This is a genomic window from Streptomyces boncukensis, from assembly GCF_011045075.1.
Classification (GTDB): Bacteria; Actinomycetota; Actinomycetes; order Streptomycetales; family Streptomycetaceae; genus Streptomyces; species Streptomyces boncukensis.
In genome coordinates, this window is the sequence record NZ_JAAKZZ010000005.1 from 1 (window position 1) to 46251 (window position 46251).

The 46251-nt window shown below is 66.6% G+C and carries 48 protein-coding genes; 30 read left to right on the top strand and 18 right to left on the bottom strand.

From position 1 onward, the window contains the following. Window positions 1–204 precede the first annotated feature (204 nt). Window positions 205–957: a DUF4232 domain-containing protein gene (locus G5C65_RS01140; protein ID WP_165296655.1), complete on the top strand. Its 753-nt coding sequence runs from the start codon at window positions 205–207 to the stop codon at window positions 955–957. Window positions 958–1276: 319 nt separating this feature from the next. On the opposite strand, the gene G5C65_RS01145 is transcribed toward G5C65_RS01140, so the two are convergent. The 4 genes from G5C65_RS01145 to G5C65_RS01160 form a co-directional block, all read right to left on the bottom strand. Further along, entirely contained in the window at window positions 1277–1423 is a 147-nt protein-coding gene (locus G5C65_RS01145) for a hypothetical protein (protein ID WP_165296656.1), read from the bottom strand. 1023 nt (window positions 1424–2446) lie between these two features. Further along, the gene (locus G5C65_RS01150) at window positions 2447–3022 is read right to left on the bottom strand and encodes a hypothetical protein (RefSeq protein ID WP_165296657.1); all 576 of its coding nucleotides are present in this window, start codon (window positions 3020–3022) and stop codon (window positions 2447–2449) included. 84 nt (window positions 3023–3106) lie between these two features. Next, window positions 3107–3640: a hypothetical protein gene (locus tag G5C65_RS01155; protein WP_165296658.1), complete on the bottom strand. Its 534-nt coding sequence runs from the start codon at window positions 3638–3640 to the stop codon at window positions 3107–3109. A gap of 221 nt (window positions 3641–3861) precedes the next feature. Then, window positions 3862–4335: an ATP-binding protein gene (locus tag G5C65_RS01160; protein ID WP_165296659.1), complete on the bottom strand. Its 474-nt coding sequence runs from the start codon at window positions 4333–4335 to the stop codon at window positions 3862–3864. Between the two features lie 243 nt (window positions 4336–4578). Between G5C65_RS01160 and G5C65_RS01165 the strand changes: the two genes are divergently transcribed. From G5C65_RS01165 to G5C65_RS01190, 6 genes are all read left to right on the top strand, one after another. Beyond that, complete coding sequence (locus G5C65_RS01165) at window positions 4579–5112, top strand: hypothetical protein (RefSeq protein ID WP_165296660.1); 534 nt, start codon at window positions 4579–4581, stop codon at window positions 5110–5112. A 49-nt stretch (window positions 5113–5161) separates the two neighbouring features. Then, on the top strand, window positions 5162–5695 hold the full coding sequence (locus G5C65_RS01170) for a hypothetical protein (protein WP_165296661.1): 534 nt from the start codon (window positions 5162–5164) through the stop codon (window positions 5693–5695). A gap of 35 nt (window positions 5696–5730) precedes the next feature. Next, window positions 5731–6990: an MAB_1171c family putative transporter gene (locus G5C65_RS01175; protein WP_165296662.1), complete on the top strand. Its 1260-nt coding sequence runs from the start codon at window positions 5731–5733 to the stop codon at window positions 6988–6990. Next, a complete protein-coding gene (locus G5C65_RS01180) occupies window positions 6987–7619 on the top strand; it encodes a hypothetical protein (RefSeq protein WP_338146190.1) in 633 nt (210 codons plus the stop codon). Before G5C65_RS01175 ends, G5C65_RS01180 begins: the two co-directional genes overlap by 4 nt. Before the next feature lie 163 nt (window positions 7620–7782). Continuing rightward, entirely contained in the window at window positions 7783–8262 is a 480-nt protein-coding gene (locus tag G5C65_RS01185) for a deaminase (protein ID WP_165296663.1), read from the top strand. After that, the gene (locus G5C65_RS01190) at window positions 8259–8489 is read left to right on the top strand and encodes a hypothetical protein (protein ID WP_165296664.1); all 231 of its coding nucleotides are present in this window, start codon (window positions 8259–8261) and stop codon (window positions 8487–8489) included. The genes G5C65_RS01185 and G5C65_RS01190 overlap by 4 nt, the downstream gene beginning before the upstream one ends. Window positions 8490–8573: 84 nt before the next feature. Here the strand turns inward: G5C65_RS01190 and G5C65_RS01195 are convergent, their stop codons facing one another. The 3 genes from G5C65_RS01195 to G5C65_RS01205 form a co-directional block, all read right to left on the bottom strand. Next, on the bottom strand, window positions 8574–9605 hold the full coding sequence (locus G5C65_RS01195) for a phosphoadenosine phosphosulfate reductase domain-containing protein (RefSeq protein ID WP_165296665.1): 1032 nt from the start codon (window positions 9603–9605) through the stop codon (window positions 8574–8576). Between the two features lie 81 nt (window positions 9606–9686). Next, window positions 9687–9995 (bottom strand): hypothetical protein, encoded by a 309-nt coding sequence (locus G5C65_RS01200; protein WP_165296666.1) that lies wholly within the window; start codon window positions 9993–9995, stop codon window positions 9687–9689. Between the two features lie 410 nt (window positions 9996–10405). Then, a complete protein-coding gene (locus G5C65_RS01205; protein ID WP_165296667.1) occupies window positions 10406–11104 on the bottom strand; it encodes a hypothetical protein in 699 nt (232 codons plus the stop codon). Window positions 11105–11358: 254 nt separating this feature from the next. Here G5C65_RS01205 and G5C65_RS01210 point away from each other — a divergent pair, with 254 nt between their 5' ends. From G5C65_RS01210 to G5C65_RS01240, 7 genes are all read left to right on the top strand, one after another. Beyond that, window positions 11359–11592, top strand: a complete 234-nt coding sequence (locus G5C65_RS01210) for a hypothetical protein (RefSeq protein WP_165296668.1) — start codon at window positions 11359–11361, stop codon at window positions 11590–11592. 419 nt (window positions 11593–12011) lie between these two features. After that, complete coding sequence (locus tag G5C65_RS01215) at window positions 12012–12422, top strand: hypothetical protein (RefSeq protein ID WP_165296669.1); 411 nt, start codon at window positions 12012–12014, stop codon at window positions 12420–12422. Between the two features lie 101 nt (window positions 12423–12523). After that, window positions 12524–13366 carry a hypothetical protein gene (locus G5C65_RS01220; RefSeq protein WP_165296670.1) on the top strand — a complete coding sequence of 281 codons (843 nt, stop codon included), beginning with the start codon at window positions 12524–12526 and terminating at the stop codon, window positions 13364–13366. A 140-nt stretch (window positions 13367–13506) separates the two neighbouring features. Further along, window positions 13507–14142 carry a hypothetical protein gene (locus tag G5C65_RS01225; RefSeq protein ID WP_165296671.1) on the top strand — a complete coding sequence of 212 codons (636 nt, stop codon included), beginning with the start codon at window positions 13507–13509 and terminating at the stop codon, window positions 14140–14142. 99 nt (window positions 14143–14241) lie between these two features. Next, window positions 14242–14751, top strand: a complete 510-nt coding sequence (locus tag G5C65_RS01230; protein ID WP_165296672.1) for a hypothetical protein — start codon at window positions 14242–14244, stop codon at window positions 14749–14751. A gap of 102 nt (window positions 14752–14853) precedes the next feature. Continuing rightward, a complete protein-coding gene (locus tag G5C65_RS01235; protein ID WP_165296673.1) occupies window positions 14854–15606 on the top strand; it encodes a hypothetical protein in 753 nt (250 codons plus the stop codon). A 196-nt stretch (window positions 15607–15802) separates the two neighbouring features. After that, complete coding sequence (locus G5C65_RS01240) at window positions 15803–17131, top strand: DNA cytosine methyltransferase (RefSeq protein ID WP_165296674.1); 1329 nt, start codon at window positions 15803–15805, stop codon at window positions 17129–17131. A gap of 44 nt (window positions 17132–17175) precedes the next feature. On the opposite strand, the gene G5C65_RS01245 is transcribed toward G5C65_RS01240, so the two are convergent. Then, window positions 17176–17553 carry a hypothetical protein gene (locus G5C65_RS01245; RefSeq protein ID WP_165296675.1) on the bottom strand — a complete coding sequence of 126 codons (378 nt, stop codon included), beginning with the start codon at window positions 17551–17553 and terminating at the stop codon, window positions 17176–17178. A 20-nt stretch (window positions 17554–17573) separates the two neighbouring features. Then, complete coding sequence (locus G5C65_RS01250) at window positions 17574–18035, bottom strand: nucleoside 2-deoxyribosyltransferase domain-containing protein (protein WP_241265468.1); 462 nt, start codon at window positions 18033–18035, stop codon at window positions 17574–17576. 122 nt (window positions 18036–18157) lie between these two features. Here G5C65_RS01250 and G5C65_RS01255 point away from each other — a divergent pair, with 122 nt between their 5' ends. Further along, window positions 18158–18658, top strand: a complete 501-nt coding sequence (locus G5C65_RS01255; RefSeq protein WP_165296677.1) for an NUDIX domain-containing protein — start codon at window positions 18158–18160, stop codon at window positions 18656–18658. 68 nt (window positions 18659–18726) lie between these two features. Here the strand turns inward: G5C65_RS01255 and G5C65_RS01260 are convergent, their stop codons facing one another. Next, window positions 18727–19176, bottom strand: coding sequence for a hypothetical protein (locus G5C65_RS01260; RefSeq protein ID WP_165296678.1), 450 nt, complete (start codon window positions 19174–19176; stop codon window positions 18727–18729). 438 nt (window positions 19177–19614) lie between these two features. On the opposite strand from G5C65_RS01260, the gene G5C65_RS01265 reads away from it, so the two are divergent. The 5 genes from G5C65_RS01265 to G5C65_RS01285 all read left to right on the top strand — a co-directional run bounded on the left by G5C65_RS01265 (window position 19615) and on the right by G5C65_RS01285 (window position 24597). Next, window positions 19615–19968: an HNH endonuclease gene (locus G5C65_RS01265; RefSeq protein ID WP_165296679.1), complete on the top strand. Its 354-nt coding sequence runs from the start codon at window positions 19615–19617 to the stop codon at window positions 19966–19968. Then, on the top strand, window positions 19965–20243 hold the full coding sequence (locus tag G5C65_RS01270; protein WP_165296680.1) for a hypothetical protein: 279 nt from the start codon (window positions 19965–19967) through the stop codon (window positions 20241–20243). Before G5C65_RS01265 ends, G5C65_RS01270 begins: the two co-directional genes overlap by 4 nt. A 433-nt stretch (window positions 20244–20676) precedes the next feature. After that, window positions 20677–21279, top strand: coding sequence for a hypothetical protein (locus G5C65_RS01275; protein WP_165296681.1), 603 nt, complete (start codon window positions 20677–20679; stop codon window positions 21277–21279). A gap of 745 nt (window positions 21280–22024) precedes the next feature. After that, window positions 22025–23815 carry a hypothetical protein gene (locus G5C65_RS01280; RefSeq protein ID WP_165296682.1) on the top strand — a complete coding sequence of 597 codons (1791 nt, stop codon included), beginning with the start codon at window positions 22025–22027 and terminating at the stop codon, window positions 23813–23815. Between the two features lie 395 nt (window positions 23816–24210). Then, window positions 24211–24597, top strand: coding sequence for a serine O-acetyltransferase (locus tag G5C65_RS01285; RefSeq protein ID WP_165296683.1), 387 nt, complete (start codon window positions 24211–24213; stop codon window positions 24595–24597). Window positions 24598–24663: 66 nt separating this feature from the next. Here G5C65_RS01285 and G5C65_RS01290 read toward each other — a convergent pair whose 3' ends face one another. The 3 genes from G5C65_RS01290 to G5C65_RS01300 all read right to left on the bottom strand — a co-directional run bounded on the left by G5C65_RS01290 (window position 24664) and on the right by G5C65_RS01300 (window position 28139). Beyond that, window positions 24664–25389 carry a phytanoyl-CoA dioxygenase family protein gene (locus G5C65_RS01290; RefSeq protein WP_165296684.1) on the bottom strand — a complete coding sequence of 242 codons (726 nt, stop codon included), beginning with the start codon at window positions 25387–25389 and terminating at the stop codon, window positions 24664–24666. Window positions 25390–25594: 205 nt separating this feature from the next. After that, window positions 25595–27265 carry a glycosyltransferase gene (locus G5C65_RS40315; RefSeq protein WP_165296685.1) on the bottom strand — a complete coding sequence of 557 codons (1671 nt, stop codon included), beginning with the start codon at window positions 27263–27265 and terminating at the stop codon, window positions 25595–25597. A gap of 31 nt (window positions 27266–27296) precedes the next feature. Further along, window positions 27297–28139, bottom strand: a complete 843-nt coding sequence (locus tag G5C65_RS01300; protein ID WP_165296686.1) for a class I SAM-dependent methyltransferase — start codon at window positions 28137–28139, stop codon at window positions 27297–27299. Between the two features lie 660 nt (window positions 28140–28799). Between G5C65_RS01300 and G5C65_RS01305 the strand changes: the two genes are divergently transcribed. The 7 genes from G5C65_RS01305 to G5C65_RS01335 all read left to right on the top strand — a co-directional run bounded on the left by G5C65_RS01305 (window position 28800) and on the right by G5C65_RS01335 (window position 36331). Then, the gene (locus G5C65_RS01305) at window positions 28800–29582 is read left to right on the top strand and encodes a hypothetical protein (RefSeq protein ID WP_165296687.1); all 783 of its coding nucleotides are present in this window, start codon (window positions 28800–28802) and stop codon (window positions 29580–29582) included. Then, complete coding sequence (locus tag G5C65_RS01310) at window positions 29579–30430, top strand: glycosyltransferase family A protein (protein ID WP_206441101.1); 852 nt, start codon at window positions 29579–29581, stop codon at window positions 30428–30430. The genes G5C65_RS01305 and G5C65_RS01310 overlap by 4 nt, the downstream gene beginning before the upstream one ends. Before the next feature lie 68 nt (window positions 30431–30498). Beyond that, complete coding sequence (locus G5C65_RS01315) at window positions 30499–33513, top strand: pyridoxal-dependent decarboxylase (RefSeq protein WP_165296688.1); 3015 nt, start codon at window positions 30499–30501, stop codon at window positions 33511–33513. Beyond that, window positions 33510–34034, top strand: a complete 525-nt coding sequence (locus tag G5C65_RS01320; protein WP_165296689.1) for a nucleotidyltransferase family protein — start codon at window positions 33510–33512, stop codon at window positions 34032–34034. The genes G5C65_RS01315 and G5C65_RS01320 overlap by 4 nt, the downstream gene beginning before the upstream one ends. 25 nt (window positions 34035–34059) lie before the next feature. Then, window positions 34060–34923, top strand: a complete 864-nt coding sequence (locus G5C65_RS01325) for a histidinol-phosphatase HisJ family protein (RefSeq protein WP_165296690.1) — start codon at window positions 34060–34062, stop codon at window positions 34921–34923. A 32-nt stretch (window positions 34924–34955) separates the two neighbouring features. Continuing rightward, entirely contained in the window at window positions 34956–35708 is a 753-nt protein-coding gene (locus G5C65_RS01330) for a sulfotransferase family protein (RefSeq protein ID WP_165296691.1), read from the top strand. Next, entirely contained in the window at window positions 35705–36331 is a 627-nt protein-coding gene (locus G5C65_RS01335) for a hypothetical protein (RefSeq protein ID WP_165296692.1), read from the top strand. The genes G5C65_RS01330 and G5C65_RS01335 overlap by 4 nt, the downstream gene beginning before the upstream one ends. Window positions 36332–36345: 14 nt before the next feature. Here the strand turns inward: G5C65_RS01335 and argS are convergent, their stop codons facing one another. From argS to G5C65_RS01350, 3 genes are all read right to left on the bottom strand, one after another. Further along, window positions 36346–38073, bottom strand: coding sequence for an arginine--tRNA ligase (gene argS / locus G5C65_RS01340; protein ID WP_165296693.1), 1728 nt, complete (start codon window positions 38071–38073; stop codon window positions 36346–36348). A gap of 175 nt (window positions 38074–38248) precedes the next feature. Further along, window positions 38249–39037 carry a creatininase family protein gene (locus G5C65_RS01345; protein ID WP_165296694.1) on the bottom strand — a complete coding sequence of 263 codons (789 nt, stop codon included), beginning with the start codon at window positions 39035–39037 and terminating at the stop codon, window positions 38249–38251. Beyond that, complete coding sequence (locus tag G5C65_RS01350) at window positions 39034–40251, bottom strand: helix-turn-helix domain-containing protein (RefSeq protein WP_165296695.1); 1218 nt, start codon at window positions 40249–40251, stop codon at window positions 39034–39036. Before G5C65_RS01350 ends, G5C65_RS01345 begins: the two co-directional genes overlap by 4 nt. A gap of 191 nt (window positions 40252–40442) precedes the next feature. Here G5C65_RS01350 and G5C65_RS40035 point away from each other — a divergent pair, with 191 nt between their 5' ends. Continuing rightward, on the top strand, window positions 40443–40868 hold the full coding sequence (locus G5C65_RS40035) for a helix-turn-helix domain-containing protein (RefSeq protein WP_165296696.1): 426 nt from the start codon (window positions 40443–40445) through the stop codon (window positions 40866–40868). Between the two features lie 380 nt (window positions 40869–41248). On the opposite strand, the gene G5C65_RS01360 is transcribed toward G5C65_RS40035, so the two are convergent. Both G5C65_RS01360 and G5C65_RS01365 read right to left on the bottom strand, forming a co-directional pair. After that, the gene (locus G5C65_RS01360) at window positions 41249–41983 is read right to left on the bottom strand and encodes an HAD hydrolase-like protein (RefSeq protein ID WP_165296697.1); all 735 of its coding nucleotides are present in this window, start codon (window positions 41981–41983) and stop codon (window positions 41249–41251) included. After that, window positions 41980–43491 (bottom strand): NsdA family TPR-like regulatory protein, encoded by a 1512-nt coding sequence (locus G5C65_RS01365; RefSeq protein ID WP_165296698.1) that lies wholly within the window; start codon window positions 43489–43491, stop codon window positions 41980–41982. The genes G5C65_RS01360 and G5C65_RS01365 overlap by 4 nt, the downstream gene beginning before the upstream one ends. A gap of 590 nt (window positions 43492–44081) precedes the next feature. Between G5C65_RS01365 and G5C65_RS01370 the strand changes: the two genes are divergently transcribed. Both G5C65_RS01370 and G5C65_RS01375 read left to right on the top strand, forming a co-directional pair. Then, entirely contained in the window at window positions 44082–45122 is a 1041-nt protein-coding gene (locus G5C65_RS01370; RefSeq protein ID WP_165296699.1) for an aminoglycoside phosphotransferase/kinase family protein, read from the top strand. Window positions 45123–45286: 164 nt separating this feature from the next. Then, window positions 45287–46246 (top strand): radical SAM protein, encoded by a 960-nt coding sequence (locus tag G5C65_RS01375; RefSeq protein ID WP_206441102.1) that lies wholly within the window; start codon window positions 45287–45289, stop codon window positions 46244–46246. Window positions 46247–46251 lie beyond the last annotated feature (5 nt).

Consider the following 46251-nt stretch of genomic DNA (forward strand, 5'->3'; position numbering starts at 1 on the left):
CCCTCCCCTCCCTCCGTCCCGGACCACCGTTCCAGAGAACGGGCATCCCCGCAGGTCACAGCGCATCCCACCGTTCCGGCATCCCCCGGTGGCGGCGAACCGTTGCGGTCCGTTCCGTCCACCCCTGAAGGTCGTGTCCTGCCGGGCCGACGCCGCTCACGTCCCGCCCGGCAGGAACATCCGATCACCACGGGGGGACCCGCCATGCACAAGAACCTCATCCGCACGACCACTCTGGCCGCTACGGCACTTGCCGCCGTCCTGTCGCTGACCGCCTGCGGAGGGGGAGCCTCCGCCGACGCCGCGCCCTCGCCGAGCGCGGCACAGCCGGAGGCCACCGGGAGCTCCGGCGGCTCCGGCAGCTCCGGCGGCTCCGGCGGCTCCGGTGACAAGGCACAGCACAACGGGAACGACGCGGGCGGCACCGGCCCGCAGAGCGAGGGCTCCGAGAGCAGCGGCGGAAGCGGGAACGGAAACGGGAGCAACACGGCCAGGGACGTCAACAGCAACGGTGACGGTGACGGTGACGATCGGGGATACGGGCAGTTCTGCGGCGCCAACGACCTCACCTGGAAGACCAGTTCCGAGACCCAGGCCGGCGGGTACATCCTCATTTCGGTACAGGCCAAGTCGGGCATCACCTGCACGCTCCCGGCCGAGCTCCCGGTCGTGGCGTTCGGGTCCGACGGCACCCAGGCGGGCCCGGCCGAGCAGGCCGTCGGCAACCCGGTGAAGCTGAGCGGCGACACCACCGCCTACGCCGGGGTGAACCCCAAGACCACGAACAACAATTACGGCAAGGAGCTGGACGAGATCATCGCCGCCGTCGGCAAGAGCGACAAGACCGACCCGGTCAGCCTGAAGACCGGCAGCATCACCGTCGACAAGCCGATCGTCACCAACTGGCACACGGCCCCCGGGGACGCCGTCCCGTTCGACGGCATCGACAGCCACTGAGCTGCCGCACCGCCGCTCCGGCGCACGGCGCACCGGGCGCGTGAAAAAGCCCTCCTGATCCTGCTCTCTCGCAGGTCAGGAGGGCTTTCCCGGGACTGTGGCGGCGCTAGGAACTGTCGTCAAATGTCACCATGAACGGTCCGATGCCGAGTGGGGCCTCCTTGCGGAGGCATAAACGGCTGGCTGCACACCCGCTTCCGTCGTCGGGCCGGGCAGGCCGGGGCGGACGCGGCCGGCGACATCCACCCGGCCTGCGACGCTGTCGGCCGCCCGCCGGCCTCCACCCCCACCGGCGGGAACACCAACGACTGCACCCAGTTCACCCCCGTGCAGGCGGGGATCCGACCTGGGCGACGGCGACCCCGCGGACTCGGAAGTGGTCCCGGGAGACGTGCAGCCACCGGCACATGTCGGTGACGCGATAGGTGTCCTTCTCCGCATCGATGAACTCATGGCAGGCGCTCACCGGTGCTCCCGGGCGGAGAAGGAAGCGGCATTTCTCAGGAAGGCGTTCTCCTCGCGCAACTTCTGGACCTCACGCTCAAGCTGCCGCATGTACTGAGGGCCGTCTCGTGAATGCCGAGCTCGGCGGCGACATGGGCGATCGTGCGGGGACCGTCGATCACCATGTCAACTGCCTCGTCCTTGAACTGCTGTGTGGATCGAGGTGGCACGTGCTCTCTTACCGGACCAACCACAAACCTACGCGGGGCCCTGTCCGGGAAGTTCGAGGCACCTCAAGCCGAGGCGGACTCGTCCAGGAGAGTGGCTATGGCGAGGTCTGGGCGAAGGCCCGCGAGAAGGCGCTGGCCCCGGAGGAAGCCGCCTCCCCGCTCGCCCGGCAGCCGTACGGCCTCCGCCACGCGGGGATCTCGTTCTGGGTCAGTTCCACCGTCGACCCTGCTGAAGTCGCGCGCGGGGCTGGCCACAGGTCCTGTTCCGGGCGTACGCCAAGGTGCTGGCTCAAGCCCAGGACCGCGCGAACAGCCGGATCGAGGCAGCGATGAAGGAGTGGGGGGAAGCCGGGGAGTAGCGCCGGTGTGGGCCCCTTCTGCGTGTCCGACCCGGGCCACATCTGGGCCGCGCATGGGCCAGACGCACTGATCAGCCCCGGTACACCCGTGAGACAAGGTGCGACAAACCACACCTATCACCCCTCGCACGAACCTGCGCGTTCGAATAAGAAAAGCCCCTCCGACCCTGCTCTCATGCAGGTCAGAGGGGCTTCACACTCCTGTGGCGGCGCTAGGATTCGAACCTAGGAAGGCTGAGCCGGCAGATTTACAGTGGGATCGCGCGCATGGCCCTGACCTGGGGTTTCGGGTCAAATACGGGCCCGTGGCCCGTGAATGGCCCGGATCTGGATCCGTGGCCCGCAGACGGCCCTGAGCTCGGTCGTCCAGCCGACGTTACGCCCCACGAGGGAGGTCCGGTGCAGCCTGCCGACTACCCTGCCCCGGGTGCTGAGGCAGCGTTGCGATCCACAGCGTCAGTTGGCGTCGGCACTTGCCGCTCCGCCCGACTGCGAGAGCCCTGCCGTCAGCGGGCGACCGAGGTCAGCAAGAGCATTCTGCGGAAATCCGTCGCGCAGCAATGGCAAGGTCCGGTCGAAGTCCTGGAGCAGTCCTCCGCCCTCGACGGGCCACAGCCGGGAATCGGCGACCGGGATGCCGACATAGGCCCGTCCCGGTGCGTCGTCCCAGGTCGGGTCCAGCGCTGTGCCGTCGGACCGCACGACCCAGGCGTGCGGCAGGTACACGTCGAGCCCGGCACGAGGGAGGGCGAACCCCTCGGCGTACACCACGCCCTCGTCACAGTGGTCTCGGGCGTAACGGGCCGCGTTGCTGTAGCAGAGCCGGTTAGGCATGTTGGTCGGACCATCGGGACTGGGCACATGGGTGAATCGACGGCCCAGGGCAAGCAGGAGATGGAACTGGCTCCGATAGCTCCAGTTCTCGGGTATGCGGTGGGCGTCCTCGGAGAGCCGGAAGTGCTGGCGAATGTAGTCGATGAGGCCGTCCTCGGCGGCGATGAGGGACGTGGCTTCGGAGGCGCTGTTCGTCATGCCAGCGGGTAGCCCTTCGATAGCTTCGCGGAGTTCATCGTGGACCGGTCGTCGGTGCTCCCGTTGGGTCGCCTGGGCGACACATCAGCCTTCGTCCGCACGGGCCAGAGCCTCGGTGATCATGCGGGTGGCGAAGTCGCGGTCCTCGGTGATGCGGTTGATGTGCTCCGCGAGCAGGAAGACGGTGGCTTCCAGGGGGTTCATCTCGTCCTTGGTCCAGTATCCGTACTGCTTGCGCCACAGGCCGGGGCTCAGGCCGGTGCCCGCGGCGATGACCAGGCCGGCCATGGTGGGGATGACCTCGGGACGGAAGGTCTTGGGCATCCTGTACATCGTGGTCACGAGGCTGGGCACCACGTACTCGATGACGTCCCTGTCGTGGTCTTCGTAGGCCATCCGCAGCCAGCGCATGAACATGTAGATGAGCGTGCACGCGCCGTTCAGCATGTCGTCGAGTCTGCTGGACTGCAGGAGTTGCTCGGTCAGTGCTTCTTGTTCGGCGTCGGGCTCCGTCTTGTTGTCGCAGTCGTAGACGGCTTTGAGCCGGGAGTCCATCACCATGAGCACTGCGTCCACGTCGCCGACGGGAGCGTGCCCGGGGTCGCAGGGCGATGACACGGGATTCTCCTCGTCTGTCTGTGGGTAGCGCGGCGTGCCCGTACAGTAGCTTGTCGACGATACGAGGGTCGGACGAACCCCGTGAAGAGCCTGGGCGACCGAAGGTTCCCTGCACGCACACGCCATACGGCGGCACGCACCTGAGAGCCGGTGACTCAGGATGCCCGGAGCGGCGCTGAGCCGGTGTGGCCCAGCGCAACGATCGCCGGGGGAGGGCGCTATCAAGCCTCCGGCTTAAGTGGTACGGACGCCCAGGTGGCGTGCCCTCCCTGGTCGCCGCGGTACTGGCCGATGTCGTCGACCAAGCGGTGCACGAGATACAGGCCGGGCTCTTCATCCGGAGATGGAAGGGGCCGATCCATCTCGCCCAGCGTCAGCATGACGTGCGCTCCATCGGTGGAGATCCGGCCCTCAAGATCTGGGCAGTGCTGGTGGCGAGCGGTGATGTCGACCAGTTCGGTGAGCACGGCGAGCACCGTCTCCTGCATCTCCGGGCGCCCGGGAAGCAGCGCCGGCAGGAACGTTTCAACGAACGAGCGAACCCGTCTGATGGCCTCGGTGGGTGGATGTTCCGCGCTGAGGCGCACTTCGAGGGAGTTCTCCACCGCAGACGCCCAGGGTGCCCGGTCCGGCTCGGCCACGCGTGTGCGCAGGGCTGATACCCATTTGTGCGGTGTGGTGTCGGAGATCGTCACGGTGTGATCCGTCCCGTCGTCAACTGCATGGGGGCGTGCGGGGCTCGGGACGAGGGGAACCGGTCGGCGGCCAGGCGTGCGCAGCGGGTGCGTCATGTCGGGCAGCACTCCGGTTCCGGTGCGAGCCGGGCATCGGTGTCACGTGCGGTGCAAGCAGACGGTAATGGACACTCACCGGAACGTGTCAAACCGTAGTTGGATAACAGCCCACCCCAGGGGCAAAGGTCGTTGGAAGGTGAGGTTATGGTGATGGCCTCACTACCGGCCAAGGAAGACTCACCCATCGTGACCCCACCACATGCCCACGAGCACTCGTTCGCCAGACGGCTCAACCTCCTGTTCGAGGCATGCGCCCCGGAAGACCCTGACAACCCTGGCCAGTACGTCGAGTACACCAACCAGCAGGTAGCCGACGAGATCAACCGACGTCACGGCAGGGGCACAATCACCGGCGAGTACATCCGACGCATGCGCAAGGACGGCGGCCCCAATCCCACCGAGCGCTACATGGCCGTCCTCGCCGACTTTTTCCAAGTTCCCCTCGATGCTTTCAAGCTCACCGGAACGCCGAGTGAGATCGCTGACAAGGTCATGGCTGAAGCACAACGGTTCGTGGAGATGAAACGTCGTCAGCGGGAGGAAGAGCGCGAGACGCCGGACATCGCCGTCCTGGCGCGCGCAGCTCGCCGCCTGTCCCCCGAGGGCCAGGCGCGCGTCGCCCGGTACGTCTCCAAGCTGCAGCAGATCGAGCAGTTGGAGAACGAAGCGGACGGCTGATCCTCGGCCAGAAGCCGCCCGCCCTACAGCACAAGGTGAACACGCTCCGGTGATCCGACATGCAGACGGCGAAGTCCGCCGTGCCCTCAAGGACGTTCCCGTCCCCGATCCCCTGACCGTCGAATCTCTCTTCGCCATCATCCAGAACCTTTACCCCCGGCCTCTGGAACTGCAGCGGGGCGCTCCGCCCTTGGAGGGTCTACGCGCGAACGGGCTCTGGCTGACCCGGCCCCATGACGGCAGCGACGCCATATGGATCGCCCCAGAGCTCACGGGCGCCGTCGCCGTGCACAGCCTCGCCCACGAGTTCGGGCACTTCCTGCTCGGTCACCCGCCCGTGGAGATTCCCACGAGACCAGCCCCCGAGCCAGAACCGTTCCACTACCTCAGCCCCGACTTCCTCGGCGGCTGCCTGATCGGCCGCGCGCGCTCTCAGGACGGGCCTCGTGATCCTGAGTACGTCCAGATCGAGGACCAGGCCGAGCGCTTCGCCTTCGCCCTGCGTCACAAGGCGACCGCCCTCGCCCGCGAGAACCGACACTGCGGAGACGCCCTCCTCCACCGCCTCTACAAGGCGCTCTGAACATCATCCGGCTCCCGAAGCAAGAAACCCCTGTCTTGACCTCCGAAGACCTCCTGAACCTGCTGATGGTCATCCCCCTGTGGCTGGTCGTCGCCTTCCGCACCTACGTCCGCAACGGGCGCAGCGAGCCCAATCCCGGCCAGGACGCGCTTCTCTTCACCTTCGCCACCCTGGCCCTCGCCGCCACCCTGCGCGTGCCGTCCGTTGTGCACGCGCTTGCCGACGCCACCGGAGTCCGCGACATCGCGATCCTCCCCAGGCACCTGGCCGTGATGGCCTCGTGCCTGCTGCTGGTGGGCTGGGTCGACTCCGCCACCCCGCCGCACAACCCCAAACCGTGGTGGCGACGCCTCGCCGGGCCAAGACCCCGCCTCATCTTCGGCGTCATCACCGCTGGGGCTGCGATCGTCACTTTCGGCGGCGCCGCTCCCGTGCCGCTCGCCGCGAACGGCGACGTCGACTTCACCGCCGGGCAGTACGGCGACACCGACGGAACCGTCTATCTGCTGCTGTACCTCGTGCCGATCGGCGTCGCACTCGCGCTGTCCGCCGCCCTGTGCCATGCCGCCGCCACCCGCGCCGCCCCCGGCGCGTACCGGATCTGCATGCGCCTGATGGCCGCCGGTTGCGTCATCGGCGGCAGCTACCCGCTCTTCCGGATCACCTACCTCACCTACGGGCTCACAGGCTCCGAGTTCCCACTCACCGCCGCCGAATTCGACCTGGTCGGCACCCTCATCCCCCTCGCGACGATCCTGCCGGTCATCGCCGGGTCCAGCATCCGCGGCTTCGACGTCGTCGGCCGCGCCCGACGAAACCGCCGCGCCCTGATCCGGCTGCGCCCTCTGTGGGCCGACCTCGTGTTCGTCCTTTCTCCGGACAAGATCCGTGACTACCTCGCCAACGGCACCTCCCCCGCCCACGACCGATGGCGGCTGCGCGGCGCCTACAACCGGCTCGACGCACGCGTCGTCGACATCAGCGACGCCGCGTTCGAACTGCTGCCGTGGATCGACGAGGACCTGCCCGCGCGCGCACTCGCTGTCGCCCGCGCCCACGGCCTGACCGCTGACGACGCCAACGCCGCGGCAACGGCCCTGTGCCTGCGCGTTGCCCGCCGCCGCGCCGTCGATGGCGAACCGCCAGCCTGCCCGTCCACCGTCGAACCGCTCCTGGAGCTTCGCGACGACCAGGAGGCCAACGCCCAGTGGCTGACCAGCGTCAGCACCTACTACGCCTTCGAATGGCTGGACGGCCTTGAGAAGGAACTGACCGAGGAGAAGGTACCTGCGTGACCGCCCTGCACAACCGATCGGCCGAACAGCCCGAGCCCACGTCCGAGTCCGGCAAGACCACCGCGGCCCGCCGTATCACCGACTGGCTCGACCCCAAGAACGTCATCATCGCCGTCAGCGTCCTGACCGGTCTCGCCCAGGACAACGCGCTTACCGGCCTCGCCTGGTCTCTCGAAGCCGTGCTGTTCGCCGCGGTGATCCCGATCGTCTACATCACGTACGGCATCAGGAAGGGTCAGTGGGCCGACCGTCACGTCGGCCAGCGCCAGCGTCGCCTGCTGCTCATACCCGTGATCATGACCTCGGTCGGTGCCGGCATCGGCGGCATGCTCTGGCTCGACGCGCCCCGGCCGATGCTCGCCCTGGTCGCCGCGATGCTCGCCACGCTCGCCGTGCTGCTGCCCGTCACCGCGTTCTGGAAGATCAGCGTGCACTGCGCTGTCTCGGCCGGAGCGGTGGCCATGCTCGCGATCACTTACGGGGCGCTGGTCTGGCTAGCCGTGCTGGTGGTCGTCGCGATCGCCTGGTCCCGCGTCGAGCTGCGCGCGCACACTCTCGCTCAGACCATGGCAGGAGCCCTCGCCGGGGCCGTGGTCGCCGGACTCGTCTTCGCCACAGTCAGCGCCTGACGTACCCCCAGGGCCTCCACAACGGAAGCTGGTGACTGTGGATGTGGACGTGCCTGTGGCGCTGAGGACGATCCGGCAGACCCCGGACATGGTTCGCGTGCACGCTCTACGGTGTACGGACCCCAGCCACGAAGGGCCAATGCCCGAAGGGATGGAGATGCGCATGACGACCGACAACGACCGTCTCCGCGCTGAGCAATGGATGCGGCATGCCATCGAGCTTTCCGCCCGATGCCAACCGTCGCCCGGCGCTTACTCGGTGGGAGCGGTCATCGTCGGCGCGGACGGCACCGAGCTGGCCGCTGGCTACTCCCGCGAGGAGCACCCCCGAGAGCATGCAGAGGAAGCCGCGCTGAGGAAGGTGCCAACCGACGACCCGAGGCTGAAGACCGCGGTGCTCTACAGCACGCTGGAGCCGTGCACGCAACGCTCCGCGGACCGGACACCGTGCACGTATCGCGTCATGGAGGCTGGCATCCCGCACGTCGTCATCGCATGGCGTGAGCCAGCCGGGTTCGTGGAGGACTGCACGGGCGTCGAAGAGCTGCGCGCGGCCGGTGTCACGGTGACCGAGCTGCCGGAACTCGCCGACCAGGTCCGCGCCGTCAACGAGCATCTGCCGCACCTGGGAGAGACACGATGAACGACAAGGTCGACGTGGTGGCGAACCGGCTCCCGGACGGGACGCTCGTGCTCCCCCTGACCACGGTCACCGCGATCCTCCGGCAGATCGCGGACAACGTCGAAGTCTGGCAGCAGTCAGGACGAACCTCCGACCCTGTCGCGGAGATCCGCGCCGTTGCTGAGCAGATCGACGCCGCTGGACTCATCGACCAGGTCAGCCCCGATCAGCCCTCACCAGGTGAGTAGCGCCCCCTTCCGGGCGACATGCGGGGTACGCGGACCGTCCCTTCGGTCTTCGTCTCGGGGTGACGGTGGTGGGAGCGCAGGAGGTTAGGAAACCGGGGTGAGTCGGGCCAGGTAGTCGTGTGTGGCCTTCTCGCCCACGTATCCGGCGAGGGCCGCGCCGCGCGGCGGACGTCGTAGCTCGGCGTCGAGCGTCTCGGCGCGTTCGATGATCTGGCGCATGGACAGGCGGTTCTTGAAGTCGGCGCCGATCTTCGTCTCGACGGCGGCGTACTCGGCGGCCTTCCCTGGGCGCAGGCGCGCGGCAAGGACGAGGTCCGCCTCGCACCCGAGGACACAGAAACTACAGCTCAGACGACGCATGCCCCAGTCGTACGCGTCGTGGTACGGCAAGCCGCTGCGTGCGATTTCCGTCCAGACCTCAACCTCCGACCACCCGTGGATCGGCCTCCACGTCGTCACGTGCCTCTTGCCGTTGCTCGCCGGGCGGTCGATCTCGACGGCTGCGAGCTTGGCGCGCGGGGCCGACTCGGCGGCCCTCTGGCCCATGCAGTTCAAGATCCGGGCCGGGCGCCCCAGGTCGCCGAGCTCGGCAACGAGCCGGGTCATCAGCTTCCGGATTGGACCTCTTTTCAGGTCACTCGTGCACCACCTAGCTGAACTTGAAGGCCAGGCCGGAGCGATCCTCACCGTGGTCGGGTCGAGGCCCTGTTCGCGGGCTTCTTCCTCGGCCTTCGCCTTGAGTTTGAAGAAGCGGGCGACGGTGCGCGCCAGCAGGTCTCCGCCCTCGGCCTTGACCACCTCGAAGCGCACGCCCAGGAGGCGGGCTTGCTCGGCGGCGAGCTGGCGCGTGCCGCCCCACTCGACGTCCCCGAGGTCGCTATGCACGATCACGACGTGGTGCAACAGGCCGAGCCCGGCCGCTAGGCGGCAGACGTGGGAGGCCATGGACTGGCTGTCCTTGCCGCCGCTGGAGTTCAGGAGTATCCAGTCAGCGGCACGCAGCAGCGCGCTCGGGACGGTCGTGGTCGGCAGTTCGGGAACGGACGGGTGAATGCGGCGGGTGCGCGTCTTGATCGGGGCGGGGGCATCAGTGAACAGGGCCAGTTGGGCGCTCATGGTGTCCTCGGCGTGGAAAGTGCGGGGTGATCGGCGGGAGGGCACCGGGGGCGCACAGTCGGCGCCCCCGGGCAGGGAGCGCTACGAGGGGTTCTCGACGGTCCACTCGGCGAGTTCGTTGCCCTGGACGACCCACACGTCTTCGCGGTCGGTCACCCAGCCCTCGCCGGGCTTCCACACGTGGGTGCGCAGGAAGGACATGGGGACGTGGCCCTTCTCCCGGACCTGTTCCAGGTTCAGGACGGTCCCTCTCCAGGCGTAGACGGTGTAGTCGGACTCCTTGCGGGAGGTGCAGATGTCGAGCCGGATACGCATCCCGTGGTCGAGCACGATGTCGCCTTGGGTGAGCTGGCTGCTGTCCTTGATCGTGACGTTCGATGCGTTGGTCATGGGTTCCTCGTGATCGTGTCGAGAGTGGGAGAGGTTGCCGGGGCGCGGCCGTGTGCGTCTCGCCCCGGAGGTTTCACGCCGTCGTCGAGACCCGCGCTGGGTCCGTATGGGAGGCCCGCGCGGCGTTCGCTGGCCGGCACGGCTTCGGGCGTGTGCTCGGGTGACGCGTGCTGGGTGAGCAGGCGGTGAGCAACGCAAGCCTTCGGCAAGGTCTTCAGCGGTTGGTCTCCGCCCGTCGGAGCCGGGCCTCACTGCCTGTGTGTCGGCGCGGCCACGTCGCGGATCGGGAGCGTGACGCACTCGGGAACTGAGACTTTTGAGACCCCCTTACGCGCGCACGCGTAAGGGGGTGTTGCTTCGTGTTGCCCTGCGCCCTTGAGACTCGTGTGACTGGCGCGGCGCAGGACGGCCTAGTCGAAGGTGAGTTCGTGGATGGTCTCCCAACCCTCGGCGAGGTACGGGGTGGGGTTGGGCACGAGGGTGCGGACTCGGAGCAGTACGGGGCCTTCGGCGTTCCAGAACCACTCGAAGTAGAAGGGGCGGCCGTTGATGTAGCGCATGTGGTCGGCCTGGCCGCCGCCCTGGTGGTCGGGGAAGTAGTGCGGATGGGTGCGCTCGCTGATGTGGAACGGCCGCGTGGGTAGGGCGGTGCTCTTGCGAGGGTGGTGCGTCGAGGCGCTGTGCTCGTTCAGGGGCCGGTGGGGTTCGTCGAGGTCGCGCATGGCCTCGACGAGTGCGAAGTGCAGGAGGGGGGTGTGCCGCTTGATGTGGTGGGTGAGCATGCGGGCGCGGTCTTGGCGGGTCAGGGTGCGGGCCCATGTGCGGGAGCGTCGGTAGGCGGCTCGGGCTTCGCGGTAGCTGACGCCGACGCGGTCCATGTAGTCCTCGACGGCGATCGCTCGGTCGAGAGCGGCAATGGCGAGGATGCTGGCGGCGTAACCGTCGACGGCCGTCACCTCGACAACGTCGAGGCAATCACCCCAGTACGCGTCGAAGTGCAGGAGATCGCGGTCTTCCTGGGTGTCAGGGGTGGGGAGGACGCCGTGCACGGTGCCGTCCTGAATGAGGACGGTGAAGGAGCGGGGGGCCTTGTCCAGGCTGACGGGCATGGGTGTGCCTTTCGCTTTGGGTCTGCGCCCGGTTGCTCTCCGGGCTGTTCGGCAGGGCGCCGAACCGACGCTCAAATAGTACAGCGCAAGTTGTCGCTCACGAAATCCACACCTCGGGGAACCATTCATGCGGCCACACACCTGACTGTGTGATGCGTGCTGTACTTTTCTATCGGTAGTCGGTAGCGTTTCGACCGCACGACCAACCCGGAGAGCAACCGGGGCAACAGACCCGCCTTGAAAGGGGCTCCGCCATGGGTACTCCACCCCTCGCCGAAGACTCCGCACCGCCCGTTCGCATGTACGGCGTGATGTGGTCCGCCGACTTCGAAGCGTCCAGCCCGTTGGAAGCTGCGCACCTGGCGTACGAACAGCTCAAGCGCTGCGCCGAGGACGGATGGTCGCCGGAGCTGGAGGTGACCGACGAGGACGGGCAGATGATCGTCATCAGCCTGCGCGCGCGGGAAGCGAGGGGGGAGGGTCGGTGATGGGCCGTGACTGGACGGAGATGGGGCGCGCGGACTTCGACGCGTCCGCGCCACTCACCGTCGTTGACGAGAGCGCTGTACGCACTGGGTCCGCGTGCCGGCCACCCCGGACGCGTACGGCACGGTCGCACTGTTCGGCGATGAGACACCGGCCCGCCGCGCCGCACCACGCCGCCGAGCGCGGCCCGAGCAGCCGCAGCCCGAAGGCCTGTTCTAGCTCACCCGGTACAGCCCGCGTCCTGCATGGGCGATGTGCACCGCCTGCCGGACTGCAAGTTTCCCGTGACAACGCTGTTCACATGCCGTCTTGGTGACCGTTCGGCAGCCCCGAGCTGGAACCCAAATGACGCATGCTGTACTATTTTTGATGTTGGCGGAGAGCAACCGCCGACAAGACCCGAACCGAAAGGTGACCTCCCATGGCTTCTGCCTCCTCGCACCGCGCCGCCGCTATCGTCCGCGACTCCGCACGTGCCCACCGTGCCCGGCGCCGGGCCGTCAAGGCCGTCACCAGCGGCCCCGCTTCCGCATTCGCCCACCTGACCGCCATGGGCATCGACACCGACACCGCCCACCGTTACGCGGCCACCCTCACCAAGCGCGCCAAGGCCCTCGGCGAGACCCCCGTAACCGGCCTCACCGTCAAGAAGCGCCCCGGCAAGAAGGGCATCACCCGCACCCGCTCCGCCGACCTCGGCCGCAAGAAGCGCCACCGCATCACCCCGGTCGCGCTGTGGACCCGCGCACAGATCACCGCCGCCCTCCACGGCTACCAGCCCCGCGACACCGCTGCGCGCGAACGGTTCGCCCGCCTGGCCCTCACCGCCTGACGCGCCCCAGCCGCGCCTCCACTGCGAGGTGCGGCCCCACGCAACCACGAACTACGCCGCCGGGGCGCTCTCCCGCGCCCCGGCTCACCCCGGAGCCATCCGTGACCACCACTCCGCACTCCTACGCGCTCGCCGCCGTCCGTGCCCGCTCGTTCGCGGCCATCACCCGCCGCTGGTCCTCGCGCAGCATCTCCCGGGACGCGCTGCTTATGATCGCTCAGGCTCTGGAACTCGCTGCCTGGCAGTTCGAGGACGGCACGCCGTCCACCGCCAGCGGCGGAGCCGACGGCAACGCGGTCCCCGCCGAGCCGCTGTCCTGCCTCTACACCGCCGATGACATAGCGGAGGAGGGAGCCGACGTCCACTTCGCCGCCATCTTCCGTGACTACGTCACCGCAGCCGTGCACCGCACGGAGCCTGAGATGCCGCGCCCGCTGCTGCCGCTCAACCCGGAGCTGATCGCGCAGGAGGACCGCATCAGGACCGGCCTGGAGCTGCTGCACTCTCAGCTCGCCGCTGCTACGGACCAGGGAACGACCACAGCCCTGCTGGAGGCGGTGCTGGCGCTGCGCGCCAAGCACGCGCGTCTCGGCTCGGTCGTCCCCCTTGACAACGCGCGCCCCTGCTTTGCTGACCTCTACTACGTCGCCGTACCGGACAGCTGCTGGGGGCCGTACCTCGCCCGCCGTCACAGCACCTGGAAGGTGTGGGAGATCCCCGCCTTCTCCCGGGCCGTCGCCCGGCAGATCACCGACTTCCACGCCACGCTGCCCGGACTGACCGAACGGTTCGACTGGGACGGAGACGATCTGTACTTCTCCGCCTGGCCCGACTCTTCCGGAGAGCAGTGGGATCGTGAGCCGGTTGAGCGCACGCACGACGGCCACTACCTGATCGGCGCGGGCGAGTGGTGCTGGGATGAGGTCAGCCCCGAGGACTGCTGATCCATGCGCCGTACGGGAGCGGGTGGCGGCGCAAGCACGCCCGCTCCCCTGGCGGAAGCGACCCCTCTTCGGCGCATGCCATCCGATGCGCCCAGCCATCGGCCGGAGAGCAACCGGCCCGACTCGAAAGGCTCCACCTGATGAACCGCACCTTCATCGCCGAGACCCGTGTCGCCTACGGCGTGTACGCCGTCTTCCCCTACCGTTCAGGCGTCGCTGCGCAGCTCACCGAACGGCTCGGTGGTATGCAGGAGTACGCGTCCGCTCAGGCGACTCGTCTCGACTCTCCCGCGTGGCGGGAAGCCGCCGCGCGGCTCTTCGGCGCCGTCGTTGATGTGCAGATCGCCGCTGCTGCCCGCCGGGGCAGGCGTCGTCCGCTGCATCGTGCTGCCGTCACCGCCACGCTGGACGCCATCAAGGCGTTCGAGACGTTGCACGGGAACGCCCTCCCGCACGACGCGCAGGGTCGCTATAGCCCTGAGCCGGGCACCGAGTACCCGTTCAGCGTCAGCGACATCGGGCGCGCCGCCGCGCGGCTCCTCGGGGACGACTGGGATGCCGAATCGACTCCGTGGGGCGTCGGCGCCTTCCTGGAGCACGAGGGCACGCCCGGCGGTTTCACCCTCGGCGTGGACGACGAGGGCGACCTGTACGTCAACGCCGAGCTGATCGACCCGAGCATCATCTATCTGCCCGACGCCTGCGCATCTGACGGTCTCGACGCGCTCGCCCAGCTCGTGGCCGACACCGTACGCAGCCTGAACAACGTCACCTGACCAACCAACCGCCCCACCTCGCCCCGGCCACCCGGCCGGGGCCCTGGGCCCGGAGAGCAGCCGGGCCCGCCGACCCGACCCGAGAGGACCCGCCTCCCCATGACCACGCTCGACATTGCTCCCGGCGCGCTGCGCCCCGCTGGTCCCATCACGTCAGCCGCAGAGGGCGGACCGGCGAGACTGTACTCCCGCGCCGAAGTCCGTACAGCGATCGAGGACGGCGCGACCCTGACCGCCGACGAGGCGCACATCTCCTGTTACGCCGACCGGTTCGCATGGCCCGTTGCTGCCGCGATGGTGCTGCTCGACCGGCCGAACGCCGCATGGGGCGATGTGCGGAACCTGCGCTTCGGCTCAGCAACCGGCTCTGCCACTCCCGAAGATGACGAGGAGCCGAAGTTCACCCGCGACCAGGTGTCCCAGGCCGTGAACAACGGTGTCGACTGGGCCGCCGGGCGCATGCTGCGGCGCGTGGCCGACGACGTGGACAACTTCATCGTGAACGCCGCGATGACGCTCCTGGACGACCCGGACGCCGACTTCTACAAGGTCGTCAGGGAGTGCTACTGCGAGAGCCCTCGCACGGTCCGCGCCTGGCTCCGCTCCTAGTCCTGACCCACCTTCCGGGGCGCGCCACCCTCGGCGCGCCCCCCGCCCTGCCCATCACGCCCGGAGAGCAACCGGGCCGCCCCGAACACGAAGGATCCCACCGTGATCACGCTGAACTTCGCCCTGAATGAGGTCATCGACATCGCCATGCACACGATGCTCTCCCCGCGCGAGACGCTGCGCCCCACTTACGAGCAGTGCGAGAGCGAAGAGCCCGTCCGCCCGTCTCTGTGGTGGGTCAGGGAGGGCAGCCGCATCTACCTGACCGGCAACTCCACCCGCAAGAACGCCCCGCGCGACGCGTTCGCCGAGGGCTACGGCCCCGGCGGTGACGACACTTCCGGCATCCCCGGCCTGGACGACGGCGTGATCGAAGTGTTCCCGCTGGACGGCCCGCTCACCGGCGCGTGCTTGTACTCCGCTCTGCTCTGCGCCCAGGTCGATGGCCACAACACGCTGACCATCACGCTGGGCGACGATGTAGACGAGATGCGCGCCCGCCACCGCTCGGTGCCCGTTGCCCCGTACGGGCTCACCACGTACACGCACGGCATCGTCGACCTGGCCCGCGCCAAGGGGCTGCGCCTGGCCTGGAGCACCGGAACGGCCCGCCATCTGCTGAACCTCACCTCGCCGGGCCCGCACGGAGTATCCGGCCATATTGTCATCGGCGCCCGCTCCGGCAAGGTGCTGCGCGCCGCTCTCACGTACCCGTCTGACGGCGCCACCACCCAGACGACGGCCAGCGGAACCAACGCCGTTCGGGAGCTCTTCGCGGGCCTGTCCCCGTCGCCGTGCCCGCCCGGATGCGACGCCCCCGCCGTGGACGCCTGCCACGCTCGCGCCGCCCAGTAGCACCCGCCGCTGGTTGTCCCGCTCCACACGGGCCCGACGCTCCTTCGCCGGAGTGCCGGGCCCTCTTTCATGATAGTTCACATCGAACTGATGCCCTTGAGCTGCACGAACGACCCCGGCGTAACGCATGCTGTACTATTTCTCGGGTTGGCGGAGAGCAACCGCCGACCAGACCCGAAACGAAAGAGGCCACCCAGTGCCCGAGCTGACCGCAGCCGAACACAGCGCCGTCACCACCGCCCTCGCCCACAAGGCCACCGGCGCCCCGATCCCAGCCCACGTCATGGCCCAGCTCGACGAGATCGCCGCGCCCTGGCCCGGTCGCTGGCTCCTCCCCTGGGAAGAAGGCGAGCCGGAACGCGTTGTCGAGCTGTGCGCCGGTCCGGGCGGCTGGGCCGAAGGGCTCAGGACCGTCCTCGGCATCACCCGCTTCGACATCGTCGGCGTCGACATCGACAAGGACGCGTGCGAGACCGCCCGCGCGGCCGGACACGCCCGCATCTGCGCCGACGTCACCACACTCGACCCCGAGCATCCGGCACTGCGCAGTACGCGCGGAGTCATCATCAGCCCCCCGTGCCCCAGCTTCTCCACGGCGGGCAAGCGCGCCGGACTGTTGGAGGCGAACCTGACCATCCTGTGCGAGACCATCGCCTGCGTCGGCGAGGCCGCCGGGTTCGTCCGCCTCGACGAAGTGTGCTGCGACGAGCTTTACCCCGGCCTCGACGGGGACTGTCCGCTGTGCGAAGAGGTCGGCTACCACGAGGGTTACGCACCGCGCTCCGGCGCGACCTGGGCCGAGGTTCGCGCGATGCTCGACGGCCTCACGGACCCGCGCATCGGGCTGATGGCCGAGGTCGCGATATGGCCGCTCGGTCTCCAGGCGGCGGGCGCGCCGATCGCATGGATGGCCATGGAGCAGTCCAGCAACCTCTCGGAGCGCGTCCTGGACGACCTTTCGATCGAGTTCGGGTGCGCCGACTGGTTCCGCACCTCCTGGGCCGTCCTAGAGGCCGCGGACCTCGGCGTCGCTTCCCGCCGCAAGCGCACGTTCATGATCGCCACCCGGCACAAGTGGGTCGACATCGCCCCGCTCTCCGACGCCCTGCCGGGCACGACCATGGCCGAAGCGCTCGGCTGGGACGAGGGCGAGCGGGTCAACACCCGGGGCAATCGGCCCGTCGACCCGGCCACCGGCCGCGCCAAGGGCGGCAACTGTTTCTCCGCCGACAAGCCGTCCTGGTGCCTCACCGGCAAGACCCGCACCTGGGTCCGCGAACGCGACGGCCAGCGCCTCACTCCCGCCGAGGCCGGGACGCTCGTCTCCTTCCGCGCCACCTACCCCTGGCAGGGCTCCCGCTCCTCACGGTTCCAGCAGGCCGGAGACGTTGTCTGCCCCGCCGTTGCCGCCTTCGTCCTCGCCGCGATCCACGGCGTCGACTGGGAGCCACGGATCCGCGACTACCTCACCGGCCTGTACCACTACGACGACCTGTGGGCCGACGAGTACGACCTGGTGGTGTGACCCCCGCCGTGCGCCCGGCCTCGCACCACGGAGGCCGGGCAGCGTCAGTCGTTCGCAGTCTGCCGTTGGTGCCCCGTCGCCACGATGGTCTCCGTATGCTGCGCCCGGATCGAGAGCGGCAGCCCCGCTGCCTTCCGAGCCCGGCGATAGGTCAGCGCCCACCCCATTTCCTTACGGTGGGTCCCGTCGGCGTTCGGCTCGACCCGCCACCACAGCCAGCCGAACGGGTGCGTGCGGCCCTCCTCGAAGGGCGCCATGAACGCGTACGTCGGCAGGTCGGTCAGTTCCGTCAGGCTCTTGGCCGCCTGCGGGACGCTGCCCAGCTGGACCAGATCCAGCCTCGTGTCCGCCCGTGCCTTCCTGACCATGCCCCGGACCACGGCGGCCAAGAACGAGCCGACGACGACCACAACGAGAGACATGAGCAGAAGCCATCCGGTGCTCATCGCGCAGCCCCTATGGCAGTGCGGCACGCCTCGATCGTGTCAGCCAGCGTGGAATGGACAGGGAGCCCCGGACGCGCGTGACTGAGCTGCGCCACCACGTTCCTACGGCGCATGTACCCGGGATCCGCTCCGACCACCAGGTCAGCGGCGTCCTGCCCGGCGGCCATGCCCAACTCGTGTAAGGCGATGGGCTGATACCTGGTCGGCGAGTCGGGGAACCAGAACATGACGAAGTCCGCGCGGCGCAGACGCCGGTACTCCCATCCCACCTGGGCGGCTTCAGCGTTCGGATCGTACAGGGGGAAGCTGCTTCGGCGCGGGTTGAACACCGTGACGTCGAGATCGTCCAGCACGGCCGTCGTGGTCTTCTGCCAGTCGGGCCAGTCGGTGATGCCCCCGGGGAAAGCGCGTGGGTTCCAAAAATCCGGGACCAGCATGCGTCGGAACTCACATGTCATCGGCACGATTTCAGAGTAAGGGCACCAGAGTTCGTCCGTCCCGGCGTAGCGTGGATCTCCACGGTCAGCACAGGGAAGTCCGAGGAGGGCTCGCGTTGGGATGGACACGGAAGGAAACCGAGGTGCTGCACCGCGGGCCCTTCATCACTCTGAACCGCGACTTGGTGATCCGGCCTGACGGGAGCGAGGGCGCTTACGAGCACATCACCGTCGACGACGGGGTCCGTATCGTCGCGATCGAAGGTGGGGATCAAGTCGCCCTGGTCGAGGACGCCTTCTACCTTCAAGGCCGCAGAGTCCTTCACCTTCCCGGGGGCGGGAGCGGTGGCCAGGAGCCGAAGGAGGCGGCACTGCGCGAGTTGGAGGAGGAGACGGGGCTCGTCGCTGGCGACGTACGTCCGCTCGGCGTGATCGACCCGCTGCCTGCCGCGACGGCCGCAAGGACGCATCTCTTCCTCGCCACCGACCTGCGGTCCGGCACAGTTCACCGGGACGACACGGAGGTCGGCATGACGGTGCACTGGTGGAAGCTAAGCGAGGCCCTGGACGCCGTTCGTTCCGGTCGCATCACCGAGGCCGGCTCGGTCACTGGGCTGCTCCTGGCCGCTCACACGCAACGCTGACGACCGTCTACTAAGGAACAGGCAGAGGCCGGGGCCAGTGAACTCCTCGGGCACCTCGACGTACCGCATCAGGTGGCACCGCGTCCGGCAGTGATGTCGCTGCCGCAGAAGTCGGCCAGTTCCGGCTGGAGCTTGCGCAGCGCCTGTGCGGCCGGTTCAAGGGCTGCTTGGGCCGCGGCGAACCCCGGCCAGGCGCGTACTGCGTTGCCGCTCACGTACTGCCGGGACATCTCGCTGTGGGCGTCCGTGGCGGCAGGGTCGAGACCGGAGCACTCATTGCAGTAGTCGATCCAGGACGAGCGCATCTCCGCGAGCCTGGTGACCGCCGCCGCGGCTTCGATCAGCATCGGGACGAACCGCCGGTTGGGGTTGATGCCGTTGGCCAGCTCCCGCAGGGCCTCGGTCACCGCCTCGCTGTCGTACACCGCCTCCCCCACGCGGGAGTCCGGGTCGGCCGTGTGCGTGCTGCTGAGGAAGGGGGCACGGGTCGCCACGTCGAACTGCGCGCGCCACGCCACCTGCCGTTCCTGCGGCCCAGCTTTGCGGTCGAACCACCCAAGCATGTGTCCCCCAAGCGGTACCCGGCTTGCACGCCTGTCTACCGGACAGCCAGTACCGGCCACAACAGGATCTGGCCGATCACCAGCCCCGGTCGTCCGACAGGCACGCTCAGAGGGCTGCCACGGCGGCAGCACGCGAAGCGAGCAGCGGGGCCGCCCGAGGAAGCGTGGCGAACTGGCGCAGCGCCTGCTCCGGCCCCGTTCGCACGTCGTCATCTCGTTCGCCACCATCACGGACGCCGTGGCGGTCCCCGGCGCCGCCCTGATGGGCGCCTTCGTCGAGCCGGAGAACGCGACGTAAGGCGCTGGAGCCGTCCACTCTCCCGCCGCTCGCCCCGCCGTTCCCTGACGAGCCGCACCCTGTGGCTCGGCGGCCGGGCAGGACGGAGACCGCTCGTGGCCAGACGGCGCACCGGCCCCTCGGAGACTGTCCGCGAACTCGTCTACCAGCGTGACGGCGGTCAGTGTGCGCGCTGCGGCTCCGCACACCTGCTGACGATCCACCATCGCGTCAACCGCGGCATGGGCGGCGCCCGCGAAGCGTGGATCAACCGGCCTGAGAACCTGCTGATGGCCTGCACGACGTGCAACGGCTGGTTCGAGGACCACCCGGGGGAGTCGTACGAGGCCGGGTGGAAGGTGCGTCGCCCACAACGCCCGGACGAGGTTCCTGTGCGCTACCCCGGCGGGCGCCTGTACCGGCTCACCCGGGACGGCGTGCGCGTCATGGCCGTGGCGGTCGCGCGATGAGCCGCGCTCGGTTTACCGACTTCGGCCGCTGGACCGCTGGCACCTGGACGACGGACGTGCCCGGCGTCTGGTTCGCCATCGGCTACGTCTACACCCGCGATGTGAAGCCGTACGGCGTGTGCGGGCCCGCGATCACGATCGGCCGGCGCACCTGGGCGGTGTGCGCGCGGCACCCGCGGGCCGAGTACAAGGCACGGAAGGACGATCCGTGGGCCACGGAGAACGAGGAGTTCCGACCCCTTCCCCGGGCTCGGAAAGGGCGGTGGTGGCGGTAGTGCCGGTATCGCGAGAGTGGTGGGAGTTGCGCGGCAGGCTCCGGCGAGTCCGGCTGCTCGGTATCGGCCCCTGGCGGGTGTGGGTGCGGCGCCTGCCCGGCGCTCCGCCGCTTGCCGGAGGCCGGATCGCGCTGACGGACACCCCCGCGGGCCCGCCCTCGCCGGGCTGTGCCGACCCCGGCACCGGCCCCTCACCGGTCGGCTCGACGACTGGCCGTGATCACACCGGAGCCCGGGTAGCGGTTGACGCGCAGGGCCTGGCGGTCGTCATCGCCGGTGTGGCGTTCGCCGTGCTGCGCTGCCGACGGGTCCGGCTACGAACGCGCGAGAATGCCGGTGCCTGTACGATTTAGGCGTTGATTCGGCATGGGGGTGCCCCAGCCTTCGCACGACGCCCCCCAGGGGTGCCGCCGCCAAGATGGAGACCCGACTCGTGCCCACGCCTCACCACGATCTTGAGATCCCCGACCACAAGCGGATCCGCGAAGCCGCCAAGCGCGAGGTCAAGGACCAGATCGGTGCCATCGCGCGGCCCAACGAACGGTTCGTACGGGCCTGCGAGGTCGTGCAGCAGGCCGATCTGGAGATCGCCGCACACGTCGATGAGCGCAACAGCGCCGCCCTGTCCCTGTGGTTCTACGACGGTGTCCGCGGCCTGAACCGCGTGCTCGGCGTGACGCCCAACGCGTACGTCGAGATGCGACGCCGAGCCTTGCACGGGGACGCGAAGGCAGCGTTCCCCTCCAGCGAGGACGGGTCGCACCGCATGAGCCCGGAGCAGCGCCGTAGCGCCGCAGAGGCGGCTGGCGTGCCCCAGGTCCCTGACGCCGCCGCGCAGCTGCCCACGCTGGCGGCTACAGTCTCCGCGGCAACCGCTCGCCGGGACGCCGCCTTGCCCTTCCTGCAGGACACGGCACTCGTCCTCACCGAGGAGCCGTACGGCTGGAGCACCGAGCGCCTGGCCGAGGAAGGAGGCGTCACCGCGAAGTACGCCCGCGACGCGAAGAACCGGGCGAAGAAGCGCCGCGGCCACTGACCGCCCTCCGCTCTGCCACCCGGCCCCGGAGTTTCCACCGGGGCCGGGTTTTCAGTCGCCGGTCACCGGGGCCTGAAAACCCGGCGCCCGGGAACCCGGGTTCCGGTGTCCCGGCTTCCGGCCTTCCAGGCGCCTTTAGTAAGAACATCAAGCACGACAATCACGTACTTACGGTGCCTTCGCTTCGCTCAGGCACCGTCGGACTTCCCTGGCTCACCATGGCGGACCGACTTCGGCGGCGGCGACGGCCGCAGCCGCAAACCGGCGGGCGGCACTGGCTGGCAGCAGTCACAGAATCCGGGCCCGCGACGTTCCCCCGAGCGTGATGACCATGCCCCCCGCCGTAGCCCTGGCCCGCCACTTCTACGAAACACGCCGCGAAGTCCTGACCCTGTGCGGCAGCACGGTAACCCCCTGGTACCGGCTCGCCCCGGACGAACGCACCGCAGCCATCGCTGAGGCCCACATCGTCCTCGAAGCCCTCCGCCGCACCGACGAGGAGCAGCAGGCGCTCCAAACCGCCGCAGCTACCCGCCCACAAGATCCCGCGGCTCAGCCACCGCGTAACAAGACCCGGCCCGCGGACGTACCTACATGCGGTGCCCCGGACACGCAGCGCCCCTCCCCCCAGGCGCCGAGCGTCGGGCACCACGGCCTCCGATAGGGCCGGTCTGGCCGGGCGTCAGGGCATGGGCGCCTGGCCAGACCACGACACAAGCCCGCGACGAACGGCACCGTCCCGGCCATGCCCCCCGCACAGCCCGGCCCCACACCCCACACAGGCGTGGTGCCACCGGCTGCGCGGATCGCCCGCCCACGGCCCGGCCTGATCTCCCGGGACGCCTCCAATATCGCGGACATCCTCCTCGGCGCCCCCGCGGCCGACCGGCGCCGCGCCTTCAAGACGCTCAGCCCCGCCGAGCGACAGCACGTCATGACCGAGGTCGAACGGATCACCGGAAGCCCCTACGGCCTGTGGCACGACACCCCCTCCGGGTTCATCGAAGACGTACTCGGCGAGAGCATCTGGAGCCGCCAACGCGAGATCGTCGACGCCGTACCGCTGCACAACCGCACCGCAGTCCCCGCGGGATTCGGCGTCGGCAAGACCTGGATCGCGGGCCGACTGGTCGCCTGGGCCGGGGCGGTGAACCCTGCCGGAACGATGGTCATCGTCACCACCGCCACACGGTTCCGGCAGGTGCGCAACCAGCTGTGGCCGCACATCCGCAAGACCGTCGCCCGCGCCGGCCTGCCCGGCTACTGCGACACCACGCAGTGGAAAATGCCCGACCGCTACGGCAACGATGTCCTGGTGGCCTACGGCTTCACCGCCCCGGAGAACGACGAAGCCGCGATGCAGGGCATCCACGGCACCCCCAAGCTGCTGGTCGTCGTCGACGAGGCCGGAGGCATCGCCCGCAGCATCGGCAGCGGCACCAACAACCTCCTGACCGGCGACGCCCGCATGCTTGCCATCGGCAACCCCGCCATGGACGACCCCAGGTCGTGGTTCGAGGGACTATGCGAGGAAGGCGCAGACCCGCACCGACCGGGCACGGTCACCATCCCCATCGCCGCGCTCGACTCCCCCGCGATCACCAAGGAGCGCGTCCCATACTGCAACGACTGCCCCGAGACCGCCGACCGGCACACCCTCGACCGGCACCTGCCCGGCCAGGAATGGGTGGACCGCACCATCACCGAGTACGGCGAGGACCACCCCTACGTCGTCGCCAAGGTGTACGCGAAGTTCCCCAAGGGCGGCGGGGGCCTCGCGATCCCCGTCACCTGGGTCGAAGCCGCCCGCGACACCGACGACCCCGCCGGGCCCGGCTGGATACACCCCCGCGACCTCGGTCTGCCCGGCGAGACCGGAACGCACACGGTCCGCGACGGGGCCTGGATCCGCCTCGGCGTCGACGTCGCAGCGGACGGCGGCGACGAGTTCACCATCTATCGGTCGGTCGGCGACCTGGTTGAGCAGCGCCACCGCTCCTCCGGCTCCGCCAACGACTCCCAGGTCACGGTCGCTGAGAAGGTCCTGGAGGAGATCGACGCCGCACAGCGCCTCGCGGATGCGATCCGCTCCCCGCACCCCGTCCGCGTCAAGGTCGACAAGAACGGCATCGGCCACGGCGTCACCTCGATGCTGGAACGCTGGGCGCAGACCGGCCGCCACCAGGCCCAGATCATCGGCGTCATGGTCAGCGAATCCCCCTCCCAGGACGACCCCGGCGCCGTCATGCGCCCCTGGCGCAAGCGCGACGAGATGTGGCTCGCCACCCGCGCCCTGCTCCAGCCCGACCCCTCCACCGGGACAGGCCGCCTCCGGCTGCGCATCGACCGCGAAGCCGCCGCCCAGCTCTCCACCCCCAAACTGCTGTCGACGACGAGCGGCTTCACCCAGATCGAGTCGAAGAAGGCGATGAAGGCCCGCGGCATGAAGTCCCCAGACCGGGCCGAGGCGATCCTCCTAGCCCTGTACGAGCCCGAGCCCCTGAACAAGCCGCGCCGTCGAGGGCTGCTGAACTGAACATGCAGCCGGACTGGAACAGGACGCGCTGGCCGTCCACACGTCCATCCCAACCACACGACCTCATTCACCAGCGCTTTGAGAATGGCACGATCTGGGTAATACCGGACATGGTGGGAATCCATCGCTGCAGTTCCGAAGAACGTATTACACGAGAGATAGCGTCCTTCGATGCATCGCCGTACACTAACCCGCGCCAATGCGACAAGGGATCGCGATCCTGGTAAGACACATGCGCAACTGTACGGACTGCGAATACTGACTGAGCCAGTGGAACTCCGGCACCAAGTACTACACTTCCCACCTCTGCTCAATACTTCTCGTGGGGAGCCGGTATGACCCCTGAACGGCTATGGATGTGCTCCATCGGATTGCGGCAACGGGGGTATCGATGGATGGCCAAGCGAGTAAAGCAACTCAATTCGTTTCTCTACCACAACTCGCTTGCCGCTGGAGGAGATGTCAGCTCGGACGTGTATTTGGGACACCACGGGCTCGGCACAGTCATCCACGATAACGTGACCATTGGCAGAAGAGTGCGGATATGGCAGAACGTCACGCTATCGGTGCGGGCCCCTGCCGGGTCGGCGCACCGCATCATCATCGAGGATGATGTCATGATCGGCGCAAATGCTGTGGTGATCACTCCGCATGAAGAGAGTCTGCGCATCGGGAAGGGAGCGCGTGTCGGAGCCGGAGCCGTCGTGACGCGTGATGTGCCCGCCGGGGCCACCGTTGTTGGTGTGCCGGCTCAGGCCGTTCGGCATGAGGCCACACCGTAATTATACCCTCGGCTGTGCCCTGCGGGCACAGAGGCCGAAGCTCTGTGCCCGCAGGATCAAGTGATGCTAGATCGGTACCCCGTTGATAGTCTCCGGTGGACGCTGCATACCCAAAAGCGTGCGGAGAACCTGGGTGCGGCCCCAAGGGCCAGATTCTGGAGGATCGCCCATCGGCCGGACCCATCTCTCCACAAAGCTCAGGAGGGCCGCCGACCTCGGATGGGAAGACGCATTGAATCCTGACCGATGCCAGGTGGCCGCTGCCATGATCAGCAGTGAACCGGGCTTGGCATCGAACACTACTTGATCACTGATCCTTTTCGGCTCGGGTGGCGAATTCATCGTATGCGAGCCGGGAACCAGCTCGGTAGCACCATTAGTGGAATGGAATGGGCTCAGCGCCAACACGCACTGCAGACCGAGGAGTGACCCCGACACGAGCGTAGGCATCTCGTTGTACGGATAATCGATATGCCAGCCGTCGACCGGCTGCCCCGGGTGGACAACGTTCAAGCTGAAGTCGGACACGAGGTGATGCTCACCCAAGAGCTCGTCCAGGACGACCTTAAGAGGGGGATCAGCTAGCAAGTCAACGAAGGCTTCACCATGACGGAACAGATCCCACACTCGCGTGGACTTTGGGTAATGATTCGCATGCACTCCGCGCGCGAGTCGGGTCGCTTGCTCCTGAAGCTGTTCGGTAGTTGGCCCGTCAAGAAAGCCCGGCCAGACCGCATAACCCTGTTTCTGTACATCGACTGAGATGCGGGTTGCATATTCGGCAGTCGTCATTGCTGCATTGACCTCCGCGATTGTGCTCTCAATTCGATGGCCGTACCACGATGGTCATGGTGCGAGACGTCAACTAGCCCCACGCCTGATGCGAGGAGCCCCAGTATCCGGTGGACGAACCCGTTCACGTCGTTGTCCGATCGCCGGATGTCGAAGGTGGCCACATGGTGCAGATCCGGTTCGGCAGCGGAATCTTCGGATTTCATCACGAATGCTCCAGGAGGCGCTGGGAAACTAGAGCGATTGTCTCTTCAGAGCCGAGGAGCCTGACGGGTTGTGTGCCCAGCCATTCCGCGAGCCCATGCAGATACTGCTTCAGGGAGCCGTCATCAGTCAGGCGGGACAGATCCACGATTACGCACGCAGGTTCGTGGCGCGTAGTCGCTCTTGCGATCCTGGCCAGGCTCTCATCGAGGCAGCCCTCACGTGCCGTAACGTGTTCGGCTGCCAAGATTCCCAGCGAAGGCACTGCTGGGGCGAGTTGTGCCCAGCGCGCGATCTCCCGCGGTATAGGCCCCGGCGTGATCGCCAACCTGACTCCTCGGTCGACGAGCTCTTGAGGAGGAACGGAAGGACCACCTCCTGATAGAGCCACGACACCCGTTCCTTCACCGCTGGGTAGCGCGATGCCCGAATGCACGCCGTCGTCAGCATGAGGCATTGGGGTTCCGTCGAGCAGCAGCGCACTTTCCAGCAGTGGCGGAAGCACACTGCACAGATCCGTCCCGCTACGGCCTTCTCCAAGGTTCAATGCGAGCATGAGCTGGCGCATCGGTACCCGAGGCTTCACCGGTTCGGCCAAGCTGTCGATGACATCCAGTGTCTGGAGAAGCCCTTCCGGGTTCTCTGCAGGACGTTCCATACGCGGGGGTTGGGCAAGAGCGTCCCGTATGAGCTCTTCAAGCGTGTCGGGGTCGGCAGTCGAAATTGCACCACCGTACTCGTCGACGACCCGGCCAGCGTGTTCGTCAAGCCCTTCGAGGAAGGACACATCAGGGACAAGCACCAAGTGGGCGTTCCCGTTCAGGGCCTCGGAGAGCGCGTTGTTCCCAGGTTTGATAACCGCCACGTGGGCTGCTGCGAGCAGTGCCGCCAAACGTGGCTCGTAACGCCGCACCGTGACGTTGGGAGTCTGGCTCAGCGGTCTGCCTGCGTAGTACGGGCCAGTGACGAATACCAGGCGAGCGTCGTGGCCCGCTGCGAGCAGACGCTTCGCGACCTCGGCACAGGCAGCAAAGAGCCGGTCCCCGTAGCCGTCAGGCATCTGGTCGCCGCCAGCGCCGCCGTTCACAACGATCAGCGGCGCACCATCGGGCGCGTACTCCGCTCGCGTCTGCGCGATTTCGTCGGATGTTGGCGTGTAACTCAGGTTGCCGACGAACGTGAACCGGCCGCTGCACTCGACTGCGGCGGCGGAGTCTCCGCTATGGCCCTCGCGCACAAAGTCCGTGCGACTTTGTGCGATGAGGATCTGGTCGAAGCTCGCAAACCTGCCCTGAGTACGCAGGTGGTCGAAGGAAGCTCCATCGAGACGGCGCATGACCAGCAACCGCGGACGATGGGCGAGAGAAGGAAGAGCGAGGTAGCGCGGATCGGGGTAGGTGTCCTCGATAATTACTGCGGGATCGAGGTTGTCCAGCAGCCGATCCAATATCGCCGTGTATGCGTCCTCGGCGACAGCGGAGGAGACCCGGTGGAGGAGGGGAAAGTTGACGACGTCCACCGGGGTGTTCCTGAAGAGGCTCAGGGAACTCGCCTGGCTTATGATCACAGGCTTCAATCGCCCCCTGGACTGTACGGCCTCGGCGATCAGGGCAGCTCGTCTGAGATGGCCGAAGCCGATTCCGTTCTTCACGAGTAGCGCGACGGTCTTCACGAGGCTCCTCTGTGATCTCTGTCGGCGTTGCCTACTTGCGGGCGAGTAGGGCGTACAGGAGCGGGATGCGCGGTTCGCTGGCAGGGAGCTGCCACCAGCCGCTCGGGGTGCACTCCATGCGGCGCCATCTACGCCATGGAAGCTGGTGGGTCTCGCGCAGAGCCTTGACTCGCAAGCCGGCCCCGATCACGGCGTTGATCACATCGTCCAGCCCGTGCATCCACTCGAAGAACTCGGTGGAGTGCCGTAGGGCTGGCCCATCGGTATAGGTGTGGGTGGACTCGCGCTGCGTGGCGCCGTTAGCTAAGTAATCGTGCCCGATGACAAGCTCCTCGGCTGCGTAATCGTGACCGACCAGATCAGGACCATTACCGCTGTGCGGCCTTGGACGCAGGGCGTTGAGGAGAGGATGAAATTCGGCGACGTACAGCTTGCCACTGGGTCGCAGCAGTTGAGCGACGGTGTTGGCCCAGGCGTCCAGGTCGGGCAGGTAGTACAGAGCGCCCTTCCCTGTGTAGATGATGTCGAACTGTCGGCCTTCGAGGTTTTTAGGGGCGTCGTAAACGTTGGCGTGCACGTACTCAACGGGGATCGAGGCCCGTGTAGCAAGGTCGCGTGCCGCGGTGATCGCGTCGCCGGAGAAGTCCAGGCCGACGGTATGAGCTCCACGTTGGCTGAAGGCAATCGTCTCCGTACCCAAGTGACACTGCAGATGGAGCACGTCGAGGTTGTCCAGCTCTCCGAGGTCTTCCCATTCGAAGGGGGCGAACCAGCGGGACGGATCAGGCGTCTTGCCTTCCGCGAGGCCGTAGTACTGACTGGCGATGTGGACCGATGTGCGCGCGTCCCAGTTGAGCTCGTTGGCACGCATCATGTCCTGGTGTCCGGGGCCAGGCCATCCTGATGCCGCAGTCATGCAGCAATCGAAGCATCAATGCATATGACTCGGGTATTGCTGTAGTGATATCGCTCCAGCGATGGACCGTCGCCGTCGAAGACGGCAGCCTCACCTGGCGGTCACTTGCGCAGGTAGTACACGCCCGATGAAGGTCTTGCCGTGGTAAATCGGCAAAATTCGGACACAGGAGGTGCCTCTCCTTACTGGAAATCCTCCTTCTCACGTGCTCGCGTCGAAACTCCCCCATTCGGACAGGGGAAAAATCCATAATGTGACTAAGCTGACGCGGCGGCATCGCACCGACGAAGTAAAAGTAAGAGCGCGTTAGGCCGTGACACAAAAGAGGTGACGGGAGATTTAATGAGAGGCGCGCCACTTAGACGGAGCCCTCGCAAGTGCGGGCTCCGAAAGATAAGCGAACATCCCGATCGCGGAATCCTGGTCCTAGCTTATGGTCACCAGCGGTATCATCGTCAAGCGCATACGCTAGCCCTCTCACTGCAGCAGCACTCCCCTGGACTACACCGCACACTGGTCACGGATGACAGACACTGTCACGCTACCGAGTTTTATGATGACATCATCGAGTTAGGGGCGGGACAGCGGGAGGACTGTCGCCAAAAGCTATATCTCGACATGTACGCGCCCTATTCGTCCACCCTCTACCTTGATGCTGACGCTCTCGCCGTACGTCCGGTTGAGCCGGTCTTCGATCTGTTCGATGAATCCGACATCGGAGTCGTTGGTCGTGACATCACGCCGGCACAAGAGAATTTTTGGTACGGCGACGTCGCCTCAATGTGCCGTATGGCGAACTCCGCCTGGCTTCCCAAATGCAATAGCGGATTGATGCTCATACGTCTCACAGAAGTGACGCGCGGAGTGTTTCGACGGGCCCGCCACCTCGCCGACAGCTACTGTGAATTGGAGCTCCATCCTTTCCGTCGCGGAATTGCCGATGAGCCGCTTCTTGCCATGGCGCTGGCCGAGAGCGGAATCCACGCACAAGACCTCGCCGCAGTCACGTCCGCAACACCTATCGGCATCAGTGGACCACTCCGAATCAACGTCCTCAGCGGGGAGTGTACCTTCCTCAAGAGCGGCATGAGCGTAGCGCCTGCACTCATCCACTTTGCCGCCGACTACAGTTCGGACTACCGGATCGCTGGCGCCCCTTACCGACGTGAACGGTGCGCCCTTCGGTTGGTGCATCACAGGGGCGTCACCGACACAATCGCACGCTGCATCGCCTCTCTCCGGTATGGGCTCCAGTACACCGCACTCAACACCTGGATCCGCATAGCAGGTCGCGCTCCCGGTGACCCTTCCGGCATCTTCGACGCACCGAAATCGCACGCCACCAGCCCTACCGCGATCAGCAGCACGAAGCAGCTCTCGGCCCCGGAGGAGACCACGTGATGCAGACTGGTCGGACCAACGGCATGGCGCAGCGCACCAGCCCGGAGGATCCAACCTTCAGGATTTCCGTCCTTTTCCACAAGGATCTCGCGCTCCTCAGCGAGACTCTGCCGCGCTGTCTGGAGGCTCTGACCAGGCACACCCAGGAGTCCTACGAAGTGGTGCTGCACTGCGACGGAACTCCTCCCGAAACTGTCGCCCGGCTCTCAGACCTCCTTGATCGCTGGGGCGTAGACGAGATGCGCGTTCGGCGCCGCGGCCGATTCGTCGCCTCCGGAGATGCATCGAACAACGGGCACCGCAGACTCTTCGACCTTCGCTCTCCATACCTCATCGTCATCGAAGATGACGTAGTCATGTACCGCACCGACCAATCTTTCGATCTCCTGGCAGCATGTCGGCGCCTCTTCGAGCGACACCCATACGTACCCGTGCTGAGCAAGGTCAGCGACTATGGCCAATGGTCGTGGAAGCTGGAAGACAAGGGAGACGATATCGAGCCGGGAGTCCGCTCAGTAAACCGGCTCTCCACTCACTTCATCGCCTACGACGTCCAGCGTTTCTCTCCCGTCGCCAATCGGTTCGGTGGCTTCGACCTCGATGTGTTCATCGACCGGCCCGACCTCAGCTACAACTGGGAAGACCTCGTTTCGCATGTCGGCACCACAGGGGGGCGCCACATCGCCTTCCCCGAGGGCTGGCCCATCGAAGTCTTCCATTGCGACCGTAAGGTCGAGTCGAGCTCGATGTACCACACCCAAGACCCCGAATTGAAGGCACGTGTCCTAGCTGAGCTGGAACAGCGCTTCCGTCCAGGCGCGCACGGCAACGAGGGAGCTGCGGCATGACGTCAGCTCCGCAGTCGGCCCAGCCGGCACGGCCGTACGCCGAGCGACTCGCGCGGTGGCGTACGAGCATGGCAACGAACCGGCACATCTCCGACCGCTTCCGCACCCGGTACTCCATCGTCCTCGCCCAGATGGAAGCATCCGCGCCCCCAAAGGAACTGGCAGCAGCGCGGGAGGTCGCACTTCGCCATCCCCACCACGCCATCGCAGCCTTGACGGGGGGCACAACTACGGCATCAGCCGGTGTAACCAGACCTCTATCGTTCAGCGGCAACAAGCACCTAGTGAAGGTGCTGCAGGGACTGTTCACAGACACGTCCGAACTGGGAGTGTTCCTGGCCGGGCAGGCCCCGCTTGCACAAACCGCAGTCCCGATCCACCCCTCACGCCAAGCACGGCTCATCGCCGCGGACGGATCACTGCCCTACGACCTGGTGGCTCTGAAGTGGACCTCTGCATCGGTGGACACCAGGCGCACCAATGAGGCGCTGATCGCCAACCTCCTCCCCCAATCTGCCGGTGACGGACAACTCCAGTTCACCGTTCAACGATCGTATGCACTCGTCCAGGCACGGGACGCCACAGACCTCTGGGTTTTCTCCCGGAACCTCGGCATCACGCTCGAAGACCAGCTGCGCTCTGGGAGCTTCGATCCTGCCAAGCGGCACCATGTCGTCACTGCCCTACGCGATCTGCGGCGAGCAATGCTGAATGCAGGACTGATCTGGCAGGGCTTCGCGCCGAGGAACATGTTCCTCGACAACGGCGCGATCATTCTCATCGACTTCGAGGAAGTCGTCGACACATCCACCGCACCGACCAGAGCAGCCGAGTGCTTGCTGTGGCACCGCATCTTCTTCGCCGACAGCCTGACCCCCGACGAGGCAGAAGAAATATTCGCCGACGACGAAAAGGCACCTCAGATCCCGGACACCCTCACCCTTCCCTCAGACCCCTTTGAGAATGCTCTGCTTTCAGCTGAGTCCGTAACCTGGCGGCAGCGCCGAGATCTTCTGATGCAGTCGCTCCGGCTCGAAGGACGCCACAGTCGCCCCGAGCAGTCACGCGATAACGGAATCCTCTATGGACACGAATTGGGGCACTTCTGGGGGGACTTCCTGCCAGTAGCCCAAGAGGCCCGCCTTTTCAATTACCTATCTCGCCTCTTCGACGAAGCGACGCTGGTCAAATGCCTGGAAGCGTTCGAGGCTGCCATGGAAGCAGACATTTGCCGAAGCATCCGTGTCGCGCCTACTGTCAACGACCAGCCCGCGATGCGTACCGAATGCCTCATCGATGTCCTGGAGGCCACCGGAACGGCGGCCCTGGCCGAAGCACGGCACAGCGCTGAGAACTGGTACGAGCGTCTCGGCACCGACCCTGCCCGCCTGGTCGACGACCTACTGTTCCGCCTCGGTACGCATGTCGACGGTGTGACGCAGGAAGCCCGAGACACGTACCTGGTCGGAAGCACCGAAGCACGTGACAGACACCAAGCCGACCTCATCGAGACCCTCCAGTTTGGCCTGGACTTCCTGCACGGCCGCGAGCCGGACCAGCCCTTCCTGCGCTACGCCGACCCCTCCGCGTTGAGGAAGTCGATCGCGCAGCCGCTGCCCCAACACGGCACCGAGTACCCGCATGTGCTCGCTGAGGTCAAGGACGTCATCGCCCGCTACTCGATCAGTCAAGGCCACCCTCGATACCTCGCGTTCCCCGACTCCGGCAACGGCCTGGCCGCCCTCGCCGGCCACCTGCTCAGCCCACTGCTCAATCAGAATCTCATCGCTGTCGACCGCAGCGCCCCCTCAGCAACCTTCGTTGAAGCCCAGGTCATCGAGTGGCTACGCGAGTTGATCGGCTATCCGACCGCATCACTGAACGAGCTCCGCGGCGTCAAGGACATCTCCGGCTTGTGGACAACTGGCGGTCACCTGTCGAACCACATCGCCATGCTCGCTGCCCTGGGGCACACATTCCCGCAGGCACGCAAGCACGGCCTCCGTGCACTCGAAACCCAGCCCGCCATCGTGATGGCTGGCCCGATCGCTCACTACTCCCACAGCGACTCCGCCTTCCACCTGGGCCTCGGTTGGGACTCGGTTCTCTCCGTCGACGCCGGGAACGGCTTCACTACTGACCCACAGGCCGTCGACGAGCTGCTGTCCAACCCGCCCTCCGGACGCACTCCCTTCATGGTGATCGGCGTCGCGGGCAACTGCCGCACCACGGGCCTGGACGACCTCCAGGAGCTCGCCGACGTGTGCCGAAAGCACGGCGTCTGGTTCCACGTCGACGCCTGTCACGGCGGCAGCCTCCTCTTCAACCAGCGGCTAAAGCAGCAGCATCTGTTCGGAATCGAGCAGGCCGACTCCGTCTCACTCGACCCACATAAGGGACTATTCACCCCTTATCCCTCTTCCTATGTACTCTTCCGACAGAGGGAGGTCCTGACCCAGTTCAGCCGCCATGAGAAGACCGTGTTCGAGGACGACTGCTGGGACCTCGGATTGATCACACCGTTCCTCGGGTCCCGAGGCTTCGAGAGCCTGCCGACCTGGATGCTTCTCCGTCACGTCGGCACGGACACTCTGGGTGCCCTCGTCGAGTCTCGTCAGGCCCTCGTGCGATACCTGGAACGGCGGCTCGACGAGACAGGACTGTTCGTCCAGCTCAATGACGTCGACTTCTACCGGTTGGCGTTCGTGTTCTGCCCTCCCACCGTGCGTCGGGCCATCGCTGCGTTGGATTCAGCAGGCAAGAAGCGCGCAGCGAAGATCGTCAGTTCCTACACCTCCCGCATCAACACCGCCCTGTACCAGGCCGGCGAGGTCTGCTTCGACGAGCACTCACTGGCTGACCTCGCCGACCGCGTCGGTGCAGGACGAGGTACGAGCTACACGATCACAGCCGCATGTCCGGGGAACCCGCTGCTCACCCAGGACGACCTCGACGTTGCGGTGGAACGACTGGTTGACGAGGCGCTGTCGCTCGCCCAGGCTATGAACGCGGAGATATCCGGCAGCACCACTCCCGACGCCCCACGGCTGAGTGGCCCGGCTGGCTGGAATGACGCCGAATGACCGGCACAGTCATGGCAGCGATCAACCAGTACCTCCAGGACACGTGCTCCAGCGCCATCGGCGCATTCGTCTACGGATCCGTCGCAACCGGCCAGGCCGGGCCCGACAGCGATGTCGATTGCTTCGTCCTGCTGGCCGAGCCCGAAACCGCGGAGACGATGACGCAATTGCGATCCGCGTTCGCCGAACTCCAAGTCCACCTCGGCTACACACCGGACCTCGCGTACCCGATCGAACTCTTCACCGTACGGCAGTGCGAGGAAGCCCTCGACGGCAGCAGCGTCCGCCGAGCCATCCAACAGGCCCGGACCCACGGGTACACCGACCCCGACCTGGCCGCGTCAGACGAGGTCGAAGTGCTTCGCGCCCTACTTGGGACACGCCTCACCGTACGCACCTGCCTCCAGCTCGATGAGCTGACCGACCGCGCCAAGAATGTCGTCGTAGAGCACCTAAGTATTCCAGGAGCACCAGCAGAGCACACGGTGCTCCAGGCACTTGGGGTCCGGACCGGCGGCTGACCTACGCAGGAAGGACGATCAGTTGGTGACAGAGAGCCACGCATGGAATGCTTCGCCGCAGCAGCCGCTTCCCACCGACAACCATGTCCACACGGAATGGTCGTGGGACGCCTCGACCGCGGTGATGGAGAAGGCTTGCGAAGAGGCCATACGCCTTGGCCTGCCAGCCATCTCCTTCACGGACCATGCGGACTTCACCACCTGGGCATACCCCGGAGAGAAGGAGGACTCGTCCATCGTCCGTGTTATCGACAAGCACGCGCACAGCGGCCTGTTCGACTCGGACGGGTACTGGGAGTGCCTGGAACGCTGCCGCGCCCGCTACCCGGAGCTCAAGATCCTCTCTGGGATGGAACTCGGTGAACCCCACCTGTTCAAGGACGAGATCAGCGCCTTGCTGGAGCGCAGGACCTTTGACCGGCTCCTTGGCTCCCTGCACTCGCTGGTCGTCGACGGACAGATCCACTACGCGCCGTTCCTGTTCACGGCCGACAACGCGCAAGAACTGATGCGCACCTACCTCGTCGAGACACTCAACATGGTGGAGAACAGCGACGTGTTCCATGTCCTGGCTCACATCGACTACCCCATGCGCGCCTGGCCGAAGGGCGCGAAGCCGTTCGACGCGAACGACTACGAAGAGGAATACCGATCCGTCCTGCGCGCACTGGCCCGGTCAGATAGGGCACTCGAGATGAACACCCAAGGTCCCTGGCCCGCCGCCGAGGTCGTGCGCTGGTGGTACGAGGAGGGGGGGTCAGCAGTGTCCTTCGGCAGTGACTCCCACGAGCCGGAGACCGTGGGCCGGAGTTTCGCCGTGACCGCAGCGATGGTTGAGGCACACGGCTTCAAGCCAGGCAAAGACCCCATTGATTTCTGGCGCCGATGATCACCCCGGGACAGGGAACGAGGAGGTCTCCCATGCCACCGAAGCCCTCGCTGAATCGCCTGGTGCCGTCACCGGTGTTCATCCTCAGTTCCATACGTTCCGGGTCGACGCTCTTGCGGTGCATCCTGGACACGCACAGCAAGATCCGGGCACCGCACGAGATGCACTTGGCTGATCTCGAAGTACAACTCACCAGCCCCTATATCGAACTGGCGATGCAAGCCTCCGGCCTGGAGAAGGACGAGATCGAGCATCTGCTCTGGGACCGCATGCTCCACCGTGAGCTGGCCCTCACCGGCAAGGACGTCGTGGTGGACAAGACTCCCGGCAACCTGCTGTTATGGCGCAGACTCACCGCATGCTGGCCGCAGGCACGATACATCTTCCTGCTCCGGCATCCTCTACACATCCTGGAGTCGGCGCTGGCCGGGAAGCCCGAACAAGATCCTGCCCAGACATGGCACCTGGTGATCACTTATCTCCGGGAACTCGAGGATGCGCGCCGTACACTCAACGGCATCACCGTGCGCTACGAGGACCTCACCAGCGCGGCCGAGAAGATTACCCGCGAGATCTGCACCCATCTGGACGTCCCATGGGAGCCAGAGATGCTCAATTACGGAGCCGCAGATCACGGTCCGTTCGTCCAGGGGATCGGTGACTTCACCGAGAACATCAAGAGCGGGGTCGTTATGCCAGGCCGCAGTCTGCCCACCGACGCGGACGTGCCAGACAGCTTGGTGGAAACGTGTCGCGCCTTCGGATACATGGAGGCCCATCTGTGACGGCTGCGGCAGCCACGGGCCGGGGGCCGGACAGCGGCACGGCTCCGCTTCAACGACAGGACGCCCGGCAAGAGCAGGCACATTCCGTCATGAAGGCGCTGCAACCACTCCAGCGCTGGGCGCAGTTCGGCTGGCCGAAGCTATGCGGTGCGATGTCCTACGACCTACTGGTTGCCCCAGACATCGACATCGAGATCTACGGCACTTTGCGCGTCGAAACCGGGTTCTCCCTCGTGTCCGCGTGGGCCCAGGACCCGGCCGTCGACAGAATCCTGTTCCTCAACGCGGTCGACGAGCCGGATGCCGGTCTCGGGTGGGAGGTGCGCTACCGCGTCCACGGTGTGCCTTGGACCGTGCAGATGTGGCTGCTGCCCACCGACTACGACGGACCTCGCTCAGCTGACCTCGTGGAACCCATGCGAGCCGCACTGTCCTCTGGGACGCGCAGCACGATCCTGTGCATCAAGGAACGCCTCGTGGCACGCGGTACCGAGTACCGCTCGATCGATGTCTATCGCGCGGTACTCGACGACGGCGTGAAGGACATTGATGAGTACGACCGGTGGTGTCGGTCGTACTCATCAACGGGGCTGCTCAACTGGCGCCCGTCTCCCCGCCGGTAGCAGGGGCCTGCAGATCACATGCGGTCAGGGGCGTCGATCCCGAGGAGGCCCAGGCCCAGCTCCAGTGTCCGAGCGGTGACATCGCACAGAACCAGACGGGTCTGCTGGACGTCACCCTCGGCGCGCAGGACGGGGCACTTCTCGTAGAAGCTCGTGAATACCGACGCCAGGCCGTGTAGGTAGTGGGCGAGCTTGTGGAACTCCAGCGTCTCGGACACTTCGGCGAGGAGGCTACTGAACCCGAGCAGCTCCAGAACGAGTGCTCGCTCGGCAGGCTCGGTGATGGTCAGCTTCTCGGCATCTGGCAGCGGCGCTGCCACCCCAGCGCGTCGGAAGATGGAGCAGATCCGGGCTCGCGCATACTGCAGGTAGGGGGCGGTGTTGCCCTCGAACGACAGCATCCGGTCGAGGTCGAAGACATAGTCCCGCGTGCGGTCCGTGGAAAGGTCCGCGTACTTGACGGCGCCGATGCCGACCGCTCGGGCGACCGCAGCACGAGTTTCCTCATCAAGCTCGGGGTTCTTCTCGGCGATCACCGCAGATGCTCTGACGACGGCTTCTTCGAGGAGATCCACCAGCTTCACCGACTTGCCGGCGCGGGTGCGCAGCATCTTGCCGTCATCGCCGAGGATCGATCCGTGCCCGACGTGCTCGGCGCGTGCGGGCGGAACGAGCCAGTGTGCGTCCCGGGCGACGTCGTAGATCATCGCCAGGTGCTGGTGCTGGGGCAGGCCCACGACGTACAGCAGGCGGGTGGCGTGGAGGTCGCGCAGGCGGTGCCGGATCGTGGCGAGGTCAGTGGCGCCGTAGCCGAAGCCGCCGTCCCCCTTCTTGACGATGATCGGCAGCGGGTCGCCGTTCCGGTTCTTGTACCCCTCGGGGAACACGCACTGGGCGCCGTCGCTCTCACGCAGGAGGCCGAGCTCGCCAAGCTCATCCACCACCGACTGGAGCTGGTCGTTGTAGTAGCTCTCACCGAAGAAGTCATCCTCGGTTAGGCGGACGCCCAGCATGTCGTAAACGGTCATGAAGTACTTCTTCGACTCGTCCACGAGCGTCTTCCACAAGCGCAGAGTCGTCTCGTCGCCGCTCTGCAGCAGAACGACCCGCTTCCGAGCACGGTCCTTGAACGTCTCATCGTTGTCGAACTTGACGCGAGCGGCCCGATAGAAGCCGTTCAGGTCACCGACCGACAGCTCGTGCGCAGCCTCGGACTCTCCGATGTCCAGCAGGTGCTCGACGAGCATGCCGAAGGGTGTACCCCACTCGCCGATGTGGTTCTGGCGCACGATGGTGTGCCCCTGCCACTCCAGGAGGCGCACGGCCGCGTCGCCGATGATCGTCGAACGCAGATGCCCGACGTGCATCTCCTTGGCCGCGTTCGGGGCGGAGTAGTCGATCGCGATGATCTCGGGGGCCTTGGCCTGCGGCACACCGAGCCGCTCGTCACCGACCGAGTCAGCGAGGAGACGAGTGAGCACGTCGTCCGAGAAGGTCAGATTGATGAAGCCGGGCCCCGAGATCTCGACCGAGGAGCAGAGATCATCAAGCTGGGCAGCCTCTACCACCCGGTTGGCGATGTCGCGCGGGTTGCCACCGATCTTGCGTACGAGGGCCAGGGTGGCGTCCGACTGGAAGTCGGCGTGCTGGGATCGTCGGATGACCGGGTCGACGGGGGCGCCTGCCACCGCCTCGAAAGCCGGGGCCAACCTCTGATGCAGCAATTCTTCCAGACTCGCCATTCTAGGAATCTATCCGAGGCGAAAGAAGGGTGTCCAATCACCGGATCAACGGCCCGGTAGCCCCCGGGTAGCTTGCCGCGCCCTCATTTCCGGTGGGAACCCTTTCGCACCTGAAACCCGCCCTGAGCAGGAGATACAACGCCTACACGCCGTTTGCCCGAGTATGATTTCAAGATCATTTACGCCCGGATCCCTGCCGTGCCCGACTGACCGCCGCACCCTCATCGCTACCCGGCGTAATCTGCTCCTTGTCGGACCGCTCACCCAGGGCTTCGAGGTGCACAGCGAAGCCCTGGGTGAGGCTAGTCAGTACCGTTTTCCCTTTTGCTGCTGTCGCGTGAGAGGGGTAGCCGATCACGCCGGACTCCGTATAGGCCCCCATGCCAAGCGTGAGGAGGAACCGTCGGGCACCGCCGTCATGATCGGCGCTCTCGTAGCCGGACCGTACAAGCTCAGGTGCAGCGTGCAGCAGAACGGAGGTCTCGATCTCCCCGGCATGCATGTCGCCGTGCCGGTCGGAGACCAGCCCACCACGCTGCCGAGCCTGCTCCCAGTCGGAGCTGAGGGGGAACAGCGACATGTGCGGCCCATCGACGTTCGCCTCCTGGACCACGTTGGAGAGCACGTAGTTCCCCCCGTGACCATTCACGATCACCAGCTTCTCGATCCCCGAGCGCGTAAGGGACTCCCGGATGTCCTCGATCACCGCGGACAGGGTCCTGGAGCTGATGCTCACGGTGCCCGGCCAGGAACCGTGCTCGTGACTACACGACACCGTGATCGGCGGCAGCAGGTGAACCGCATAGGCATCGGCGATCTCCCGGGCGATGACACAGGCGATCACCGTGTCGGTGATCAGAGGAAGGTAACGGCCGTGCTGCTCGAAGGAGCCGATGGGAAGTACGGCCACACGCGGCTGCCGCTCTTCGATATCAGTGCTCGTAGAGGTCGGCAGCAGGGTCACGGCACTCCTTCGTTCGAACTTGCGATGGCACGGTTCAAGTTGTCCAACGCCCGGTTCAGCTCGGAGATTTCCACCAGCTTGCGCCACGGCGCAAGACGTGACCGCAGGCGCAACAGCTCATCCCGGATGCGCGCGGACCCCGTCCGCTCGGCGATACCGAGAGCCTGCCGCGCCGCAGTGTGGGACCCCTCCACGTCGCCCAGGGTGGCCTTCGCCGTGGCCAGCCGGGCCAGGCAAAGACCCCGGTCACGTTCCTGCACCGTTGGCCAGTGCGTCAAGCTCTCCGTGAAGGTGCCGACCGCGTTCTCCGGCCTCTCCAAGCGCAGATCGCAGTTCGCCCCCTCCATCTCGACGTAGGCAACCGAGCAGTACCCCGCCATCGGATCAGCGTCGTCGCCCAGGGCCGCGGCCTCCAGGGCTTGGTCGATGGCTCGCATGGCCTCGGCGTGCTCGCCCAGACTCGCCTTGCTGTTCGCCAGTTGGCGCAGGACGACCGCGCGAACGCGGGGGGAGAGATCAGGGGCATACCGGAGGGCCGCTGTGGCGAGCCCCGCGCCGTGCCCGGCGTAGCCCGCCTCCGTGGCGATGTTGCTCCGGCGCTGGAAGCTGTAGGCCACGAGCGACGAGTCGTTCAGCTCCTGCGCGTAGTCCATGGCCTGACTGGTCCACTTCATGGCCGCATCCGAGTTCCCGGTGTCCTGGTACAGCCACCCGAGGAACTCGGTGTAGCGCGCGCCGAGCTGTAGCACTCGCTCCCGTAATGGCCCATAGGCTTCCAGGCACATCTGCTCGATGAGGGGTACCTGTGCCTGGACGGGTGCAACGAGGAACTGCGGGCCGACAAGAGGCTCGGCCTCGGCATGCTGGCCAAGCACGGAGGTCAGGTATTCGAGCATCTCCGGGTTCACGGGCACGGGCAGTTTGCTGCGCAGCAGGGTCGGCGGTGGGGGTGTCGCCGGATCCGGGACCGCGGCGGACTGAGGGAAACCGAGTTGCTCGTCCGTGGCCTGGTACACCTCACGGAACAGCAGGCGATGCTCCGGACTCACCGGCCGTCGCCCGTTCTCATACATCGAAACGAGGGTCTTCCAACTGGACGGTGTCGGTGAGTCACCCCCCAGCCGGCTCGCTGCGGCGATCAGCGCATCAATGAGCTCGGCCTGACTCCATCCGAGACCTTGACGTGCCGCCTGTAGCTTGCTCTTCGCCCCCATAGCCCCTCCGCGATGCTGGCCCCGACAGCCCTCTCGTGGCCGTCAGCCCCCGCGTGACGAGCGAAGTTAACAGTTAACCAGTGTGGTTGTTAACCCTGTCCACTGCCTGTTGGGCACCGATGCGGCTTACTGGATCCCGACGCCGAGGTGGCGTTTACCAAAGGTGCTTTCCTGCCTGGCGAAGGGAGTGGATGATCGTGCGGTCGAGGCGAACCGCCGAAGTGCAGGTACCCGCACAAGAAGCCCGGCGCTGCACCCGCTGCTCCTGCCGACTGAGCAGGTACAACCAACATGAACTTTGCGGCAGTTGCCACCGAAGCGCGACCTTCTCCCAACCCCCTGCCTCCGTCCCGGAGGATGTCTGCAACCGCCACGACGTACGGCACGCGCTGTCCCGGAGGGACTTCGGCGGGGTCTGTCGACTCGTACGCGAGCACGGCGGTCTCCGCCAGGAGGACATGGCCATCCTCACCGGGCTGAGCCAGTCGTTCCTGTCCCAGCTTGAGTTAGGCAACCGCCGCCTCACGAACATCGACCGCATCGTCGTGCTCCTCGACGGCATTGGTGCCCCAGCCGACATGACAGGACCCATGCTCCGCCTCCTGCCTGACGAGTAGTGCTCACCTCCGCAGCACCCACGCCGCCGCTCTGGTGAGCGAGTGCTCACTGGCCCGCTCACCCACAACCCTGCCCGTGGCGACAAGCAGCCGGCCGAGTTCCTCGCTCCCTGGCAACCCGCTGCCCCGGTCCACCCTCCGCACACCGATCTCGCGAACACTGCCTCGGGGATCGACACGAAGACAGGGTGGCACCCGCACAACAGCGATCTCTCACTAGGACTGCGCGACTTCCACGCTCACAGCTCGGACGCAGTCATCGGCGTGCAGGAGGGTCACCGCCAGCACACTGCGCGCTGCCGGACGGGTCCTCAGCAAAGAGATGGATGGAGCCGATTTCCGATGTGGCGCGGCCTGATCACCGCCCAGTGGCAGTGGCCCTATTCTCCGGTGGGGCCACTCGTGAGTGAGAAGATGGTCGCAAGGACTTGTGCGGTGTCTTCGAGCCCTTCGATGACGACATCGGCCCCCGCAGCCGCCAGTTCGTCTCGTGTGGTCTTACCCGATGTGACTCCGATGACCGAAGCGCCACCTTCGAGTCCCGTACGAACGTCCTCAAGCGAATCTCCGATGATCACGGTGTTGCCACAGGTAAAGACCGACCCGTACTTGGCCTGGGCGCGTTTCTGGGCAATGGCCACAAGCGCTGGCCGGTGGTCGTCGTCGGAGGCGAATCCGCCGACCTCGGTATCGAGGTAGCCATCGAGGTTGAACGCCGATAGCTTCAATAGTGCGCTCTCCTTGAGGTTGCCGGTGACTGCTGTCGGCACCAGGTCCTCTTGAGCGTGCACGGCTCGGAGTGCGGCGACAGCGCCGGGCATGAGGAAGCCTTCGTTGCGAAGGTCTTCCATGTGAGTTGCAAGCCGCTTGGGCAGCAGCTCCACCATGCGGCGCAGCAGCTCGGGGAGGTCCGCTTCTGGCACTCCGTTGTCCAGGAGGAGCGCGCGGATCGCGAGGGGCATCGTGGTGCCTGTGCCGCGTGCGGGCAGGTGCTGGGCGGGGCGGCCGATGACCTCGGCGAAGGTCTCGCGGTAAACCTGGCGGTCGATGTCACCGACGTAGAGCAGAGTGCGGTCGATGTCCCACAGGACAAGGGTCTGTTGGGATTCAGTCACGTTGAGCTCCTTGTTCCCGTCACGACTGCGGCACGTTCCTGTAGCTCCTGAGCGTAGGTGGTGTGGTGTGCGGGCTGGAGTTCGTCGAGCATGGTGTGGATGTGCTCGTTCAAACGTGTCGAGTGGAGATGGTCGGCAAGGTCGAGTGCCTCGTGGGCCGTGGAGCATCCGGCGTCGAGGTCGCCTTGCCTGAAGAAGGCGGATGCGGCGCGGGAGAGGAACAGGGCTCGGGTTCGCAGGTCGGAGGGGTTGAGTGCCGCCCGCGCTTGAGCGAAGCTCGCGACGGCGTGGCGGGGCTCGTTCAGGTGGAGGTGGCAGCTTCCGGTCTGGCCGTGGATCTCGCCGTCGTTGATCCAGTACAGCCAATGGGGGTCGTGTTCCGTTCGGCCGCGGGCGTGGAATTCGGCTGCCTGCCCGAGCACGGCGAGTGCCGCTTGCCGCTCGCCGAGTTTGGCGTGACCGCGGGCTTGGCGGGTCAGCAGCATCGCTTGGAGACTGTGGGCGCCCAGGTGCTTGGTTTTCTCGCGGGCGGCTTGAGCTGCGGTCACAGCATCGCGTGGCGATCCAGTGGAGTAACTGTGGATTGCCATGTAGGACAGGGCACCGGCACCGAGCCGGAGATCGCCGGATGCCTTGGCGGCCCGGAGCGCGCCGAGCAGGTAGGCGAGGGCGCTGCCGTGATCGCCGGAGTCGAAGGTGAACCATCCAGTCTGTGTAGCGGTATCGGCAATGATCGCGGCGAGTCGCCGACCGATGGCCTCGTCGTAGGCGCCATGCTGGACGAGCCGCGTGAGAAACGCGAGGTGGGCGTCGCCGAGTTCGGCGAGCGTGCCACTGCCGGCGCTGGCGTCCATGGTCCGCAGACTGTCGGTGGTCTGCTGCAGGCTGTCGAGCAGCTCTGGGGTGATTCGGCTTCCGTGCGCTGCGCGTACGAGAGGTTCGGCTTCGGCAGTGCCCCAGTGGTGCACGAAGGCGGTGAGCGCCACGCCGCTCACCGCGAGGAAGTAACGGCGGTCCATTGTGCTGCCCCCCACCGCAGTGTGCAGTGCTGACACCATACGGGTTGCGGTCCAGGGCAGGGCAGGGTCAAGGTCGTCGGCGCGTGGCTCCGTGACCGGCTGGGGTGGTGCCGGTGCAGTGCCAGCAAGGGGCGCCAGATCGGGGGGCACGCCAAGCCCGTTGAGGAAGCCAGCGATCTTGTCGATGTTGGTGAGACGACGGCGGCCCGACTCGAGCATGGATAAGAACGCCTGGCTGAGTCCTGTCAGGTGCGCGATGTCTTCTTGTCGCAGCGAGCCTTGCCTGCGGATCAGAGCGACGGTTTGTCCGAAGTCCCAGGTAGCGAGCGCGTGGCGGACTTCCGGGTCACACCACACGCGCTGCGGTACCTCCGGGGCAGGAGGCAACAGGCGCAGGGCGCGCAGACATGCGGAGCAGTAAGTGCCGGAATTGTACTTGCTGAGTTGACAGCCGCACCGATCGCAGTGCCTTGGCGACTGCTGTTGCACCTCTGGCCTCCCGTGAAGTGAGTGTGCGCGGTCTCAACTCCCCCTACTACAACCAGAATTACATCATTGATATCACCCATGGAATGTACGTGCGGGCTATGCAGCCGTCACTGTGTGTCCCGCAGCACGCGGACGAGGCACATCCCCCGAGGCTGTGATCATTCGATCACGCCTGAGTCGGCTGACTACAGGGAGCGCGAGTCCATCCGCCGGAGTCCGCGGCTGTACTACGGCCGAGCTGGCCGTGGCTCCTGACACCCCGCACACGCAATTCCGGGCCTTGATGGGATCGCTCAAGGTTCCTGGACGCTGTTGTCACCGACCGAAAGGGCGCACTGCCATGACGTACACGGCCATCGCCGAGCACGTGCGACCCGGTGCCAAGCAACCCTCGGCATGGGGGATCGAAGGCTGGGGCAGCACCCGGTGGTGTGCCCGACAGCACGTCTCCTGCGAGGCGCACCGCGGGGAGGAGACTGCGGTGAGCTGGGGCGTCGCTCACGGAGACAGTGCCCTGGCCGGTGAAGCCCGCACGGTGATCGTGAATCCGGGCGTATTCCGCGCCCGGCGCCTGCTGGGGCGGTGAGGGTGTGCAAGAAGAGTCCGCGGGCGACGAGGAGGTCTGGGCCAAGGTGCTCTGCGAGTGCTACGGCGTCGACCTCGCGCACACCGGGCCGGTCCTGATAGGCACCGAGACCCTCAGCCGGCGCGTGAGGTTGAGCGACGGGCGTCGGGTCTTGGTCCGGCAGTACCGTGCCATGGCCGATCTGGAGAGGATCCGGGCGGCGTGGGAGATGTCGGAGTTGTGTCGCGTCGCGCGGGTGCCTGTACCCAGAGCATGGCGGAGCTGGGACGGGGAGGTACTTACCTCGTTCGCGGACGCGGCCTGGGTGGTGAGCGAGGAGGCACTCGGGCGGGTCGTGACCGAGCCGATGACCGTGGCACGCGCCCAGCACATCGGGCTGATGCTCGGCCGTATGCACCGCGCCCTGGTCGCCTGCCCACCGCCCGCCCATGGCCGCCCGGCCCGGTGGCACACTGCGGATGCCGAATCGGCAGCGGCCTGTTCCGAGTTGCTGCTCATCCGCGCCGCCGCACAGCACAACCTGCGTCTCGATCAGCTCAATGCCCAGCTGGACCAGCGCCGCAGGGACCTGCGCACCCACGTACCACGGCTGCGGGCGGGCCTTCCCGGGGATCTCGTAGCGCACGCCGCGCATGGCGACTTCACCCGCACCAACCTTCTGGCCCAGGAGGACCTGATCACAGCGATCCTCGGCTTCCATGGCGAGGTCTGTGTACTTGCCTGGGAGTTAGGCCGCGCTGCCTTCGATCCACGCACCGTGGCGAACAGTCCCTCTTGGATGCGGTTCGCCCTGCGCCTGATAGGCGCCTACCGCGCCGAGAATCCCGGCCTGCCGCTCGCCGACCTGCGTGCGTGTGCGCGGATCGCTCTGCTGGACCTGCTGTTCAGCTTCGACGGAGCCACCACTGGCGGGCACCGGCGTTTCGTCCGAACGGATGCCGATGCCCGGCAGCGTTGGGCTGAATGCCAGATCACCATCCGGCGTCTGCTCGCCAGCCTTGACGACCTGGAGTCGGCGCTGGTCGCGGTCGGGCGGGGATCGTGAGGCCGGCCAGCTTGTTCCGGCACCTGCTCGCCGAGGCAGCCCGCCATCACACGATCACCGCTTGTCCAGCCTGTTGCGCACCTCGGGCATCGGACCCACGCCGCCGTCCCGGCCCCGCTCGCCCTGTCCTTACCGTCGACCACGCCGCGCAGGAGTACTGACCGATGACCGTGCCAGAGGAGACGACCGGCGGGACCATGCAGGCGCCCATAAACCCCCCGGTGAGAACGGCACTGATCTCCGCCCAGGGGCACTTCGGGATGGGTTGCGGATGCTGCGTCCGCGCCGACCGTACGGACAGCTTCCTCGACCCTGCGACCTACGCCCTCGCCTTGTCCCAGTTGAAGGAGACAGGAGTGGAAGAGGTGTGCCTCAGTGGTGGTGAGCCAGTCCATCACCCGCAGATCATTCAACTCATCAGGCAGACCCGCCAGTTACGGATGCCGGTGTCGATGACGACCTCTGCTCGCACCGTGAGCGAGGTCATCACCCTCTCCAAGGCGGCGCCGTTGCTGGCACAGGTGACTGTGTGCGCGGACTCACAGGGCGCAGGGCGTCTACGAGGCACCACCCGTACCGCTGAGGCCGCCATCAGCACGCTGCGCGTGATCCGCGCCGACGTCAAGATCCTTCACGTCACCTGCTGGGAGATGACCGACGACGAGTGCGCAGTGCTGGCGAGTCTCGCCTCCGAGGCCAAACTGGAGGTCCAGTTCAGCCCCGGCGCCCCCGGCGAGCATGCTCTGCCTGACGAGGGCATGCCACTTCAGGGCTCTGTCGCACAGCAGGAGCTCGACGCCACGCTACTGGACCGCTACTTCACCCTGCCCGGCCGCTACCGGGCCCACCTCAGAGCGCTGCGCGACCTGCGACGCCCCAGGACGGGGGACGGGCGGTGGCCATGCCGCTCGGCGAGCGCGTATGTCTCCGCAGACGGTTCCATCCAGCGCTGCCCCCATGGCCAGACGTCCGTCACTGTTCACGCTCCTCCTGCCGCGATCAGACAGTTCCTCGCCGCGTCGGCACAGGACCACGCGACCCCCGACTGCGCGTCGCTCTGCCACCTCTGCGCTCCGCCGCTGTGCCACGCAGGCGTGGGAGCGGCTGGGTACGGGCGGGGGTGAGCGGG

What these genes read in the sequence shown, in the direction of transcription:
- G5C65_RS01305 (WP_165296687.1), top strand. Translation starts at nt 28,800, where the DNA reads ATGTACGCGCCCTATTCGTCCACCCTCTACCTTGATGCTGACGCTCTC.
- G5C65_RS01200 (WP_165296666.1), bottom strand. Translation starts at nt 9,995, where the DNA reads ATGACCAACGCATCGAACGTCACGATCAAGGACAGCAGCCAGCTCACC.
- G5C65_RS01285 (WP_165296683.1), top strand. Translation starts at nt 24,211, where the DNA reads ATGGCCAAGCGAGTAAAGCAACTCAATTCGTTTCTCTACCACAACTCG.
- G5C65_RS01245 (WP_165296675.1), bottom strand. Translation starts at nt 17,553, where the DNA reads ATGTCTCTCGTTGTGGTCGTCGTCGGCTCGTTCTTGGCCGCCGTGGTC.
- G5C65_RS01190 (WP_165296664.1), top strand. Translation starts at nt 8,259, where the DNA reads ATGAACGACAAGGTCGACGTGGTGGCGAACCGGCTCCCGGACGGGACG.
- G5C65_RS01165 (WP_165296660.1), top strand. Translation starts at nt 4,579, where the DNA reads ATGGTGATGGCCTCACTACCGGCCAAGGAAGACTCACCCATCGTGACC.
- G5C65_RS01350 (WP_165296695.1), bottom strand. Translation starts at nt 40,251, where the DNA reads ATGGGGGCGAAGAGCAAGCTACAGGCGGCACGTCAAGGTCTCGGATGG.
- G5C65_RS01270 (WP_165296680.1), top strand. Translation starts at nt 19,965, where the DNA reads ATGAGCCGCGCTCGGTTTACCGACTTCGGCCGCTGGACCGCTGGCACC.
- G5C65_RS01150 (WP_165296657.1), bottom strand. Translation starts at nt 3,022, where the DNA reads ATGACGAACAGCGCCTCCGAAGCCACGTCCCTCATCGCCGCCGAGGAC.
- argS (WP_165296693.1), bottom strand. Translation starts at nt 38,073, where the DNA reads ATGGCGAGTCTGGAAGAATTGCTGCATCAGAGGTTGGCCCCGGCTTTC.
- G5C65_RS01215 (WP_165296669.1), top strand. Translation starts at nt 12,012, where the DNA reads ATGGCTTCTGCCTCCTCGCACCGCGCCGCCGCTATCGTCCGCGACTCC.
- G5C65_RS01205 (WP_165296667.1), bottom strand. Translation starts at nt 11,104, where the DNA reads ATGCCCGTCAGCCTGGACAAGGCCCCCCGCTCCTTCACCGTCCTCATT.
- G5C65_RS01250 (WP_241265468.1), bottom strand. Translation starts at nt 18,035, where the DNA reads ATGACATGTGAGTTCCGACGCATGCTGGTCCCGGATTTTTGGAACCCA.
- G5C65_RS01315 (WP_165296688.1), top strand. Translation starts at nt 30,499, where the DNA reads ATGGCAACGAACCGGCACATCTCCGACCGCTTCCGCACCCGGTACTCC.
- G5C65_RS01225 (WP_165296671.1), top strand. Translation starts at nt 13,507, where the DNA reads ATGAACCGCACCTTCATCGCCGAGACCCGTGTCGCCTACGGCGTGTAC.
- G5C65_RS01280 (WP_165296682.1), top strand. Translation starts at nt 22,025, where the DNA reads ATGCCCCCCGCACAGCCCGGCCCCACACCCCACACAGGCGTGGTGCCA.
- G5C65_RS01185 (WP_165296663.1), top strand. Translation starts at nt 7,783, where the DNA reads ATGACGACCGACAACGACCGTCTCCGCGCTGAGCAATGGATGCGGCAT.
- G5C65_RS40035 (WP_165296696.1), top strand. Translation starts at nt 40,443, where the DNA reads ATGATCGTGCGGTCGAGGCGAACCGCCGAAGTGCAGGTACCCGCACAA.
- G5C65_RS01290 (WP_165296684.1), bottom strand. Translation starts at nt 25,389, where the DNA reads ATGACGACTGCCGAATATGCAACCCGCATCTCAGTCGATGTACAGAAA.
- G5C65_RS01375 (WP_206441102.1), top strand. Translation starts at nt 45,287, where the DNA reads ATGACCGTGCCAGAGGAGACGACCGGCGGGACCATGCAGGCGCCCATA.
- G5C65_RS01300 (WP_165296686.1), bottom strand. Translation starts at nt 28,139, where the DNA reads ATGATGCGTGCCAACGAGCTCAACTGGGACGCGCGCACATCGGTCCAC.
- G5C65_RS01330 (WP_165296691.1), top strand. Translation starts at nt 34,956, where the DNA reads ATGCCACCGAAGCCCTCGCTGAATCGCCTGGTGCCGTCACCGGTGTTC.
- G5C65_RS01195 (WP_165296665.1), bottom strand. Translation starts at nt 9,605, where the DNA reads ATGAGCGCCCAACTGGCCCTGTTCACTGATGCCCCCGCCCCGATCAAG.
- G5C65_RS01210 (WP_165296668.1), top strand. Translation starts at nt 11,359, where the DNA reads ATGGGTACTCCACCCCTCGCCGAAGACTCCGCACCGCCCGTTCGCATG.
- G5C65_RS01140 (WP_165296655.1), top strand. Translation starts at nt 205, where the DNA reads ATGCACAAGAACCTCATCCGCACGACCACTCTGGCCGCTACGGCACTT.
- G5C65_RS01230 (WP_165296672.1), top strand. Translation starts at nt 14,242, where the DNA reads ATGACCACGCTCGACATTGCTCCCGGCGCGCTGCGCCCCGCTGGTCCC.
- G5C65_RS01320 (WP_165296689.1), top strand. Translation starts at nt 33,510, where the DNA reads ATGACCGGCACAGTCATGGCAGCGATCAACCAGTACCTCCAGGACACG.